This is a genomic window from Pseudomonas hunanensis (assembly GCF_013393325.1).
Lineage (GTDB): Bacteria > Pseudomonadota > Gammaproteobacteria > Pseudomonadales > Pseudomonadaceae > Aquipseudomonas > Aquipseudomonas putida_P.
This window is the reverse complement of sequence record NZ_QJRC01000079.1, coordinates 1-46,717: the sequence shown is the minus strand read 5'-3', so window position 1 is coordinate 46,717 and position 46,717 is coordinate 1. Positions and strand designations below refer to the sequence as shown.

Annotated in this window: 46 protein-coding genes; 36 read left to right on the top strand and 10 right to left on the bottom strand. The window is 62.7% G+C overall.

Features of this window, described 5'->3' with window-relative positions:
* Window positions 1–102: 102 nt before the first annotated feature.
* Window positions 103–1,038, bottom strand: a complete 936-nt coding sequence (locus tag DM807_RS08590; RefSeq protein WP_179026968.1) for an IS110 family transposase — start codon at window positions 1,036–1,038, stop codon at window positions 103–105.
* A 347-nt stretch (window positions 1,039–1,385) separates the two neighbouring features.
* Between DM807_RS08590 and DM807_RS08585 the strand changes: the two genes are divergently transcribed.
* The 18 genes from DM807_RS08585 (at window position 1,386) to DM807_RS08500 (ending at window position 19,212) form a co-directional block, all read left to right on the top strand.
* Complete coding sequence (locus DM807_RS08585) at window positions 1,386–2,474, top strand: efflux RND transporter periplasmic adaptor subunit (RefSeq protein WP_012274729.1); 1,089 nt, start codon at window positions 1,386–1,388, stop codon at window positions 2,472–2,474.
* Window positions 2,471–3,538, top strand: a complete 1,068-nt coding sequence (locus DM807_RS08580) for an efflux RND transporter periplasmic adaptor subunit (protein WP_179027267.1) — start codon at window positions 2,471–2,473, stop codon at window positions 3,536–3,538. Before DM807_RS08585 ends, DM807_RS08580 begins: the two co-directional genes overlap by 4 nt.
* On the top strand, window positions 3,535–6,585 hold the full coding sequence (locus DM807_RS08575; RefSeq protein WP_179027266.1) for an efflux RND transporter permease subunit: 3,051 nt from the start codon (window positions 3,535–3,537) through the stop codon (window positions 6,583–6,585). The genes DM807_RS08580 and DM807_RS08575 overlap by 4 nt, the downstream gene beginning before the upstream one ends.
* 250 nt (window positions 6,586–6,835) lie before the next feature.
* Window positions 6,836–7,018, top strand: a complete 183-nt coding sequence (oscA, locus tag DM807_RS08570; RefSeq protein ID WP_012274726.1) for a sulfur starvation response protein OscA — start codon at window positions 6,836–6,838, stop codon at window positions 7,016–7,018.
* Between the two features lie 48 nt (window positions 7,019–7,066).
* A complete protein-coding gene (locus tag DM807_RS08565; protein ID WP_012274725.1) occupies window positions 7,067–8,074 on the top strand; it encodes a sulfate ABC transporter substrate-binding protein in 1,008 nt (335 codons plus the stop codon).
* Between the two features lie 185 nt (window positions 8,075–8,259).
* Entirely contained in the window at window positions 8,260–9,078 is an 819-nt protein-coding gene (gene cysT, locus DM807_RS08560) for a sulfate ABC transporter permease subunit CysT (protein ID WP_012274724.1), read from the top strand.
* An 11-nt stretch (window positions 9,079–9,089) separates the two neighbouring features.
* Window positions 9,090–9,962, top strand: a complete 873-nt coding sequence (cysW, locus tag DM807_RS08555) for a sulfate ABC transporter permease subunit CysW (protein WP_012274723.1) — start codon at window positions 9,090–9,092, stop codon at window positions 9,960–9,962.
* Between the two features lie 3 nt (window positions 9,963–9,965).
* Window positions 9,966–10,955, top strand: a complete 990-nt coding sequence (locus tag DM807_RS08550) for a sulfate/molybdate ABC transporter ATP-binding protein (RefSeq protein WP_012274722.1) — start codon at window positions 9,966–9,968, stop codon at window positions 10,953–10,955.
* A 403-nt stretch (window positions 10,956–11,358) separates the two neighbouring features.
* Window positions 11,359–12,159: an energy transducer TonB gene (locus DM807_RS08545; protein ID WP_012274721.1), complete on the top strand. Its 801-nt coding sequence runs from the start codon at window positions 11,359–11,361 to the stop codon at window positions 12,157–12,159.
* A gap of 30 nt (window positions 12,160–12,189) precedes the next feature.
* Window positions 12,190–12,909 (top strand): MotA/TolQ/ExbB proton channel family protein, encoded by a 720-nt coding sequence (locus tag DM807_RS08540; RefSeq protein ID WP_012274720.1) that lies wholly within the window; start codon window positions 12,190–12,192, stop codon window positions 12,907–12,909.
* 1 nt (window position 12,910) lies between these two features.
* Window positions 12,911–13,312, top strand: a complete 402-nt coding sequence (locus tag DM807_RS08535; RefSeq protein ID WP_012274719.1) for an ExbD/TolR family protein — start codon at window positions 12,911–12,913, stop codon at window positions 13,310–13,312.
* A 194-nt stretch (window positions 13,313–13,506) separates the two neighbouring features.
* A complete protein-coding gene (locus tag DM807_RS08530; protein WP_012274718.1) occupies window positions 13,507–14,088 on the top strand; it encodes an alpha/beta hydrolase in 582 nt (193 codons plus the stop codon).
* Window positions 14,089–14,152: 64 nt separating this feature from the next.
* On the top strand, window positions 14,153–14,983 hold the full coding sequence (locus DM807_RS08525; RefSeq protein WP_012274717.1) for a sigma 54-interacting transcriptional regulator: 831 nt from the start codon (window positions 14,153–14,155) through the stop codon (window positions 14,981–14,983).
* Between the two features lie 175 nt (window positions 14,984–15,158).
* On the top strand, window positions 15,159–15,944 hold the full coding sequence (locus DM807_RS08520; protein ID WP_012274716.1) for a MetQ/NlpA family ABC transporter substrate-binding protein: 786 nt from the start codon (window positions 15,159–15,161) through the stop codon (window positions 15,942–15,944).
* Between the two features lie 323 nt (window positions 15,945–16,267).
* Entirely contained in the window at window positions 16,268–16,933 is a 666-nt protein-coding gene (locus DM807_RS08515; protein WP_012274715.1) for an amino acid ABC transporter permease, read from the top strand.
* Window positions 16,914–17,573 (top strand): amino acid ABC transporter permease, encoded by a 660-nt coding sequence (locus tag DM807_RS08510; protein WP_012274714.1) that lies wholly within the window; start codon window positions 16,914–16,916, stop codon window positions 17,571–17,573. The genes DM807_RS08515 and DM807_RS08510 overlap by 20 nt, the downstream gene beginning before the upstream one ends.
* Window positions 17,570–18,343, top strand: a complete 774-nt coding sequence (locus DM807_RS08505; RefSeq protein WP_012274713.1) for an amino acid ABC transporter ATP-binding protein — start codon at window positions 17,570–17,572, stop codon at window positions 18,341–18,343. Before DM807_RS08510 ends, DM807_RS08505 begins: the two co-directional genes overlap by 4 nt.
* Window positions 18,340–19,212, top strand: coding sequence for a transporter substrate-binding domain-containing protein (locus tag DM807_RS08500; RefSeq protein ID WP_060494353.1), 873 nt, complete (start codon window positions 18,340–18,342; stop codon window positions 19,210–19,212). Before DM807_RS08505 ends, DM807_RS08500 begins: the two co-directional genes overlap by 4 nt.
* A 35-nt stretch (window positions 19,213–19,247) precedes the next feature.
* Here the strand turns inward: DM807_RS08500 and DM807_RS08495 are convergent, their stop codons facing one another.
* Window positions 19,248–21,611 carry a penicillin acylase family protein gene (locus DM807_RS08495; RefSeq protein ID WP_179027265.1) on the bottom strand — a complete coding sequence of 788 codons (2,364 nt, stop codon included), beginning with the start codon at window positions 21,609–21,611 and terminating at the stop codon, window positions 19,248–19,250.
* Window positions 21,612–21,698: 87 nt separating this feature from the next.
* Here DM807_RS08495 and DM807_RS08490 point away from each other — a divergent pair, with 87 nt between their 5' ends.
* Entirely contained in the window at window positions 21,699–22,265 is a 567-nt protein-coding gene (locus DM807_RS08490) for a sugar O-acetyltransferase (RefSeq protein ID WP_012274710.1), read from the top strand.
* Here DM807_RS08490 and DM807_RS08485 read toward each other — a convergent pair.
* Window positions 22,244–22,813, bottom strand: coding sequence for a DUF6436 domain-containing protein (locus DM807_RS08485; protein WP_179027264.1), 570 nt, complete (start codon window positions 22,811–22,813; stop codon window positions 22,244–22,246). The genes DM807_RS08490 and DM807_RS08485 overlap by 22 nt on opposite strands.
* Window positions 22,814–23,061: 248 nt before the next feature.
* Between DM807_RS08485 and bipL the strand changes: the two genes are divergently transcribed.
* The gene (bipL, locus tag DM807_RS08480) at window positions 23,062–23,988 is read left to right on the top strand and encodes a phospholipase BipL (RefSeq protein WP_012274708.1); all 927 of its coding nucleotides are present in this window, start codon (window positions 23,062–23,064) and stop codon (window positions 23,986–23,988) included.
* Here the strand turns inward: bipL and DM807_RS08475 are convergent, their stop codons facing one another.
* On the bottom strand, window positions 23,989–24,741 hold the full coding sequence (locus tag DM807_RS08475; protein ID WP_012274707.1) for a DUF2059 domain-containing protein: 753 nt from the start codon (window positions 24,739–24,741) through the stop codon (window positions 23,989–23,991).
* A gap of 113 nt (window positions 24,742–24,854) precedes the next feature.
* On the opposite strand from DM807_RS08475, the gene DM807_RS08470 reads away from it, so the two are divergent.
* Entirely contained in the window at window positions 24,855–25,487 is a 633-nt protein-coding gene (locus DM807_RS08470; protein ID WP_041166805.1) for a 2OG-Fe(II) oxygenase, read from the top strand.
* Window positions 25,474–25,977 (top strand): 2-thiouracil desulfurase family protein, encoded by a 504-nt coding sequence (locus tag DM807_RS08465; protein WP_012274705.1) that lies wholly within the window; start codon window positions 25,474–25,476, stop codon window positions 25,975–25,977. Before DM807_RS08470 ends, DM807_RS08465 begins: the two co-directional genes overlap by 14 nt.
* 61 nt (window positions 25,978–26,038) lie before the next feature.
* On the opposite strand, the gene DM807_RS08460 is transcribed toward DM807_RS08465, so the two are convergent.
* Window positions 26,039–26,530, bottom strand: a complete 492-nt coding sequence (locus tag DM807_RS08460) for a transporter substrate-binding domain-containing protein (protein ID WP_012274704.1) — start codon at window positions 26,528–26,530, stop codon at window positions 26,039–26,041.
* A gap of 223 nt (window positions 26,531–26,753) precedes the next feature.
* Between DM807_RS08460 and DM807_RS08455 the strand changes: the two genes are divergently transcribed.
* On the top strand, window positions 26,754–27,230 hold the full coding sequence (locus DM807_RS08455; protein ID WP_012274703.1) for a DUF4399 domain-containing protein: 477 nt from the start codon (window positions 26,754–26,756) through the stop codon (window positions 27,228–27,230).
* Between the two features lie 46 nt (window positions 27,231–27,276).
* Here the strand turns inward: DM807_RS08455 and serA are convergent, their stop codons facing one another.
* Complete coding sequence (gene serA, locus DM807_RS08450; RefSeq protein WP_012274702.1) at window positions 27,277–28,506, bottom strand: phosphoglycerate dehydrogenase; 1,230 nt, start codon at window positions 28,504–28,506, stop codon at window positions 27,277–27,279.
* 171 nt (window positions 28,507–28,677) lie between these two features.
* On the opposite strand from serA, the gene DM807_RS08445 reads away from it, so the two are divergent.
* The 4 genes from DM807_RS08445 to DM807_RS08430 all read left to right on the top strand — a co-directional run bounded on the left by DM807_RS08445 (window position 28,678) and on the right by DM807_RS08430 (window position 32,853).
* Window positions 28,678–30,075, top strand: a complete 1,398-nt coding sequence (locus DM807_RS08445; protein ID WP_069942983.1) for an FAD-binding oxidoreductase — start codon at window positions 28,678–28,680, stop codon at window positions 30,073–30,075.
* 21 nt (window positions 30,076–30,096) lie between these two features.
* Window positions 30,097–30,762: a fumarylacetoacetate hydrolase family protein gene (locus tag DM807_RS08440; RefSeq protein ID WP_012274700.1), complete on the top strand. Its 666-nt coding sequence runs from the start codon at window positions 30,097–30,099 to the stop codon at window positions 30,760–30,762.
* Window positions 30,763–30,943: 181 nt separating this feature from the next.
* Window positions 30,944–31,861, top strand: coding sequence for an SdiA-regulated domain-containing protein (locus DM807_RS08435; RefSeq protein WP_012274699.1), 918 nt, complete (start codon window positions 30,944–30,946; stop codon window positions 31,859–31,861).
* A gap of 89 nt (window positions 31,862–31,950) precedes the next feature.
* Complete coding sequence (locus tag DM807_RS08430; protein ID WP_060493811.1) at window positions 31,951–32,853, top strand: SdiA-regulated domain-containing protein; 903 nt, start codon at window positions 31,951–31,953, stop codon at window positions 32,851–32,853.
* A gap of 115 nt (window positions 32,854–32,968) precedes the next feature.
* Here the strand turns inward: DM807_RS08430 and rpiA are convergent, their stop codons facing one another.
* Window positions 32,969–33,643 (bottom strand): ribose-5-phosphate isomerase RpiA, encoded by a 675-nt coding sequence (rpiA, locus tag DM807_RS08425; protein ID WP_012274697.1) that lies wholly within the window; start codon window positions 33,641–33,643, stop codon window positions 32,969–32,971.
* A gap of 133 nt (window positions 33,644–33,776) precedes the next feature.
* Here rpiA and ilvA point away from each other — a divergent pair, with 133 nt between their 5' ends.
* Together ilvA and DM807_RS08415 are read left to right on the top strand one after the other, a co-directional pair.
* Window positions 33,777–35,291 (top strand): threonine ammonia-lyase, biosynthetic, encoded by a 1,515-nt coding sequence (gene ilvA / locus DM807_RS08420; protein ID WP_012274696.1) that lies wholly within the window; start codon window positions 33,777–33,779, stop codon window positions 35,289–35,291.
* A gap of 38 nt (window positions 35,292–35,329) precedes the next feature.
* Window positions 35,330–35,755 (top strand): DUF2269 domain-containing protein, encoded by a 426-nt coding sequence (locus tag DM807_RS08415; protein WP_012274695.1) that lies wholly within the window; start codon window positions 35,330–35,332, stop codon window positions 35,753–35,755.
* Between the two features lie 72 nt (window positions 35,756–35,827).
* Here the strand turns inward: DM807_RS08415 and DM807_RS08410 are convergent, their stop codons facing one another.
* Entirely contained in the window at window positions 35,828–36,484 is a 657-nt protein-coding gene (locus DM807_RS08410; protein ID WP_060514455.1) for a histidinol-phosphatase, read from the bottom strand.
* 141 nt (window positions 36,485–36,625) lie between these two features.
* On the opposite strand from DM807_RS08410, the gene DM807_RS08405 reads away from it, so the two are divergent.
* Together DM807_RS08405 and ptsP are read left to right on the top strand one after the other, a co-directional pair.
* Window positions 36,626–37,105, top strand: a complete 480-nt coding sequence (locus tag DM807_RS08405; protein ID WP_003249017.1) for an RNA pyrophosphohydrolase — start codon at window positions 36,626–36,628, stop codon at window positions 37,103–37,105.
* Between the two features lie 22 nt (window positions 37,106–37,127).
* A complete protein-coding gene (ptsP, locus tag DM807_RS08400) occupies window positions 37,128–39,407 on the top strand; it encodes a phosphoenolpyruvate--protein phosphotransferase (protein WP_012274693.1) in 2,280 nt (759 codons plus the stop codon).
* 32 nt (window positions 39,408–39,439) lie between these two features.
* On the opposite strand, the gene DM807_RS08395 is transcribed toward ptsP, so the two are convergent.
* Complete coding sequence (locus DM807_RS08395) at window positions 39,440–40,186, bottom strand: NRDE family protein (protein ID WP_071984744.1); 747 nt, start codon at window positions 40,184–40,186, stop codon at window positions 39,440–39,442.
* Between the two features lie 129 nt (window positions 40,187–40,315).
* Between DM807_RS08395 and DM807_RS08390 the strand changes: the two genes are divergently transcribed.
* Genes DM807_RS08390 through DM807_RS08380 form a run of 3 tightly spaced genes read left to right on the top strand, consistent with a single transcriptional unit; the run spans window position 40,316 to window position 42,944 of the window.
* A complete protein-coding gene (locus DM807_RS08390; protein ID WP_012274691.1) occupies window positions 40,316–41,098 on the top strand; it encodes a sulfite exporter TauE/SafE family protein in 783 nt (260 codons plus the stop codon).
* A gap of 16 nt (window positions 41,099–41,114) precedes the next feature.
* Window positions 41,115–41,921, top strand: a complete 807-nt coding sequence (lgt, locus tag DM807_RS08385; RefSeq protein ID WP_003249027.1) for a prolipoprotein diacylglyceryl transferase — start codon at window positions 41,115–41,117, stop codon at window positions 41,919–41,921.
* Window positions 41,922–41,972: 51 nt separating this feature from the next.
* Entirely contained in the window at window positions 41,973–42,944 is a 972-nt protein-coding gene (locus DM807_RS08380) for a thymidylate synthase (RefSeq protein WP_012274690.1), read from the top strand.
* A 42-nt stretch (window positions 42,945–42,986) separates the two neighbouring features.
* Here DM807_RS08380 and cadR read toward each other — a convergent pair whose 3' ends face one another.
* On the bottom strand, window positions 42,987–43,430 hold the full coding sequence (gene cadR / locus DM807_RS08375; RefSeq protein ID WP_012274689.1) for a cadmium resistance transcriptional regulator CadR: 444 nt from the start codon (window positions 43,428–43,430) through the stop codon (window positions 42,987–42,989).
* Window positions 43,431–43,512: 82 nt separating this feature from the next.
* Here cadR and DM807_RS08370 point away from each other — a divergent pair, with 82 nt between their 5' ends.
* Entirely contained in the window at window positions 43,513–45,765 is a 2,253-nt protein-coding gene (locus DM807_RS08370; RefSeq protein WP_179027263.1) for a heavy metal translocating P-type ATPase, read from the top strand.
* A gap of 9 nt (window positions 45,766–45,774) precedes the next feature.
* Window positions 45,775–46,644, top strand: coding sequence for a LysR family transcriptional regulator (locus DM807_RS08365; protein WP_012274687.1), 870 nt, complete (start codon window positions 45,775–45,777; stop codon window positions 46,642–46,644).
* Window positions 46,645–46,717: the final 73 nt, after the last annotated feature.

Below are 46,717 nucleotides of genomic sequence, written 5' to 3'. Positions count from 1 at the left end.
CTGTGGGAGCAACTGTCTTCTTGTGGAAGCTGGCCTTGCTGGCGATGGGGCGCGTAGCGCCCTTGGCCCGGCTCTGCCGGGCATCGCCAGCATGGCTGACTCTTACGGATGGGCCACCTGCTCCTGCCAAGGTGTTCCGGCCTTTAGCATCGCATTCAGCCGTATGATCAAGACCCGCATGCACGCCACTATCGCCACCTTCGCGCATTTCCCCTCGGCCCGCAAAGCCGCATAGCGGGCTCCGAAGTCTTGGTTGTATCGGATGACGATCCAGCAGGCCATGTACAGCGCTCGCCTGACACGTGACCGGCCACCCCAGATCTCGCGCTTGCCCGCGTGTTTGCCGCTGTCTTGGTTGAACGGTGCAACACCCACCAGTGCCGCGATTTCCTTACGGTCCACCTGGCCCAACTCCGGCAGCAGAGCCACCAGCTTGGTTGCCGTGACCAAGCCAATGCCTTTGACCTCCAAGAGGCGTGGGACACGGTCGTCATTGAGCTTCACGGCCTGTTCAGCGATCTCGAGTTCGAGCGCTTTGATTTCACCTTTCAGGTAAACAATGTGGCGCTCCAGACGGAAGCAGACGCTGGTTGACTGGGCCTGCTTCAGCCGACGTTTGTCATCGTCACGTTGCTGGACGAAGCGATCCCGCTGCATCAGCAACTCGCGCAGCAAGGCCCGTTCAGGCGTCATTACCGTATACCGTTGAGGCGGCAGCACTTCGGCGAAGTGAGCCAGCACCGCAGCGTCGATGGGGTCGGTCTTGGCTTGTTTACCCATGGATTTGGCAAAGGCCCGGACGCGGCTGGGGTTTATCCGGTACGCCGGAAGACCAGCGTCATGTAGAGCCCGCAGGACGTTGCATTCGTAACCGCCGGTCGCTTCAAGGATGATTGCTGAAACCTGATACTCGCCGAGTTTTTCGACAAGCTGACTGAATCCGTTCAGGTCATTGGAAACATTGAAGTTCAAACCTTCGGGGCGGATGTGCACGGCAAGTGTGGTGCTGGAAACATCGATGCCGACAGAGGAAAACATGGCCAAACCCTCTTAGACTCAAGGAGTGAGAGCGCTTTGGCTTGGCCCACGCTTGTGGTTCGAGATTTGGCCCTCATCCAACTGTTCGGGCTCTCGCCAAAGTGGAACGGTGAATGGCAGCTTGTGCTCCCACACGTGCTCGAGGCACCTCGGGCTATCAACTTGCCATTCACCGCTCTCACCTTAGATTCTATTCCCTCCTCAAGACACAAGCGGGTTCACCCGCGAAAGGGCTCGCGCAGAGGCTGAAAATGCCTGAGTGATCTCCATCAGTGATGTTTACCGAACCCTGAACTACGCTGACAGTCGCATCTCACAAATCATTTGTGCGCAAGCTAGGAGCCTGCATGAGGGTGACGCGTCCACTGTTGCTGGCAAGCTTGGGCTTGCTGTCCATGCTCACCGGTTGTAGCAAGGAAGAGGTTCCCGAGACGCTGCCTCGGGTGGGTGTGCAACAGGTCCAGCCCACCGATTTCGCTGCCAGGGTCACCCTGACCGGCGATGTGCAGGCGCGGGTGCAGACCGACCTCTCGTTCCGCGTAGGCGGCAAGATCATTTCGCGCAGCGTGGACGTGGGCGACCACGTCAAGGCCAACCAGGTGCTGGCGCGGCTGGACCCAAAAGACTTGCAGAACAACGTCGACTCGGCCAAGGCCGAGGTGTTCGCCGCGCAAGCACGGGTCACCCAGACCAGTGCCGCCTTCGTGCGCCAGCAGAAACTGCTGCCCAAGGGCTACACCAGCCAGAGTGAATACGACTCCGCCGAAGCCGCGTTGCGCAGCAACCAGAGCGCCCTCAAGGCCGCCCAGGCGCAGCTGGCCAACGCCAACGAACAACTCAGCTATACCGCACTGGTCTCCGAGGCCGCTGGGGTAATCACTCAGCGCCAGGCCGAAGTCGGGCAGGTGGTACAGGCCACCATGCCGATCTTCAGCCTGGCTACCGATGGCGACCGCGATGCGGTGTTCAACGTCTACGAGTCGCTGCTGGTCGCGCCGCCCAGCGATGCCGGGGTGGTCGTCAGCCTGTTGGACGACCCCAAGGTCCAGGCCCATGGCTTCGTGCGCGAAATCACCCCCACGGTGTCGGCGCAAAGCGGCACGGTGCAGGTCAAGGTTGGCCTGAAAGACGTGCCACCGGGCATGCAACTGGGCGCACCGGTCACTGCTACCACCAACGCTCAGGGTCGGCCCAGCGTCGAACTGCCGTGGTCGGCGTTGACCAAGGCCTTGCATGAACCCGCCGTGTGGGTGGTGGGCGAGGGCGACAAGGTGGAGCTGCGCAAAGTTGAAGTCAGCCGTTACCTCACCGGCAAGATCGTGGTCGCCAGCGGCCTCAAAGGCGGCGAGAGCGTGGTGGTCAACGGCGGCCAGTTGCTGCACCCCGGCATGCAGGTGCAGAAGGTCGATGCCAAGGCCCCAGGGGGTGAGTTATGAAGCGCCTGTTGCTGATGCTGTCAGCCGGCGTGCTGCTAGTGGGCTGCAGTAGCGAGGACGAGGCACCCGAGCCGATTCGGCCGGTGCTGTCGGTCAAGGTCGAACCCCAGGTGCAATCGCAGCTGGGCCGCTTCGCCGGCAGTATCCAGGCGCGCTTCGAAAGCACCCTGGGCTTTCGGGTTTCCGGGCGCATTGCCCGGCGCTGGCTGGATGTCGGTGCCCAGGTGAAGCCGGGCGACACCCTGGCCACCCTCGACCCGACCGACCAGCAGAACCAGTTGCGTGCCGCCGAAGGCGACCTGGCCAAGGTGCAGGCACAGTGGATCAACGCCCAGGCCGATGCCCGTCGCCAGCAACAGCTGTATGACCGTGGCGTGGGCGCCCAGGCGCAGCTGGACATCGCCCAGACCAACCTGAAAACCACCAGCGCGGCGTTGGAGCAGGCGCGCTCCGCGCTCAGCCAGGCCCGTGACCAGCTCGACTACAGCACCCTGCGCACCGACCACGCCGCCGTGATCACCGCGTGGCAGGCCGAAGCCGGGCAAACCGTTACCGCCGGGCAAGCCGTGGTGACCTTGGCCCGGCCGGACGTGAAGGAAGCGGTGATCGACCTGCCGATCGGCTTGGCCGAGCAGTTGAACAAAGGCCTGACCTTTACCGTTGCCTCACAGCTCGACCCAACCATCAATACCACGGCCAGCCTACGCGAGCTGGAGCCCCAGGCCGACGCCACCACCCGTACCCGGCGCGCCCGCCTGACCCTGGCCAGCACGCCGGCGGCGTTCCACTTGGGCACTGCCATCAGCGTGACCCTGAGTTCGGAAGTGACGCCGCGTAGCGAGCTGCCCGCGAGCGCGTTGCTGGAGCGTGACGGCAAGACCCAGGTGTGGGTGATCGATACACAGCAGAAGACCGTGGCAACCCGTGACGTGGCGCTGATCGACCGCACCGCCGACAGCATTGTCCTGACGTCGGGCGTACAGCCCGGTGAGCGCGTGGTTACCGCAGGTGTGAACAGCCTGAAGCCTGGCCAGAAGGTCACCTTCGACGAGGATGCGCAATGAAAGGAAGCTTCAACCTCTCCGAATGGGCGCTCAAGCACCAGTCATTCGTCTGGTACCTGATGTTCGTTGGCCTGCTGATGGGGATTTTTTCGTACTTCAACCTCGGGCGTGAGGAAGACCCGTCATTCACCATCAAAACCATGGTCATCCAGACCCGCTGGCCGGGTGCGACTCAGGACGAAACCCTATACCAGGTCACCGACCGCATCGAGAAGAAGCTGGAGGAGCTCGATTCCCTCGATTACACCAAAAGCTACACCCGTCCGGGTGAGTCCACCGTCTACGTGTACCTGCGCGACACCACCAAAGCCAAGGACATCCCGGAAATCTGGTACCAGGTGCGCAAGAAAATCCAGGACATCCGCGGCCAGTTCCCGCAGGGTATTCAGGGGCCTGCCTTCAACGACGAATTCGGTGACGTGTTCGGCTCGATCTACGCCTTTACCTCTGACGGCCTGACCCTGCGCCAACTGCGCGACTACGTTGAACAAGCCCGCGCCGAAGTGCGCGAAGTGCCCAACATCGGCAAGATAGAGCTGGTCGGCACCCAGGACGAAGTGCTGTACCTGAACTTCTCGACCCGCAAACTGGCAGCGCTGGGTATCGACCAGCGCCAGGTCATGCAGGCCTTGCAATCACAGAACGCAGTAACGCCAGCCGGGGTGATCGAGGCTGGGCCAGAGCGCATTTCGGTGCGCACCACCGGGCAGTTCGCATCCGAAAAAGACCTGCAAACCGTCAACCTGAGGATCAACGACCGCTTCTTCCGCCTGGCCGATATCGCTGATATCGAGCGTGGCTACGTCGACCCGCCCACGCCCATGTTCCGCTTCAACGGCCAGACCGCGATCGGCCTGGCTATCGGCATGAAGGCCGGCGGCAACATGCAGGTATTCGGTGCGGCGCTGAAGAAGAAAATGGACAGCGTGATCACCGACCTGCCGGTCGGGGTGGGTGTGCACACCGTGTCAGACCAGGCGGTGGTCGTGAAGCAGGCAGTCGGCGGCTTCACTAGCGCACTGTTCGAAGCGGTGGTGATTGTATTGGCGGTGAGCTTTATCAGCCTCGGTGTGCGTGCAGGGTTGGTGGTGGCCTGCTCGATTCCGTTGGTGCTGGCGATGGTGTTCGTGTTCATGGAGTACAGCGGCATCACCATGCAGCGGATTTCGCTGGGGGCGTTGATCATTGCCCTTGGCCTGCTGGTGGATGATGCGATGATCACCGTGGAGGTCATGGTCACGCGGCTGGAGATGGGCGAGAGCAAGGAGCAGGCGGCGACGTTCGCCTATACCTCTACCGCATTCCCCATGCTCACCGGCACCTTGGTGACCGTTGCCGGCTTCGTGCCGATTGGGCTCAATGCCAGCTCGGCGGGCGAATATACCTACACCTTGTTCGCGGTCATCGCCGTGGCGTTGATCGTGTCGTGGGTGGTGGCGGTGTTCTTCGCGCCGGTACTGGGCGTGCATATCCTGAGCAGCAAGGTCAAGGCACACGAGGAGCAGACCGGGCGAGTAGGGCGAGCGTTCGAAGGTGGCCTGCTGTGGTGCATGCGCAACCGCTGGCTGACCATCATCGGTACGGTGCTGTTGTTCGCGTTGGCCATTTTCTGTGAGCGCTTTGTCCAGAACCAGTTCTTCCCGTCCTCGGACCGCCCTGAAATTCTGGTCGACCTCAACCTGCCGCAGAACGCCTCGATCGAGGAGACGCGCAAGGTGGTCGACCGCTTCGAGGCGCGGATCAAGGATGACCCGGACCTGGTGCACTGGAGCACCTACATCGGCCAAGGTGCCATTCGTTTCTACCTGCCCCTCGACCAACAGTTGCAGAACCCCTACTACGCGCAGTTGGTGATCGTCAGTAAAGGCTTCGAAGAGCGTCAGGCCATGATGGATCGCTTGCAGAAGATCCTGCATGAAGAGTTCGTTGGCATCGGTACCAACGTACAGTCGCTGGAAATGGGCCCGCCGGTAGGGCGGCCGATCCAGTATCGGGTCAGTGGCGCAAATATCGACGAGGTGCGCAAACACGCCATCGAACTGGCCACCCTGCTTGACCAGAACGAGCATATCGGCGAGATGATCTACGACTGGAACGAGCCAGGTAAGGTGCTGCGCGTGGAAATCGCCCAGGACAAGGCACGCCAGCTGGGGTTATCGTCGGAAGACGTGGCCAATGTGATGAACAGCATCGTCAGCGGCGTGCAGATCACCCAGGTCAACGACAACATTTACCTGGTCAATGTGGTCGCCCGTGCCGAAGACAGCGAGCGCGGCTCGCCTGATACCCTGCAGAACCTGCAGATCCTCACGCCCAACGGCACTTCGATCCCGTTGCTGTCGTTTGCCACGGTGCGCTACGAGATGGAGCAGCCGCTGGTTTGGCGCCGCGACCGCAAGCCCACCATCACCATCAAGGCCTCGGTCAACGGCGACATCCAGCCCACCGATCTGGTAGCTCAGTTGAAGCCCAAGATCGACGAGTTCGCCAGCAAGCTGCCGGTGGGCTTCGAAGTGGCTACCGGCGGTACGGTGGAGGAGAGCGCCAAGGCGCAAGGGCCGATCCGCAAGGTGATCCCGCTGATGCTGTTCCTGATGGCGACCTTCCTGATGATCCAGCTGCACAGTGTGCAGAAGCTGTTCCTGGTGGTCAGCGTGGCGCCGCTTGGGCTGATTGGCGTGGTGCTGGCGCTGGTGCCCACGGGTACGCCGATGGGCTTTGTGGCGATCCTTGGCATCCTGGCGCTGGCGGGCATCATCATCCGTAACTCGGTAATTCTGGTAACCCAGATCGATGAATTCGTGGCGCAAGGCTTTTCGCAATGGGATGCGGTGGTGGAGGCCACTAACCATCGGCGCCGGCCAATCCTGCTGACCGCGGCGGCGGCGAGCCTGGGTATGATCCCGATTGCCCGCGAGGTGTTCTGGGGGCCGATGGCCTACGCGATGATTGGCGGGATCATCGTGGCGACCTTGCTGACGCTGCTGTTCCTGCCGGCGCTGTATGTGGCCTGGTACAAGATCCGCGAGCCACAGGAAAAATCCTGAAACCCTGAACTGAACCCTGTGGGGGCGGGTTTACCCGCGAATGCGATGGTGGAGCTACCGCCGCATTCGCGGGTAAACCCGCTCCCACAGGGCCTTCTATTGTCTTCAGGATAAGCCTTTTATTTTGGTTATATAAACATTCTTAAACAGTATTTTTAAGAATATCTCCGCCTCACTACTATTGCCCTCAAGCCAGGCGCAAATCCCCTTCAAACCTCTGCCCGGCACCCTCACTCCAAGGAGAACGAGCATGAGTGCATCTCTGCGTAGCATCGACGGTCAGGACGAAGCCACCATTCTGCGTGAAATCCAGAGCGCCTTGCGCGACCTGCGGTTTGGTGCGGTGGAGATCACTGTGCACAACGCTCAGGTCGTACAGATCGAGCGCAAGGAGAAGTTCCGCCTGCAACAGCCGGGCAACAAGCCCAGCTGATCGCGCCTCACATCCAAAATTAGAAAAATGCCAATCGGGAGCTTCACCATGTCCATCCGCCGTTATGCGCTCGCCGCCCTGGCCAGTGCTGTTTTTGCCGGTTCCGCCATCGCCAAGGACTACGAACTGCTGAACGTGTCCTACGACCCGACCCGCGAGCTGTACCAGCAGTACAACGCCGAGTTCATCAAGCACTGGCAGCAGGCCCACCCGGGCGACAAGGTGAAGATCCAGCAATCCCATGGCGGTTCGGGCAAGCAGGCCCGTGCGGTGATCGACGGCCTGCGCGCCGACGTGGTGACCCTGGCCCTGGCCGGCGACATCGACGAAGTAGCCAAGCTCGGCAAGACCCTGCCGGACAACTGGCAGACCCGCCTGCCGGACGCCAGCACCCCGTACACCTCGACCATCGTGTTCCTGGTGCGCAAGGGCAACCCGAAAGGCATCAAGGACTGGGGCGACCTGATCAAGAAGGACGTCTCGGTCATCACCCCCAACCCGAAAACCTCCGGCGGTGCGCGCTGGAACTTCCTGGCGGCCTGGGCCTATGGCCTGAAAGCCGGCGGTAGCGAAGAAAAGGCCAAGGAGTACGTACAGGAGCTGTTCAAGCATGTACCGGTGCTGGATACCGGCGCCCGTGGCTCGACCATCACCTTCGTCAACAACGGCCAGGGCGACGTATTGCTGGCTTGGGAAAACGAAGCCTTCCTGGCGCTGAAGGAAGACGGTGGCGCCGACAAGTTCGACATCGTCGTGCCGTCGCTGTCGATCCTGGCCGAGCCGCCTGTGGCGGTGGTGGACAAGAACGCCGAGAAGAAAGGCAATACCGAGATTGCCACCGAATACCTCAAGCACCTGTACAGCCCGGCTGGGCAGAAGATTGCCGCCGAGAACTTCTACCGCCCGCGTGACGAGAAAGTCGCTGCGGAGTTTGGCAAGCAGTTCCCGAAACTGGACCTGGTAACCATCGACAAGGACTTCGGTGGCTGGAAAACTGCACAGCCCAAATTCTTCAATGATGGCGGTGTGTTCGACCAGATCTATCAGGCACAGTAAACGCCAGGGAAAAGCGGGGCCGTGTTGCGGCCCAATCGCGACACAAGGCCGCTCCCACAAGGAACCGCAATCTCCTGTGGGGGCGGTCTTGCGTCGCGATTGGGCTGCAACGCAGCCCCGGGATTCAGAGTCTTGCACCGGCCCGGGATTGATTCCGGGCTTCGTGCGTTCAACCAGGGATACTTATGTCACGTCGTATTTCCCCCGTCATACCCGGCTTCGGGCTGACGCTGGGCTACACCTTGGTGTACCTCAGCCTGATCGTGCTGATACCGCTGGCGGCCATGTTCATTCATGCCTCGCAGCTGACCTGGGAGCAGTTCTGGAACATCATCAGCGCACCGCGGGTAATCGCCGCGCTCAAGCTGAGTTTCGGCACCGCCCTGTTCGCCGCCATCATCAATGGTGTGATCGGTACCCTGCTGGCCTGGGTACTGGTGCGCTACACCTTCCCCGGGCGCAAGATCATCGACGCGATGATCGACCTGCCGTTCGCCCTGCCTACCGCCGTTGCCGGTATTGCCCTGACCGCCCTGTACGCGCCTGCGGGCTGGGTCGGCCAGTTCGCCACCGACCTGGGCTTCAAGATCGCCTACACCCCGCTGGGCATCACCCTGGCGCTGACCTTCGTCACCCTGCCGTTCGTGGTGCGCACGGTGCAGCCGGTACTGGCCGACATCCCGCGTGAAGTGGAAGAGGCCGCTGCCTGCCTGGGGGCCAAGCCGCTGCAGGTGTTCCGTCATATTCTGGCGCCGGCCCTGCTACCGGCCTGGCTCACCGGCTTTGCCCTGGCCTTCGCCCGTGGCGTGGGCGAATATGGCTCGGTGATCTTCATTGCCGGCAACATGCCGATGAAGACCGAAATCCTGCCGCTGCTGATCATGGTCAAGCTCGACCAGTACGACTACACCGGCGCGACCGCCATCGGCGTGCTGATGCTGGTGGTTTCCTTCATCCTGCTGCTGCTGATCAACTTGCTGCAGCGCCGCATCGAAACCCCTTGAAGGAGGCCGGCATGTCCAGTTCATCCCTGAGTACAAGCGCCGCCGCCAACGCCGCCCGCCGAGGCAGCGCTACTTCGCGACGCATTCTGATCGGCCTTGGCTGGTTGGTGTTCGCGCTGTTCCTGTTGCTGCCGCTGGTGATCGTGGTGTCGCAGGCGCTGAAGAACGGTTTTGGCACCTTCTTCGAGGCGATCTTCGAGCCTGATGCCTTGTCGGCGCTGAAGCTGACCCTGCTCGCCGTGGTGATTTCGGTGCCGCTGAACCTGGTGTTCGGTGTCAGCGCCGCGTGGTGCGTGAGCAAGTACACCTTCCGTGGCAAGAGTATCCTGGTCACCCTGATCGACCTGCCGTTCTCGGTGTCGCCGGTAATCGCCGGCCTGGTCTACGTGCTGATGTTCGGCGCGCAAGGCCTGTTCGGGCCGTGGCTGCAGGACCACGACATCCAGATCGTGTTCGCCCTGCCGGGCATCGTCCTGGCGACCATTTTCGTCACCGTGCCGTTCGTGGCCCGTGAGCTGATCCCGCTGATGCAGGAGCAGGGCACGCAAGAAGAGGAGGCCGCGCGCCTGCTCGGCGCCAATGGCTGGCAGATGTTCTGGCACGTGACTTTGCCGAATATCAAATGGGGCTTGATCTACGGCGTGGTGCTTTGTACTGCACGGGCCATGGGCGAGTTCGGCGCGGTGTCGGTGGTGTCCGGCCACATTCGCGGCGTGACCAACACCTTGCCGCTGCACGTAGAGATCCTCTACAACGAGTACAACCACGTGGCGGCCTTCAGCGTGGCCAGCCTGTTGCTGATCCTGGCGCTCTTCATCCTGCTGCTCAAGCAGTGGAGCGAGAACCGTATTAACCGCCTGCGCCACAGCGCCGCGGAGGAATGATTCATGTCGATCGAAGTTCGTAATGTCAGCAAGCGCTTCAACAGCTTCCAGGCCCTGAACAACATCAACCTGGACATCAACAGCGGCGAGCTGGTGGCCTTGCTCGGCCCGTCCGGCTGCGGCAAGACCACGCTGCTGCGCATCATCGCCGGCCTGGAAACCCCGGACCAGGGCAACATCGTGTTCCATGGCGAGGACGTGTCTGGCCATGACGTGCGTGACCGTAACGTCGGGTTCGTGTTCCAGCACTATGCGCTGTTCCGCCATATGAGCGTGTTCGACAACGTCGCCTTCGGCCTGCGCATGAAGCCCAAGGGCGAGCGCCCGAGCGAGAGCAAGATCGCCGAGAAGGTGCACGAGCTGCTGAACATGGTGCAGTTGGACTGGTTGTCCGATCGCTACCCCGAGCAGCTGTCTGGCGGCCAGCGTCAGCGTATCGCCCTGGCCCGCGCCCTGGCGGTGGAGCCCAAGGTGCTGCTGCTGGACGAGCCGTTCGGTGCGCTGGATGCCAAGGTGCGCAAGGAGCTGCGCCGCTGGCTGGCGCGGTTGCACGAGGATATCAACCTGACCTCGGTGTTCGTGACTCACGACCAGGAAGAAGCCATGGAAGTGGCTGACCGCATCGTGGTGATGAACAAGGGCGTGATCGAGCAGATCGGTTCGCCGGGCGAGGTGTACGAGAAGCCAGCCAACGATTTCGTCTACCACTTCCTCGGCGATTCCAACCGCCTGGCACTGAGCGAAGGCCACCACGTGCTGTTCCGTCCGCACGAGGTGTCGCTGTCGCGGCATGAGACCGAAGGGCACCATGCGGCCGAGGTGCGGGACATCCGGCCGTTGGGCGCTACCACGCGGGTGACTTTGAAGGTGGAAGGGCAGAGCGAGCTGATCGAGGCCGAAGTGGTCAAGGACCATGACAGCCTGACCGGCTTGGCGCGTGGGGAGACGTTGTTCTTCCGGCCGAAGGTTTGGCAGAAGGTGGCGGATATCTGATCTGCCCCTGATGATTAAGAGCCCGGGCTTGGTCCCGGGTTTTTTTATGCCTGTCGGATTGCCGGGGCTGCTTTGCAGCCCATCGCGACACAAGGCCGCTCCTACAAGGGATTCGCGTAAGGTCCGAGGGGCGCGAGTCCTTTGTAGGAGCGGCCTTGCGTCGCGATCGAGGGCGCAGCCCTCGCGGCAATCTCATGCCTTACGCGAATATTTTGCATGCCCCCAATGCATAGCCTTTAGCCATGAAGGCCACAGCCCGCGCAATCCGTGGCTTTCACGCGATCCTTCAGAAACAATATTCAATTAAGTTCTAACCATAATTTTAAACATTACTTTAAGAGATAAGCCTCTGGCCCCGATGATTCAGCCACACACCTGAATCGAGACCCCAGGAGTTTGATCAATGGGTAATGTCCAATCGGCCGTCAGGGCCTACGACCAGCCATGGCGCCCGGCCCCAGGCGACCTGGTCGAGCTTGGACGCACGCTTCGCCTGCCGCTTGGCCAGCTGCGCCTGCAACGCACGCCTGTGAGCGGGCTCAAGCGCCGCGACAAGCTGGTGTTGGGCCTGCTGGTGCTGGCCCTGCATGGCGCCGCCGCGTACTGGGTCAGCCAGGCGCCCACGCCCGAACTGCCGGTTGTGCCGCCACAGGTGCCGCCCATGACCATCGAGTTCGCGGCACCCGCACCGCCTGTGGTCGAGCCTCCGCCGCCTGCGCCCGCGCCTCCCGTGGTCGAGCCACCGCCGCCGCCACCGGTCGTCGACGAACTGGCCGCCAAGCCCAAACCCAAACCGAAGCCCGTGCCAAAGCCTGTGGTCAAGCAAGCGCCCAAGCCACAGCCCAAGCCGGTTGAAGCACCACCACCCGCGCCAGTGGCGGCCCCGGCACCGCCTGCGCCCGCACCACCCGCGCCGGCCCCGATAACCCCGGCATCGGCCAACGCCGCGTACCTGAAGAACCCGGCGCCGGAGTACCCGCAGATGGCTCAGCGCCGTGGCTGGGAGGGCACCGTGCTGTTGCGTGTCGAAGTGCTGCCCAGCGGCAAGCCTGGGCAGATCCAGGTTCAGAAGAGCAGCGGCCGTGACGCCCTCGACGCCGCCGCGCTGGCCGCGGTGAAGCGCTGGAGCTTCGTGCCCGCCAAGCAGGGTGATGTGGCCCAGACCGGCTGGGTCAGCGTGCCGATCGATTTCAAGCTTCGCTAACTTTTTCGCAGAACACAGGAAGACATCATCATGAGCCTGCTGGCATCCCCCCTCGAATCCGTTGAAAGCGCAGTCATCTGGCTGCTGGTCGGTTTTTCTGTCGTCACCTGGGGCCTGGCCCTGGTCAAGGTCGCGCAGTTCGTGCGGTTGAAGAACCAGGACAAGCGCTTCCACCAGCAGTTCTGGGCTGCCTCCAGCCTGGACTCGGCCGCCGAGCTCAGCCATGAGCTGCCCGGCCCGGCTGCCCGTGTGGCCCAGTCTGGCTACGCTGCCATCGCCGTTGGCGACACTCAGGCCAACGACCTGAGCCATGCGATCAACCACCAGGACCGCCTGGAGCGCGCCCTGCGCCAGCAGATCGTGCGTGAGCGCCGCTCGCTGGAAACCGGCCTGGCGGTGGTCGCCAGTATCGGCAGCACCTCGCCCTTCATCGGCCTGTTCGGCACCGTGTGGGGCATCATGGAAGCGCTCAAGGGCATCAGCGCGGCCGGCTCCGCCAGCCTGGAAACCGTCGCCGGACCAATCGGTGCGGCACTGGTGGCGACCGGTGTGGGTATCGCCGTCGCGGTACCGGCCGTGCTGGTTTACAACTACTTCCTGCGGCGCCTCAAGCTGACCGCCGCCGACCTCGATGACTTCGCCCACGACTTCTACAGCCTGGCGCAGAAGAGTGCCTTCCGCGTGCTGGTGCACCCTGCTGTGCAAAAAGCCCAGGCCGGTTTCACCCAGCCAGTGAAGGAGGCGTCCTGATATGGCCTTTTCGACCCAGGACAGCGACGAAGTCCTCAGTGAAATCAACGTCACGCCCCTGGTGGACGTCATGCTGGTGCTGCTGGTGGTGTTCATCGTCACCGCGCCGCTGCTGACCAACGCCATTCCCATCAACCTGCCCAAGACCGAGGCCGTGGCCCCGGTGGAGCAGAAGGACCCGCTGGTGGTCAGCATCGATGGCGAGGGCAAGCTGTTCATCAACAAGGACCAGATCCAGCCCGATCTGCTGGAAACCAATCTCAAGGCCGCCAAGGACAAGGACGCGGACGTGCGCGTGCAGCTGCAGGCCGATGACGGCGTGAACTACGGCGAAGTGGCACGGGCCATGGCGGCCATCGAACGCGCGGGGATCAGCAAGCTGGCGGTGATTACCGCACGTTGATACCCGGCACACCTCTTCAGGCAAGTGCTTATGGGCCACATCTCTTGGCAGGGGTTGGCCCTTTTTTTTGCCTGTGAGGGCCCTGTCGCAGGAATTGGTTTTTGGTTATTAATAAATAGCTTCTTATTCCTTTACGAATATAACTCCCTCCCTATACTTGTCTCCAAGCACGCAAACTTACTGGAGGCGTCCCCATGCGCAATGAGTCGATTCGTTACCTGATTGTGCCGGGCTGGCAAGGATCGCCAGACAACCATTGGCAAAGTCACTGGCAGCGCACCCTGCCTAACAGTGCCCGGGTGGAGCAACACGACTGGCTCACCCCGCAGCGGCAGGATTGGGTGCAGGCGCTGGAGCAGGCAATTGCCGCCGAGCGCTCACCGGTGATCCTGATCGCCCACAGCCTGGGCTGCATCACTGTCGCCCATTGGGCTGCGCAAGCCAGGCCGGCCTTGCTGCGGCGGGTGCGTGGTGCACTGTTGGTGGCGCCGGCAGACGTCGAGCGGCCCACCTGCGCGCCAGCCCTGCGCAACTTTGCGCCGATCCCGACCGATGCATTGCCGTTCCCCAGCCAGGTCGTCAGCTCGGACAACGACCCGGCCGTGAACGTACCGCGGGCGCTGTACCTGGCCCAGGCATGGGGCGCCGAAGCGGGGTTGCTGAGCAATGCCGGGCACATCAACGTCAAGTCCGGCCATGAGCGCTGGGAACAAGGCTTCGCCTACTTGTATCGCTTGCAGAGCCGGGTAGAGCAGCGCGCACTGCGCCGCGCCTGATCACCCTTACTGTTTACCGTTTGCCTGACGCCCGGCCATTGCAGGCCTGGGGCGGGAGTTCGTCATGACTTTTCAAAACCCGTTTGGCCAGCCGCTGCTGACCTTCCCCGAGCTGGACAAGAGCCCGCTGAGCATTCGTGCCAAGGCGCTGGTGTTCATCGACCCGCGCTCGCAGCAGCTGCGCGAGGACCTTGAGCGCCTGGCGCCACAACCTGTGCCGGTGCTGATCCGTGGCGAAACCGGCACCGGCAAGGAGCTGCTGGCCCGGCAGATCCACCGTGCCAGCGACCGTGGCGGGCTGTTCGTGTCGGTCAACTGCGCGGCCATCAGCCCCACCTACGCCGATGCCGAATTGTTCGGCTATAGCGCCGGCAGTCATGGCGGCACGGCCAGCAGCCGCGCCGGCTGGTTTGGCTCGGCCAATGGCGGCACGCTGTACCTGGACGAGATTGCCGACTTGCCGCTGGCCATCCAGGGCAAGTTGCTGGCCGCACTGGAAAACCGTGAGGTCACCCGGGTTGGCGCGCAGCAGCCACAGCCAGTGGATGTGCGCCTGGTCGCCGCGACCAGCATCGACCTGGCGCGCGTGGTGCGTGCGGGGCGCTTCAACGAGCGCCTGTACCAGTACCTGCGCGAGGGGGCGCTGGAACTGCCGCCGCTGCGTGAACGGCCGGGCGACATCCTGCCACTGGCCGAGTACTTCGTGGGCATTTACAGCGTGCGCCTGCAGCGGCCCGTGCCGTTGGTGAGCGAGGCGGCGCAGCAGGTGCTGGAAGCGCATTTCTGGCCCGGCAACACCCGCGAGCTGGAGAACGTGATCCACTTTGCCTTGCTGGTGAATGACGGCGCAGAGATCCTGCCGGAGGACCTCGACCTGGCCAATCCCGCGCGCTAGACATCGCTCATAAGCAAAGTGGCTGGTGGCAGTTTGTTTTTGGAATAAGAAGCTAAGTAAAAGATATTGTTACGGAATAAAAAATCTAGGTATTGTCCGCCTCACGCCCACTGGTGAACCGGTTGGGCACCCGATTCGCCATCGTCGATGGCCCAGATTCAGAACAAGGACCACCATGAAGAAGACCCTGCTGACCACTGCCCTGGCTGCTGCCCTGTCGTTCTCCGGCCTGGCCGCCGCTGCCGAGAAACTGGTGGTTGCCGCTACCCCGGTTCCGCACGCCGAAATCCTTGAGCTGATCAAGCCGACCCTGGCAAAAGAAGGTGTGGACCTGCAGATCAAGGTCTTCACCGATTACGTGCAGCCAAACGTACAAGTGGACCAGAAGCGCCTGGACGCCAACTACTTCCAGACCCTGCCGTATCTGAAAAGCTTCAACGAAGGTAAAGGCACCCACCTGGAAACCGTGGTCGGCGTGCACGTCGAACCCTTCGGTGGCTACTCCAAGAAGATCAAGAACCTGTCCGAGCTGAAGGAAGGCGCCACTGTTGCCATCCCTAACGAAGGCAGCAACAGCGGCCGCGCCCTGATCCTGCTGCAGAAGGCTGGCCTGATCACCCTGAAAGACCCGAAAAATGCCCTGGCCACCCCCAAGGACATTGCCGAGAACCCGAAGAAGCTGAAGTTCCGCGAGCTTGAGTCGGCCATGCTGCCGCGCGTGCTGGACCAGGTTGACCTGGACATGATCAACACCAACTACGCCCTGGAAGCCGGCCTGAACCCGGCCAAGGATGCGCTGGTGATCGAAGGTGCCGATTCGCCATACGTGAACTTCCTGGTTGCCCGCCCGGACAACAAGGACAGCGAAGCCATCCAGAAACTGGCCAAGGCCCTGACCAGCCCGGAAGTGAAGGCATTCATCGCCAAGAAGTACCAGGGTGCGGTGCTGCCAGCGTTCTGATGCAGTTGCATTCCCTTGCATGACCTGACGCCGACTCATATGAGTCGGCGTTTTTATTTCTTTGACATGCATTTTGGGGAGAAGCGATCCCCTGTAGGAGCGGCCTTGTGTCGCGAAAGGGGGGCGGAGCGCCCCCAGGATTTTTGCAATTCACCTGCTATTGCCGGGGCCGCTTTGCGGCGCTTTCGCGACACAAGGCCGCGCCTACAAAGGGCGTCTATGCCTGTACTATGCATATGCAATAAAGGTATTTATTAAAAAATTTTTAGATCATTAGAGTCTATTCATTGTGCCCCCGCGCACCCTGCAGACTTGCTCTACCCATGACCCTCGACATCGCATTCATCCTCAGCACGCTACCCGCTTTTCTCAAGGCCGTGGGCGTGACTTTGCAGGTCGGCATGATCGCCATCGCCACCTCGCTCTTGGTCGCCCTGGTCAACGCCACGCTCCTTGTCCTGCGCACGCCCTACCTGTGGCGCCTGGTCAAAGCCTACGTGGAGCTGGCGCGCAACACGCCGCTGCTGATCCAACTGTTCTTCGTCTACTTCGCCTTGCCAAGCCTGGGCCTGAAGATTTCCGGTTTTTCCGCGGCGATCATCACCATGACCTTCATGGGCGGTGCCTACCTCACCGAGGTGTTACGGGCCGGCATCGAGGCGGTGCCGCGTGCGCAGCTGGAGTCTGGGCGCTCCATCGGCTTGTCCGAGGGCCAACTGCTGCGCCATGTGGTGCTGCCCCAGGCCGGTATCCTCAGCCTGCCGGCACTGTTCGCCAACTTCATCTTCCTGCTCAAGGAAACCACCGTGGTGTCGGCGGTGGCCGTGCCGGAAATCCTCTACACCACCAAAAACTACATCGCGCTGTACTACAAGACCTACGAAATGCTCACCGTGCTGACCCTGCTCTGTGTATTGCTGTTCCTGCCGCTGTCGTTGCTGCTGCGCTACGTGGAAAGGAGGCTGCAACATGGCCAGTTCGGCGTTTGACCTGTTGCTGCAGGCGCTGCCGCAGCTGGCCGGCGGCGCCGCGCAGACCCTGGCCATCTCGGCACTGGGCATCCTCTTCGCAACGCTGGGTGGCGTGCTGTACGGCGTGCTGGCAACCCTGGGCAACCGTGCCCTGAACATCGCCTTGCAGGTGTACCTTGAGTTGTTTCGCGCCATCCCGGTGCTGGTCTGGTTGTACCTGGTGTTCTTCGGCCTGCCGATCTTCTTTGCCCTGAGCATCCCCAGCTTCTGGTGCGCGGTGCTGGTACTGGCCCTGTGGGGCGCGAGCGAGGTGGGCGAGGTGGTACGCGGTGCGCTGCGTTCGCTGCCGCGCGGCCAGCGCGAAGCCGGGCTGTCGATCGGCCTGGCGGGGTGGCAGCTGTATGGCTACGTGCTGCTGCCGCAGGCGCTCAAGCGCATGACCCCGCCCACCATCAACATCTACACGCGGATCATCAAGACCAGCTCGCTGGCGGTGCTGATCGGCGTGGTCGAGGTGATCAAGGCCGGTCAGCAGATCATCGAACGCACCTACGAATCGGTGCTGATCTATGGCGCCTTGTTCCTGTTCTTCTTCATCGTTTGTTATCCGCTGTCCGCCGCTTCGCGCGTGCTGGAACGCCGCTGGGCACACTCATGAGCGCACTGATCGAATTCCAGGGTTTCAACAAGTTTTTTGGCGAGCACCAGGTGCTCAAGGATGTCGACCTGCAGGTGGCGGCCGGTGAAGTGGTGGTCATCCTCGGCCCCAGTGGCTGTGGCAAAAGCACGCTGCTGCGCTGCCTCAACGGCCTTGAGCAGGCCCACAGCGGGCACCTGCGCCTGGCCGGGCAAGAATTGCTCGCCCCGCACACCGACTGGCGCGCCATCCGCCAGCGGGTCGGCATGGTGTTCCAGAGCTACCACCTGTTCGGCCATATGAGCGTGATCGACAACCTGCTGCTGGGCCCGCTGAAAGTGCAAAAGCGCGAGCGGGCCGAAGCCCAGGCCCAGGCCGAGGCGCTGCTGGCGCGGGTCGGCCTGCTGGACAAGCGCGACGCGTTCCCCCGGCAATTGTCCGGGGGCCAGCAACAGCGCATCGCCATCGTGCGCGCGTTGTGCATGAACCCCGAGGTGATGCTGTTCGACGAAGTTACCGCTGCCCTCGACCCAGAAATGGTCAAGGAGGTGCTGCAGGTAATTCAGGGCCTGGCCCGCGACGGCATGACCTTGCTCATCGTTACCCACGAAATGGCCTTCGCTCGCGCGGTGGCCGACCGCATCGTGTTCATGGAGGCCGGCAGGGTCCTTGAACAGGGTGACCCCGAGAGCTTCTTCACCCGACCGCGGACCGCACGCGCGCAGCAGTTCCTGGAGAAATTCTCCTTCGTAGAAAGCCTGCCAAAGACATTGCACAAGGAACTGTCATGAAAACTGCCAACCTCACCAAACTGCTGGCACCGTTGTTCGGCCTGGCCTTGCTGGCCGGCTGCAACAAGGCCGACGAACCGCCCAAGCCGGCGGCGGCATCGCCAGCCACCAGCTACCTGGAAACCATCAAGGCCCGCGACAAGCTGATTGTCGGCGTGTTCACCGACAAGCCGCCGTTCGGCTTCGTCGATGAGAAAGGCCGCTATGTGGGCTTTGACACCGACATTGGCCGGCGCCTGGCCAAGGACCTGCTGGGCGATGAAAACAAGGTCGAGTTCGTTGCCGTGGAACCGGCCAGCCGTATTCCGTTCCTGCAGAGCGACAAGGTCGACCTGATCCTCGCCAACATGACCGTGACCCCGGAGCGCAAGGAAGCGGTGGACTTCACCAACCCCAACCTGCGCGTTGCCGTGCAGGCCATCGTGGCGGATGGCAGCCCGGTGCAGAAGCTCGACGACCTGGCCGACAAGACCATCATCGTGACCACCGGCACCACGGCCGATATCTGGCTGACCAAAAATCATCCCGACTGGAAGCTGCTCAAGTTCGAGAAGAACAGCGAATCGCTGCAAGCCCTGGCCACCGGCCGTGGCGATGCCTATGCCCAGGACAACCTGATCCTGTTCAGCTGGGCCAAGCAGAACCCGGGTTACCGCGTGCTGCCTGAGCTGCTGGGTGACGAAGCGCCGATTGCGCCGGCGGTGAAGAAGGGCAACACCGAGCTGCGAGACTGGGTGAATGCCGAGTTGGCCAAACTGGGGGAAGAGAAGTTCTTGCTGAAGCTGTATGACCAGTATGTGCGCAAAGAACTGAGCGATGACACCAAGCCGGAAAGCGTGATCGTCGAAGGGGGCAAGTGGCAGGGTTGACGGTGTGATTGGGGCTGCTGTGCAGCCCTTCTCGGTCATTCGCCTGGTACTAATCGCAAGGTACTTTGCGCCGGAATCACCCCCATCTGTGCACGCTGATACTGCCCCTGCACATACCGCTCGGCCTGGTCCGCATAATGCCGGTCGAACGGCACGCCGCTCTGCCCTACCGGGTTGCTGGTCAGCGCCTGTCCGGCATCGGCAAAGTCGACCAGCCGCCGTGTCGATGGCCCATAGTTAACCGGCCATGGCGCCGGGCCGATCTTCGCCGAGAGGTTGTTCGGCACTTCATGGGTGCCGGGTGCAGCGAAGGGGCCGACGTTGAACAACAGGTTCAGCGGCTTTTTCACCCCAAGCGGATGGTTGTGGGTCAGGGTATGGGCCTTGCCCCACTGCCAGCTGGCCGGGTCGCTGCCCAGGGTGTCACGCAGGTGTTTCAAGCTGTTCTGCCAAGCCGTGCGCACAACGGCTGTACGGTCGGTACGCAGGTTGCCACCACGGGTGTTCCACCAGGGTGAGTCTGCATCCACTGCCAGGCGTGGCAGGGCGGCGTCAATGGCGCGGGTGCTTATCAGCACCGGGAACCAGGTGTCGCCCAGCTCGTCATGCAGGGCTGCGAAGGCCAGTTCGTAGAGGAACTGGTTGAACAGCGTGGCGCTGGTCGAGTCCAGCGGGTAGTCGCCCGCCCAGGCCGCCAGTTGCTCAACCAGCTCCTTCTGTTCGTCACCTTCGGCCACTGCGCGCAGGGTTGCCAGCAACGGGGCAAGGGTGCGCGGGCCGTAGTCGCTGGCAGTGTCCAACTGCAGTGCCTGGCTGTTCTGGGTGTCCCATTTCACCTCGGGGTTGGCCAGGTGCCGATCGAGCTGGCGGCCACGGTCGGGCAAGTTGTAGTAACCCGGTATCGGCACCGCCGCTGGCGGCTGGTAGTTGGCCGAAACGATGTAGCCGCGCGCTGGGTTCTCCTGTTGCGGGTTGACGCTGAAGGGGTAGAAACCAAGCTTGTCCGCCTGCACGCTGGCGCCGTCGAGGATGAACGCGGGGTCGACGCCGTCGGGACGGATCGGTAGCTTTGCCGCCGCCCACCAGCCGATATCGCCACGGGCATTGGCCCAGACAAAGTTAAGCCCAGGGGCGTGGACCTTGGCGGCGGCCTCGCGCATCTTGCCCAGGGTGTCGGCGCGGTTGAGCTGATAGAAGCCGTCGAGGATCGGGTTTTCGGTTTCCAGAAATGCCCACCACATGGCGATGGGCGTGGGGCCGGTAGTGCTGCCCAGTACGTCGTTGACGATCGGGCCATGGGGCGAGCGGCGCAAGTTGATGGTGACCGGCGCTTCGCCTTTGACGGCGATTTGCTGCTCGGTCTTTTCGAGCGTCTGCCATCGGCCATCGATCATTACTTGGTTGGCGTCGGCCGGGTTGGTGCGCTCGGCGATCAGGTCGACGTCATCGTTCTGGAACATGGTCAGGCTCCAGCCGAAGTCACGGTTATGACCGAGCAGCGCAAACGGGTTGAGCGCCTGGAAGTAGCCATACAGGTTGAAGCCGGGCGCTGACAGCTCGGCCTCGTACCACACGGCTGGTACCGCGAAGCTGATGTGCGGGTCGCCGGCCAGCAACGGCTTGCCACTGCGGGTGCGGTTACCCGCTACCGCCCAGGCGTTGCTGCCTTCGAACTGCGGGATACCGGCGTCGCCCAGTGCCTCATGACTGAGGCGGGCGAGGGCTTCAAGGCCGTGCCAGTCGGCGGCGGCCAGCGGCGTGCCCAGAGCACCCTCGGGTTGCCAGCCTAGGTCGAATATTTTCAGGTATTCAGGGCCCAGAGTGTCGCGGATGTAGGTCAGTGCAGGCTCGGTGCGGAACGCGGCAGCAAAACTGTAGGCCAGGTAGCCGGCGACGCTCAGGGTGTCTTCGGCGGTGAACGGGCGCGGGGTGATACCGAGTAGGTCGAATTCCATGGGCTTGGGGTGACTGGCTTGCCAGTTGTTGACCCCGTCGAGGTACGCTTGCAGGGCTTGCCATGCCGGCGACTGCGGGTCCTGTTGCTTGGCCATCAGGGCGGCCTGTTCGCGAATGCGCAGGCTGCGGAACAGGGTATCGGTGGGCAGCAGCTTGTCGCCCAGCACCTCGGCCAGCTCGCCACGGGCCAGGCGACGCAGGATTTCCATCTGGAACAGCCGGTCCTGGGCATGCACGTAGCCCAGCGCACGGTACAGGTCCGGCTCGCTCTGGGCCTGCAGGTGCGGCACGCCGCGGGCATCGTAGCGCACGCTGACCGGTGCTTGCAGGCCGGCAATGGCTACCTCGCCTTCGCGTTGCGGTAGCTTGCCCTGTACGTACCAGTAACCGGCGCCGGCGGCCACGGCAACCACCATGGCCAGCAGGGTCAGGCTGCGCTTCATGCAAGCTCCTTGTGCGTTCAAGCGGAAAATGTGGTCCGATCATCGGCGGATTCGCGAACAGAGCATAGCCCCCGGGAAGGAGATTCCATGTCACTCAGCGAAAAACAGAAGATGCTTACAGGCCAGCTCTACCACGCCGGCTGCCCCGAGCTGCAGGCCGAGCAGATCGCCAACAAGCACTGGATGCACCGTTACAACAACAGTGTCGAACTGCTCAACGATGCGCGCCACGGGCTGCTGCTGGAGCACTTTGGCCAGGTGGGTGAAGGCGCGGTGATCCGCCCGCCGTTCTATTGCGACTATGGCTACAACATCAGTGTTGGCCGCAATACCTTCATGAACTTCAACTGCGTGATCCTCGACGTGGTACCGGTGCGCATCGGCGACGACTGCCAGATCGGCCCTAACGTGCAGATCTACACCGCCGACCATCCTCTCGACCCTGACTTGCGGCGCAGCGGGTTGGAGAGCGGGCGACCGGTGACCATCGGCAACAACGTGTGGATCGGCGGCGCGGCGATCATCCTGCCGGGGGTGACCATTGGCGACAATGCCGTGGTGGGTGCTGGGAGTGTGGTGACCCGGGATGTGCCGGCGGGTGCGACGGTGGTGGGTAACCCGGCGCGGGTACGTCAGCCCGCCCAAGGGCAGTAGCAACCCACTGCCAGGGTATTGGAGGCGCTGACCTGGCGGCCATCGAGCAAGGCCTTGAGGATGGGCTCGATGAAGCTGTTGCTGGCATTGCACACCGCACCTTCGCTGTAGGGGCCGAAGTAGGCCAGGCGCCCTTGCCGGTCCCAGATAGCCACGGCCGGGGAGGCGGGCAGGTGTTCGCTGCCGGGCAGGCTGGCGAGCGGCTTGAGGGCGGAGAGGTTGGCGGGCAACTGGCCGTGGCTGCCGGGCTTTTGCAGCACATGGAAGGTGACGCTCTGGCCGGCGAACTGGCTGACCAGGTCGCCCAGGTGCTGCTGGTTGCCGACGTTGCACGGGCAGGCGGGGTCCCAGAAGTGCACCACGCGGATCGGGCCTGGGCCGGCCAGTTCTGGGGGCAGGTGCAGTTGGCTGCCGTCGAACAGGGTGGTCTGGTTGTCGAACGGGCGCAGGTAGCGGGCCTGGAAGGTGGTGTAGGCCTGCCAGAGGATGGCAACGCCGACCACTAGGGCAAGCACCGTGCACAACGGTTTGATGATTCGGCTACTCATGAAGCGTCGGTGGACCTTTGTGGGAGCGGGCTTGCCCGCGAAGCAGACTACGCGGTGGATGGCACGGGCTATGCCCGTGTTCGCGGGCAAGCCCGCTCCCACAGTGATCGCGCAAATTTCCAGATTTGAGCAAGGCAGTAATCCGACAACCAGATCGGTGCTGGTTGTTCGAGGTGAGCAAGCTTGCCATGACGCCGGCCAGAGCTGAAGATTCCGGATCAATACTTGCGTCAATGTGGATGTACCCGATGCCCGCTGCTTTTCAACCCGACCACCTGCGCACCTGCCTGGCACCGTTGACCGCTTGCCAGCCGTTAACGGCCGAGGCCCAGGGCTACCAGCGCTTCTACGGCCTGGACCTGTCGGCACACAGCTGGCTGGGCGGCTTCCAGGCGGCGGGGTTCGACCTGGTCGGGCAGGCCTGGTTACCCGAGCAGCCCATCGCAACGCTGTTCCTGTTGCACGGTTATTACGACCATATGGGCCTCTACCGGCATGTGATCGAATGGGCACTCAAACAGGGTTTCGCTGTGATCAGCTGTGACCTGCCCGGTCATGGCCTGTCCAGTGGCGAGCGGGCCAGCATCAGTGATTTTGCGGTGTACCAGCAGGTGCTGGAGGTGTTGTTCGAACAGGCACGGGCGCTGCAACTGCCGCGCCCGTGGCACCTGTGCGGGCAGAGCACCGGTGGCGCCATTGCCGTGGACCACCTGCTGCACCAAGGCGCGCGCAGCCCCATCGATGGCCAGGTCATCCTCTTGGCACCGTTGGTACGGCCCTGTTCCTGGCGCTGGTCGAAATTGAGTTATCGGGTGTTGCGTCACTTTGTGAACGGCATCGAGCGCCGCTTCAGCGAGAACACCAACGACCCGGCCTTCCTGCCGTTTCTGGAGGCCGACCCGCTGCAACCGCGCCGCCTGCCAACCGCCTGGGTGGGGGCACTGATCGCATGGGTCAAACGCATAGAGGCCGCGCCACGCAGTTCGCGGCGGCCGTTGATCGTGCAGGGGGAGGCCGATGGCACGGTGGATTGGCCCTACAACCTTGAAGTGCTCAAGGCCAAGTTTGCCGAGCCGCAAATTCTGATGCTGCCCGAGGCCCGTCACCACTTGGCCAACGAGCTGCCGGGCATTCGCCAGCGCTACTTCGACTTCATCGACCAGCGCCTGGGCTGATCACTTCAGCTCGTTGGTACTCTGGCCAACCGCCAGGCCCGCGCGGACAGCGGCCAGGGCCGCCTGGTAGTAGGCCTTGCCGTCAGGGGACTCGGCGAAGGTGGCGAATTCTTCCAGCTCGGCGTCGGACAGGTCGCGGTAGACGTACAACAAGGTGTTGTTGAGGTCTTCGCCGATCTGGTTCATCAGGCGCTGGCGCTGGCCGTCGAGCAGGCCCTGGGCCTGGCCGCCACCGAACAGGCCGGGGATCATCGAACTGAGGCTGTCGGCTGCCACGCCGGCGATGGCCAGGCTGACTTCGGCGCCGGCTTCACGCGCTGGCAGGGCCTGGGCCAGGTGGCCGATGACCAGCAGGCGGTCGTCGCTGGCCTGGATCTTCGGCAGGCCCTTGGCATTCTTGGCCAGTTCGTCCTTGCGAGTGGCCTTGAGTTCCGCTGCCACCACCTTGCGCCCCAGCGGCGACTGGAAGAAAGCCAGGGCCGGCGAGGGGTTGGCCAGGGTGGCGCGCAACTGCGCCTGGGCACGACGGTCTACCGCCTGGGCCTGGAAGCGCTGGTTGCTGTTGTTGACCAGCGCCTGGTACACGGCGGGTGGCAAACTGTTGCGATAGCGCGCCTGGGCGGCGGTCAGGGCATCGTTGAAGTGGGCGCGCTGGTCGGGCCAGCCGGCGGCCTTGTACAGTTGATCCAGGTTGTCTGCCCAGACAGGCGTGGTGCAGATCATCAGCAGAATCAGGGAAAACAGACGGCGCATTCAGGACTCCTGTCGGCAGGTGGCTATTGTCCTTGGCCCAGCGCTGGTTTGTCGAGATATGCGCGTGTTTCTCGGCCAAGTGGCGCTGTGCGGCGACAGGGCGAATGGATATGATGCGCGCCATGCACATCTCCCCTGAACACCCGATGGTTACGGCCGTCGTCGACGATCTGGCCACCCAAGGCTGGTCCCAGCAGGCGCTCTTTCTGCCTGCCGAACTGGTGCGCGCGCTGGCGGCCGAGTGCCGACGCCGTGATGCCGAAGGCGAACTCAACCCTGCGGGGGTTGGGCGTGGTGCTACCCAGGAGGTGCGCGAAGCCATACGCGGCGACCAGATCCAGTGGATCGACCCGGGGCAGGCCGAGGCCTGCGACCAGTACCTGGCGGCCATGGACCAACTGCGGCTGGCGATCAACCAGGGCCTGTTCCTGGGCCTGGAAGACTTCGAATGCCATTTTGCCTTGTACCCACCGGGGGCGTTCTATCGCCGGCACCTGGACCGTTTTCGCGACGATGACCGGCGCATGGTCTCGGCGGTGCTGTACCTGAACGAGGGGTGGCAGTCGGAGGACGGCGGCCAGTTGCGCATGTTCCTGGCCGAGGGTGTCGAGCACGATGTGGAGCCAGTGGCGGGTTGCCTGGTGATATTCCTGTCCGGCGAAGTGCCCCACGAGGTGTTGCCGGCCAGGCGTGAGCGGTTGTCGTTGACCGGCTGGTTCAGGCGGCGTGGCAATGACCCGTTCTGATGTGGCCAAGGTGTTGGTCAGCGCCTGCCTGTTGGGGCAGCCGGTGCGCTATGACGGCCGGGCCAGTGGGCACCCGGGCCTGTTGCAGCAGTGGCAGGCCGAAGGGCGCGTTGTGGCTTTGTGCCCGGAGGTAGCCGGTGGCTTGCCGACCCCGCGCCCGCCAGCGGAGATACCAGGCGGGCAGGGCGGGGCGGTGCTCGATGGCGGCGCGCAGGTGCTCACAGTGACGGGCAGCGATGTCAGTGCCGAGTTTCTGGCTGGGGCGCAGCTGGCGCTGGAACTGGCGCAGCGGCATGGCATCCGCGTGGCGGTGTTGAAGGCGGGTAGCCCTTCGTGTGGTAACCGGTTGACCTATGACGGCACGTTCAGCGGTGTGAAGGTAGCGGGGGAAGGGGTGACCACGGCGCTGTTGCGGCGGGCTGGGGTGCAGGTGTTCAGCGAATTGGAGCTGGAGCAGGCGGCGCAGGCGCTGGCTGAACTGTCACTGTAAGCCTGTACCGGCCTCCTCGCGTGTTCACCCACGAAGAGGCCGGTACAGGCAGCAATAAATCTTACTGCCCGGCCGCAGTCTCCTGCACGCCCTTGAACCACTTCTGCTCCAGCTCGGCAGTGCGTCCGCTTTCTTTCAAGCGCTGCAACGCATTGTTCACCGCACTTTCGAACGCCGGGTTGTCCTTCTGGAACGGGATCACCAGCTTCTTTTCGCCAATCGGAAGGCTTACATCGAGCGGGCCGTCGTCGCCCTTGAGCGCATCGGTCGATGGCGTGAGCGCGATGTCGTACTTGCCGCTCTCGACACCCGTCAGCACTTCTGTTGCAGGGGCTTCGACGAACTCGGCGCGCAAGTCCAGCTCCCTGGCCAGGTCCTGGCCAAATTCGATGTCGAAACCCGTCAGGTGGTCGTCTTGTTTGAATGCGTACGGCGAATTATCAGCCTGTACGGCAATGCGCAGTTCGCCCCGGTCGGCGATTTCGTCGATCAGCTCCGCCTGGGCCAATGGACTGATCAGTACTGCCAGCAGTACCCCTATGGTCGAACGCATGAATGCCCCTTTTCTTTTAGCAGATTGAATACTGTCGCCACGGCTTTCTTCCTCGCCGTGATCGAACGCAGCCTATGACCTTGAAGCCTCGGCATTGTTTAACCCTGACCGAAATATTTCTGTCAGACAATGTGAACACCTTGGCGAATAATTCAACTAATGTGAACTACCGCCGCCGTCGGATCCCAGGCTGCGGTCAATAAGTGAATCACAGGAGAAGTGAATGAACAGCCTAATTTCGCGTGCTGCCGTTGCCGGTCTGTTGATGGGCGCGTCGGTGTTCGCCAGTGCCGCGGACGCCCTGAAGAGCCAGGAGCCGCCCAAGGATGCCAAGGTCTTCATCGTTTCCCCCGCCGATGGCGCTACGGTCGACAAGACCTTCACCGTCAAGTTCGGCATCGAGGGTATGGCCCTCAAGCCTGCGGGTGATCAGACCCCGCACACCGGGCACCACCACCTGCTGGTGGATGTGGACAAAGAGCCAGTGGCTGACATGCCGCTGCCGACCAGCCTGATGCCGGAGGCTGGCACCGCACTGCCGGCGGGCCCGCAGGTGCTGCACTTCGGCAAGGCGCAGACCGAAACCAGCATCACCCTGACGCCGGGCAAGCACACCTTGCAACTGATCCTGGGGGACCAGTATCACGTGCCGTTCAAGCCAAGCGTGGAATCGAAGAAGATCACGGTTGAAGTGAAATAAAAAAAGGGAGGCCCAAGGGCCTCCCTTTTTCATGCAGCAAGCAAACTTAGAACAGCACGCGGGAACGGATGGTGCCCTTGACCTGTTGCAGTTTTTCTTGCGCAAGGTCCGAGTACTCGGCGTCAACGTCGATTACCACGTAACCGACTTTCTCGTTGGTCTGCAGGAACTGACCGGAGATGTTGATGCCGTTCTCGGCGAAGACCTTGTTGATCTCGCTGAGTACGCCGGGAATGTTTTCGTGAATGTGCAGCAGGCGGTGCTTGCCTGGGTGCGCCGGCAGGGCCACTTCCGGGAAGTTGACCGAAGATACCGAAGTACCGTTGTCGCTGTACTTGACCAGCTTCTCGGCCACTTCCAGGCCGATGTTGGCCTGGGCTTCGGCGGTGGAACCACCGATGTGCGGGGTCAGGATCACGTTGTCCAGGCCGCGCAGCGGGCTTTCGAACTCTTCGTCGTTGGAGCGCGGCTCGATCGGGAACACGTCGATGGCGGCGCCGATCAGGTGCTTGTCCTTGATGGCAGCGGCCAGGTGGTCCAGTTCGACCACGGTGCCACGGGCGGCGTTGATCAGGATCGCGCCTTTCTTCATCGCGCGGATTTCCTTCTCGCCGATCATCCACTGGGTGGACGGCAGCTCAGGCACGTGCAGCGAGACGATGTCGGCCAGGCCCAGCAGCTCGTTCAGGCTGGTGACCTGCACGGCGTTGCCCAGTGGCAGTTTGGTCAGCGGGTCGTAGAAGTACACCTGCATGCCCAGGTTTTCGGCCAGGACCGACAGTTGGGTACCGATCGAGCCGTAGCCGACGATGCCCAGTTTCTTGCCACGGATTTCGAACGAGTTGGCCGCACTCTTGATCCAGCCACCACGGTGGCAGGAAGCGTTTTTCTCTGGGATGCCGCGCAGCAGCAGGATGGCCTCGGCCAGTACCAGCTCGGCGACCGAACGGGTGTTGGAGTATGGCGCGTTGAACACGGCGATACCGCGCTGGCGGGCAGCTTCCAGGTCAACCTGGTTGGTGCCGATGCAGAAGCAGCCAACAGCGACCAGTTTCTTGGCGCAGTCGAAGATCTCTTCGGTAAGCTGGGTGCGTGAACGGATGCCGATAAAGTGGGCATCGGCGATCTTTTCCTTCAGCTCGGCTTCCGGCAACGAACCAGTGAGGTATTCGATGTTGGTGTAGCCGGCAGCCTTGAGGGTATCGACTGCGTTCTGGTGCACACCTTCAAGAAGAAGGAACCGGATCTTGCTCTTGTCGAGAGAAGTCTTGCTCATCTGCGTAAACCTGTATCCCGGAGAAAAAATGGCGAGGGGTGATGCCAGGCGCGAGGGCAGCCTTAGCATGAACAGCGGGAGGGCTATGCTAGCATACGCGACACAATCTGAGCTTATCCCGACAGGTGAAGAGTACTCAGGGTGACTATGAATAAGTCGAGAGTTCCAGCGATGACCCACCCCGCTGTTATTGAAGAACTGATGACCCTTGTCGACCCTGGCAAGGTCCTGACCGACGCGGCTTCCCTCGAAGCCTATGGCAAGGACTGGACCAAGCATTATCCGCCGGCGCCCAGCGCCATCGTCTTTCCCAAGACGGTCGAGCAGGTGCAGGCCATTGTGCGCTGGGCCAATGCGCACCAGGTGGCGCTGGTGCCGTCTGGCGGGCGCACTGGGCTTTCTGCCGGCGCTGTGGCGGCCAATGGCGAGGTTGTCGTTTCCTTCGATTACATGAACCAGATTCTCGGCTTCAATGCCTTCGACCGCACCGTGGTCTGCCAGCCAGGGGTCATCACCCGGCAATTGCAGGCCTACGCCGAAGAGCAGGGCCTGTATTACCCGGTGGACTTCGCTTCCAGCGGTTCTAGCCAGGTTGGCGGCAACATCGGCACCAATGCCGGCGGGATCAAGGTGATTCGCTACGGCATGACCCGCAATTGGGTCGCAGGGCTGAAAGTGGTCACCGGCAAGGGCGAGTTGCTGGAACTGAACAAAGACCTGATCAAGAACGCCACCGGCTACGACCTGCGCCAGCTGTTCATCGGTGCCGAAGGCACGTTGGGTTTCGTGGTCGAGGCCACCATGCGCCTGGACCGGGCGCCGCGCAACCTTACCGCGATGGTGCTGGGTACACCGGACTTCGACTCGATCATGCCGGTGCTGCACGCCTTCCAGGGCAAGCTGGACCTGACCGCCTTCGAGTTCTTCTCAGACAAGGGCTTGGCCAAGATCCTGGCACGCGGTGACGTGCCGGCGCCGTTCGAGACCGATTGCCCGTTCTACGCACTGCTGGAGTTCGAGGCCAGCACCGAAGCGGTGGCCAACGAAGCCTTGGCCACCTTTGAGCACTGCGTCGAGCAGGGTTGGGTGCTGGACGGGGTGATGAGCCAGAGCGAAACCCAGCTGAAAAACCTGTGGAAGCTGCGCGAGTACCTGTCTGAAACCATCTCGCACTGGACCCCGTACAAGAACGACATTTCCGTCACCGTGTCGAAAGTGCCCGCGTTCCTGCGCGATATCGACGCCATCGTCGCGGAGCATTACCCCGATTATGAAGTGGTGTGGTACGGCCATATCGGCGACGGCAACCTGCACCTGAACATCCTCAAGCCCGAGCACATGAGCAAAGACGACTTCTTCGCCTCGTGCACCAAGGTCAACAAGTGGGTGTTCGATATCGTCAAACGCTACAACGGCTCGATCTCCGCCGAGCATGGCGTGGGTATGACCAAGCGCGACTACCTGGGCTACAGCCGCTCGGCGGAAGAAATCGCCTGCATGAAGGCAATAAAGGCCGTGTTCGACCCTAACGGCATCATGAATCCGGGTAAGATCTTCGCTCCCGTATAAAAAGCAGTAGAGGAGTCGGCCATGAGTTACCAGCACCAGTACGTAGACGGCACGCGCATTCACTTCCCGCTGGGCAAGGTGGTGTGCATCGGCCGTAACTATGCCGAGCATGCCAAGGAACTGGACAACCCGATCCCCACCGAACCGCTGCTGTTCATCAAGCCAGGCAGCTGTGTGGTGCCGGCCGAAGGCGGCTTCAAGATCCCGGCCGAGCGGGGTTCGGTGCACTACGAGGCCGAAATTGCCGTGCTGCTGGGCAAGCCGCTGTCGGCCCACCCGAGCGAGGAAGAGGTGCTGGATGCCATTTCCGGCTACGCCCCGGCGCTGGACCTGACCCTGCGCGACGTGCAGGCCAAACTGAAAGAGAAGGGCCTGCCGTGGGAACTGGCCAAGTGCTTTGACGGGGCCTGCGTACTGCCGCCGTTCGTCTCGGCCGCCAGTTTCGAGGATGTCACCGACATCCCGGTGCGCCTGACCGTCAACGGCGAAGTGCGTCAGGACGGCAACAGCGCGATGATGCTGAACCCGATCGTGCCGATGATCCAGTACATGGCGGCGCATTTTTCGCTGCAGGCGGGGGATGTGATCCTCACCGGTACCCCGGCGGGTGTGGGGCCGTTCAATGTCGGTGACGAGCTGGTGCTGGAGCTGCCGGGTGTCAGCCGCTTCGAAAGCCGAGTGTTCTGACTCGAAACCGTGTTGCCTTCTTTGCGGGTAAACCGGCTCCCACAGGTACTGCACAAGGCTTGAGAGCTGTGCAGTACCTGTGGGAGCGGGTTTACCCGCGAAGAGGCCGGACCTGTTTACCGATTTTTCACACCCGATCAGGATAATGCGCGCACCCACGCCCATTTCCCAGGAACCGCGCATGCCATCACCCTCCGCCCCGGCAACACCCAAGCGTCGCTTCTTTCTGCGCTGGCCCTTCGGCCTGGCTGTGGCGGCGGTGATCGGTTATGGCGTATCGGTAGCCATGCACTGGGATGACCGTGGTGCGCTGTGGGTAAAGGAGAGCTTCGAAAGCACCGCCGAGCGCAGCGAAAGCGTGTGGCTGCCGGACTATCAGGTGGACATCGACGCCAAACCGCTACCGGGCATGGACGATGACGAAGCCTCGGACGTGGCCTTCAACCCGCATACCCGTACCCTGTTCGCGGTCATGGGCAAGAACCCGATCCTGGTCGAGTTGAGCCTGGAGGGCGATGTTCTGCGCAAGATCCCGCTCAACGGCTGGAGCAACCCGGAGGGTGTCGCCGTGCTGGAAGACGGCAACCTGGCCATTACCGACGAGCGTCTGCACGACCTGACCGTGGTCAAGGTGGACGCGCAGACCACGGCACTGAACCACGGCGACTTCCAGAGCCACGACCTGGGCCAGTCGGTGAAAAGCAACAAGGGTTTCGAGGCCATCGCCTGGGACCCGCTGCGTCAGCGCTTGATCATCGGCGAGGAGCGCCCACCCAAGCTGTACACCTGGAACACCGATGGTCGCAGCCCGCTCCAGGGTGAGAAGCAGCCGCTGCCCAGCGAAGAGCTCGACTTGCGCAACCTCTCTGCCCTGGGCGTTGACCCACGCACCGGCCACTTGCTGGTGCTGTCGGCCGATTCCAACATGCTGCTGGAGCTGGACGAGCAGGGCCAGCAAGTCAGTTTCATGACCCTGCTGGGCGGCTTCAACGGGCTTGAAGACACCATCCCGCGGGCTGAAGGGGTGGCCATGGACGATAAGGGCAACCTGTACATGGTCAGCGAGCCGGCGCTGTTCTATCGCTTCAAGAAGAACTGACAACACCATCAGATTTGCCTGATGCTGGCATTAAGCTTCGTTTCAGCCATTAATGATTAGATTCGCCACCCCTGTGTCGAGTCTGCTTTATGCGCCGTTTTGTTCGCCTGTTCCTTGTTCTGGTTGCCCTTGGCCTGCTCATGCTTGGCTGGGCCGGGCAGGAGTTTCGCCTGTTCGAGCGTGGCTGGTTCAACCTGAAGACCTGGTGGCACCCTGCCGAGCGGAGCATTGGCCTGGACCGCTACCGGGTAGTGCTGGAGGCGCAGCCGGTCGAAGGGCTGGATGATGACATTTCGGCGCTAACCTACGACCCCGACCGCAAAACCCTTTTCACCGTCACCAATGCCCGTTCGGAGCTGATCGAGCTGTCGCTGGACGGCCGCATCCTGCGCCGCGTGCCGCTGACCGGCTTCGGCGACCCGGAGGCTGTGGAGTACGTTGGGCCAAACAGTTATGTGATTACCGACGAGCGTCAGCAACGGCTGATTCGCGTAAGGCTGGAAGACGACACGATGTTCCTCGATGCCGGTGACGCCGAACAGCTCAGCCTGGGCATTGGCCTGAACGGCAACAAGGGATTCGAGGGCCTGGCATACGATTCGGCGGGCAAGCGGCTGTTCGTGGCCAAGGAGCGCGACCCGATGCTGATCTATGAGGTGCATGGCTTCCCGCATGACAACCCGGAAAAGCCCTACGCCGTGCATGTGGTACAGGACCGCAAGCGCGATTCACGGCTGTTTGTAAGGGACCTGTCGAGTTTGCAGTTCGATGAGCGCAGCGGGCACTTGCTGGCGCTGTCGGACGAGTCGCGGCTGGTGCTGGAGCTGGATGTAGAAGGCAGGCCGCTGAGTACCTTGTCGCTGCGCAAGGGGTCGCAGGGGTTGCAGGCGACGGTGCCGCAGGCGGAGGGGATTGCGATGGATGAGGTGGGGACCATTTACCTGGTCAGTGAGCCGAACCTGTTTTATGTGTTCAAGCAGGTAACGGAGTGAGCAGGTGGGGCTGCTTTGCAGCCCATCGCGACACAAGGCCGCTCCTACAGGAGATGGCGTACCCCTGTAGGAGCGGCCTTGTGTCGCGATACGAGGGCAAAGCCCCCGCCGAAGCTTACTCGGCCTTCAGGCTCTTCACACCTTCAGAGGTGCCCAGCAGCAGCAGGTCCGCCGGCCGCGCCGCGAACAGGCCGTTGGTGACCACGCCAACGATGGCGTTGATCTGCGCTTCCAGCTCCACCGGGTTGGTGATCTGCAGGTTGTGCACGTCGAGGATCACGTTGCCGTTGTCGGTGACCACGCCTTCGCGGTACACCGGGTCGCCGCCCAGCTTGACCAGCTGGCGCGCCACGTGGCTGCGGGCCATCGGGATCACTTCAACCGGCAGCGGGAAGGCGCCCAGCACGGGCACCAGCTTGCTGCCGTCGGCGATGCAGATGAAGGTCTTGGCCACGGCCGCGACGATCTTCTCGCGGGTCAGGGCTGCGCCGCCGCCCTTGATCAGGTTCAGGTGCGCGTCGCTTTCGTCGGCGCCGTCCACGTAGAACTCAAGCTCGCTGACGCTGTTCAGCTCGTACACCGGGATGCCATGGCCCTTCAGGCGCTGGGCAGTGGCTTCGGAGCTGGCGACTGCGCCGTCGAAGGCGGTCTTGTGCTGAGCCAGGGCGTCGATGAAGAAGTTGGCGGTCGAACCGGTACCGACGCCGACAACGCTCTTTTCATCCAGCTTGGGCAGAATGAAGTCGACAGCGGCCTGGGCGACGGCCTGTTTGAGTTGGTCCTGGGTCATGCGGGCTCCGAAAGGGGCAGGGCGGTTTCAAAGTTGCCTAGTATAACGGCTCGCACGGCTTTGCTGTGGTCGCCCGACGTAGCGCTGGGGTAGACTTCCAGCCCTTGTCCCGCGGCCCAGTGATGCATTCCCGATGCTCGAACAGTACGTCAAGAAGATCCTCACCTCGCGCGTCTATGACGTTGCCGTCGAAACCCCGTTGCAGAGCGCCGGGCAACTGAGCAAGCGGCTGGGCAACCAGATTTTGCTCAAGCGCGAAGACCTGCAGCCGGTGTTCTCGTTCAAGATCCGCGGGGCGTACAACAAGCTGGCCCAGCTGAGCCCAGAGGAACTGGCCCGTGGCGTGGTCACCGCCTCGGCCGGCAACCACGCCCAGGGCCTGGCCCTGGCTGCGCGCGAAATGGGCATCAAGGCCACCATCGTGATGCCCAAGACCACCCCGGAAATCAAGGTCGAGGGCGTGCGCTCACGGGGCGGCAAGGTGGTGTTGCATGGCGACTCGTTCCCCGAGGCGCTGGCCTATTCGCTGAAACTGGTCGACGAAAAGGGCTTTGTCTATGTTCACCCTTACGACGACCCGCACACCATCGCCGGTCAGGGCACCGTGGCCATGGAAATCCTGCGCCAGCACCCTGGCCAGCTGGACGCGATCTTCGTGCCGGTGGGTGGCGGTGGCCTGATCGCCGGTATTGCCGCCTACGTGAAGTACCTGCGCCCGGAAATCAAGGTAATCGGCGTCGAGCCGGACGACTCCAACTGCCTACAGGCGGCCATGGCCGCCGGTGAGCGCGTGGTGCTGCCGCAGGTCGGGCTGTTCGCCGACGGTGTGGCGGTGGCCCAGATTGGCCAGCACACCTTCGATATCTGCCGCCACCATGTGGACGAAGTCGTCACCGTCAGCACAGACGAGATTTGCGCAGCAATCAAGGATATCTACGACGATACCCGCTCGATCACCGAACCTGCCGGCGCCTTGGGCGTTGCGGGCATCAAGAAGTACGTCGAGCTGTATGGCGTGACCGGGCAGACGCTGGTGGCTATCGACTCTGGTGCCAACGTCAACTTCGACCGCCTGCGCCATGTGGCCGAGCGTGCCGAGTTGGGTGAAAAGCGTGAGGCGATCATCGCCGTGACCATTCCCGAGCGACCGGGCAGCTTCAAGGCCTTCTGCGAGGCCATTGGCAAGCGCCAGATCACCGAGTTCAACTACCGCAAGCACACCTCGGACGAAGCGCATATCTTCGTGGGCGTGCAGACCCACCCGGAAAACGACCCGCGTGCAGCGCTGGTGCAGCAACTGACCGAGCAGGGCTTCCCAGTTACCGACCTGACCGACAACGAGCTTGCCAAGTTGCATATCCGCCATATGGTGGGTGGCCATTCGGCCGGTGCCAGTGACGAAATGGTACTGCGCTTCGAGTTTCCCGAGCGGCCAGGGGCGCTGTTCAACTTCCTCAACAAGTTGGGCGGGCGCTGGAACATCTCGATGTTCCACTACCGCAACCATGGCGCAGCTGACGGGCGTGTGGTGGCAGGCCTGCAGGTGCCGGAGGATGAGCGCCACCTGGTACCGGCGGCGCTGGCCAAGATCGGCTACCCGTACTGGGACGAGACCGAAAACCCCGCTTACAAGCTGTTCCTGGGCTGAGCGGCTAAGCTTGGCTTATCGCTCAAGGATGTGAAGACATGGAACACCTGACCACCCTCAAGACCTTGCACATCATTGCCACCGCACTGCTGCTTTTGGGCGCCTTGGGCTTGGCGGCCTGGACCGTGCGTGCGCGCCGTCAAGGTGATGCCGAGGCCTATGCAAAGCTGCTGCGCCGGCCGTTGGTATTTGTCTGGCTGGTGATGGGCCTGTGCCTGGTGAGCATGCCGCTTACCGGTTGGTGGCTGGTGCATCTGGTGGGCTGGCCGCTGGGGCAGACCTGGGTGCTGGCGTCCAGCGTCATCTATACCTTTGGCGCGTTTGCCGTGTGGTGGCTGCTGGTACGGCTGAACCGGCTGCGCAAGGCCGAAGTGGTAGGGCTGCGGTTTACCCTGGCGCTGGCGGTGTTCAGCGGGGTGTGCTTCCTGTCCATTGCCGGGCTGATGGGTGCCAAGCCAGTTTGAGGCCAGAGGAGGGCTTCGCCCTCCATCGCGACGCAAGGCCGATCCCACAGGGGAGCGCGAATCCCTGTAATCTCAATCCCTCAGCGAAACCACCGGCCACCCGCGCTTCTCGGCCTCGGCCCGCAAGTTCGGGTCCGGGTCCACCGCCACCGCATGCGTCACCCGCTGCAATAGCGGCAGGTCATTCATCGAGTCGCTATAGAAGTAGCTGTCCTCGAGATCAAAGCCGTTCTCCAGCATCCAGCGGTCCAGCCGCGTCACCTTGCCTTCACGGAAACACGGTATATCGGTACTACGCCCGGTATAGCGACCGTCGCGCATCTCGCACTCGGTTGCCAGCAGCACGCGAATGCCAAGACGCCGTGCAATTGGCGCGGTGACGAAGCGGTTGGTAGCGGTAATGATCACCAACTGGTCGCCCGCCTCGCGGTGCTGCTGCAGCAGGGCCAGGGCCTTGGGCAGGATGATCGGTTCGATGCAGTCGCGCATGAAGTCGCGGTGCCATTCGTCGAGCTGGGCCACGGGCGTTGCCGCCAGGATCTCCATGGAAAAGGCCAGGTAGGCCTGCAGGTCCAGGGTGCCGTTGAGGTAGTCCTGGTAGAAACCATCGTTGCGTTGCTTGTAGGCGAGTGGGTCGAGGATGCCACGCTCGCAAAGGTAGTCACCCCAGGCATGGTCGCTGTCGCCACCGAGGAGGGTATTGTCCAGGTCGAATAAAGCCAGGCGCATCGCGGTCACTCGCATCAGCCACAGGGTAGGCCCGCAGAATACGGAGTTTTCACGCTGCTGCACATAAGCTTGGCGGGCGCGTTGCTGCGCTCGCAAGCTTTGTGGAACAATGCGGGGACATGCGTTTGCGAGGTTGCTGCCGTGATCGACCCGGATGGTTTTCGCCCCAATGTCGGGATCATTCTTACGAATGATGCCGGGCAGGTGCTATGGGCTCGACGGATCAACCAGGATGCCTGGCAGTTCCCCCAGGGTGGTATCAACCCTGACGAGACGCCTGAAGATGCCCTGTACCGCGAGCTGAACGAAGAAGTTGGCCTTGAACGCGACGATGTGGAAATTCTTGCCTGCACCCGTGGCTGGTTGCGTTATCGTTTACCGCAGCGACTGGTACGTACCCACAGCCAGCCGCTGTGCATCGGCCAGAAGCAGAAGTGGTTCCTGCTGCGCCTGGTCAGCAACGAACAACGGGTGCGGATGGACCTGACCGGCAAGCCGGAATTCGACGGCTGGCGCTGGGTGAGCTATTGGTATCCGCTGGGCCAGGTTGTGACATTCAAGCGCGAGGTGTACCGACGCGCCCTGAAAGAGCTAGCACCGCGTCTACTGACGCGCGACTGACGACGGAGTTCGACCCCGAGCCATGCTCAATACGCTGCGCAAGATCGTCCAGGAAGTAAACTCCGCCAAAGATCTCAAGTCGGCGTTGGGGATCATTGTCTTGCGCGTCAAGGAAGCCATGGGCAGCCAAGTCTGCTCGGTCTACCTGCTCGACCCGGAAACCAACCGCTTCGTGCTGATGGCTACCGAAGGCCTGAACAAGCGCTCCATCGGCAAGGTCAGCATGGCCCCCAACGAAGGCCTGGTTGGCCTGGTGGGTACCCGGGAAGAGCCGCTGAACCTGGAAAACGCCGCCGACCACCCGCGTTACCGCTACTTTGCCGAAACCGGCGAAGAGAAATTCGCCTCCTTCCTGGGTGCACCGATCATCCACCACCGCCGTGTGGTCGGGGTATTGGTCATTCAGCAAAAGGAGCGCCGCCAGTTCGACGAGGGCGAGGAAGCCTTCCTGGTCACCATGAGCGCCCAGCTCGCCGGGGTAATCGCCCATGCCGAAGCCACGGGCTCGATCCGTGGCCTGGGTCGCCAGGGCAAGGGTATTCAGGAAGCGCGCTTCGTGGGTGTGCCTGGCTCGCCTGGCGCTGCCGTGGGGCGCGCGGTGGTGATGTTGCCGCCGGCCGACCTGGAAGTGGTGCCGGACAAGACTGTCGATGACATCGACGCTGAACTGAAGCTGTTCCAGAACGCCCTTGAAGGCGTGCGCGACGACATGCGCAAGCTGTCGGCCAAGCTGGCCACCCAGCTGCGCCCGGAAGAGCGCGCGCTGTTCGATGTGTACCTGATGATGCTTGAAGACGCAGCCCTGGGCGGTGAGGTGACCGAGGTCATCAAGACCGGCCAATGGGCTCAGGGCGCGCTGCGCCAGGTGGTTGGCGAGCACGTCAACCGCTTCGAGCTGATGGACGATGACTACCTGCGCGAGCGCGCCTCCGACGTCAAGGACCTTGGCCGGCGCCTGCTGGCCTACCTGCAGGAAGCCCGCTCGCAATCGCTGGTGTATGCCGACAACACCATCCTGGTCAGTGAAGAGCTGACGCCGGCCATGCTCGGTGAAGTGCCGGAAGGCAAGCTGGTAGGCCTGGTCTCGGTGCTGGGTTCGGGCAACTCTCACGTTGCCATCCTCGCTCGCGCCATGGGCATTCCCACGGTCATGGGCCTGGTGGACCTGCCGTACTCCAAAGTCGATGGCATTGAACTGATCGTCGACGGTTACAAGGGCGAGGTGTTCACCAACCCCAGCGAAGTGCTGCGCAAGCAGTACAGCGAAGTGGTCGAGGAAGAGCGTCAGCTGGCCCAGGGCCTGGATGCCCTGCGCGAACTGCCATGCGTTACCCCCGATGGCCATCGCATGCCGCTGTGGGTCAACACTGGCCTGCTCGCCGACGTGGCCCGTGCACAGCAACGCGGCGCCGAAGGGGTCGGCCTGTACCGCACTGAAGTGCCGTTCATGATCAACCAGCGCTTCCCCAGCGAGAAAGAGCAGCTGGCCATTTACCGTGAGCAACTGGCGGCCTTCCACCCGCTGCCGGTGACCATGCGTACCCTCGACATTGGGGGTGACAAGGCGCTGTCGTACTTCCCGATCAAGGAAGAAAACCCCTTCCTGGGTTGGCGCGGCATCCGCGTCACCCTCGACCACCCGGAAATCTTCCTGGTACAAACCCGCGCCATGCTCAAGGCCAGCGAGGGCCTGAACAACCTGCGCATCCTGCTACCGATGATTTCCGGCATTCACGAGCTGGAAGAGGCGCTGCACCTGATTCACCGCGCCTGGGGCGAAGTGCGTGACGAAGGCACCGACGTGCCGATGCCGCCGGTGGGTGTGATGGTGGAAATCCCGGCAGCGGTGTACCAGACCAAGGAACTGGCGCGGCAGGTGGACTTCCTGTCGGTCGGTTCCAACGACCTGACCCAGTACCTGCTGGCGGTTGACCGCAACAACCCGAGGGTCGCCGACCTTTACGACTACCTGCACCCGGCGGTGCTGCAGGCGTTGAACACGGTTGTGCGCGACGCCCATGGCGAAGGCAAGCCAGTGAGCATCTGTGGTGAGATGGCCGGTGACCCAGCGGCGGCGATACTGTTGATGGCCATGGGCTTCGACAGCCTGTCGATGAACGCCACCAACCTGCCGAAGGTGAAGTGGATGCTGCGTCAGGTGAACATGAGCAAGGCCACGGAACTGCTGGCCGAGGCCCTGAGCCATGACAACCCGCAGGTTATCCACAGCTCGCTGCAGTTGGCACTGAAGAACCTTGGGTTGGCGCGGATGATTGGGCCTGGGGCCAATAAAACCCTGTGAAATTCGGGGGCCGCCTTGCGGCCCCATGGCCCTCAGACCGTAAGCTCAACTTCCCCCAAGTGCCCACCAAAAGGCCCGAAGCTGCGCTCAACCAGTCGCCTTTTGCCCTGATCATCCACAATCAGCACCGTACTTGCCCGCGTCCCATAATTCTGGCTGGCAATAAACACACTCGACAGCAACTTCTCGGTCGCTACTCCCACGCCCGTCTCGGGTAGGTCACCCTCAGCCGCAGGCTCGTTATCTGCCAGCAACGCCAGCAACCGATGCGGCTCGGGCGCTTCCAGCAGGCCCTCCAGCCCGCTACGTGCCTTCACCAGCTTCGGCCATGGCGTATCCAGCCCGGCATTGGATAACCCGTACACCCCGGCATGCAGCAGGCGCGGCGTGGCTTCCCGGGCATTCAGATATCCCAGCTGCTGGCCATCACCCACCAGCAGGTTGAACCCCGAATACTGCCCACTTCGGCTGGCCACCTGGCCCAGGTAAGCCTCGACACCCATTTCACCCTGCAGGTACGCCGCCACCAGCTCACCCCGCGAGCGTGGCCCCAGCGCCTGGCCCGGGTCGCGGATGTTGGTCAGCGCGGCAAAGCGCCCCTGTGGGCCCACGCCCAGCCAGGTACCACCGGCTTCCAGGTCTCGCCCGGCGTGTACGCCGGGCGCATCGTCCCAGGCTGCCAGGGGCTGGGTGGGGCGGGCATAGAATTCGTCGCGGTTGGCCGCCACGATCAGCGGCAGGGCGTGCCCCGGCCGCCAGGCAAATACGATCAGGCACATCGGTTGGGCCTCTGTGTTTTCTGCCACTGTACCCACAGCAGCATGGCCGATCCATCCTGTCACAGAGTTCACTAGAGCCCCGAGCCCGGCTTCCGTTACCATGCCGGATTGATTTCTCGGGGACGCCGAATGGAATTCGTGCTCTATCTGCTGTTGGGCGCCTGTGCTGGTGTGCTGGCCGGGCTGTTCGGCGTGGGCGGTGGCATCATCATCGTGCCGGTGCTGGTGTTCAGCTTCACCTTGCAGGGCTTCGATGCCTCGGTGTTGACCCATCTGGCAGTCGGCACGTCACTGGCAACCATCGTATTCACTTCGATCAACGCTGTGCTCGAGCACCACCGCAAGGGTGCCGTGCAATGGCCGATTTTCGCCTGGATGACCCTCGGCATCCTGCTGGGGGCCGGCGTCGGTGCCAAGACCGCCTCGTTGATCCAAGGCCCGTTGCTGCAAAAGATCATCGGTGTGTTTGCCCTGGTCATCGCCGCGCAGATGGCACTGGGCCTCAAACCCAAGGCCAGCCGTGGCATCCCCGGTAAACCTGCATTGGTTGGGGCCGGTGGGGTGATCGGCTGGGCTTCGGCCATCTTCGGCATCGGCGGTGGTTCGCTGACCGTGCCGTTCCTGACCTGGCGCAGCCTGCCGATGCAGCAGGCGGTGGCCACGTCCTCGGCCTGTGGCCTGCCGATCGCCCTGGCCAGTGCCCTGAGCTTCATGCTGCTGGGTTGGCACGAAGAGCACCTGCCGGCCCATAGCCTGGGTTACGTGTACCTGCCGGCGATGATCGGCATTGCCGTGACCAGCATGTTTTTCGCCCGCTTTGGCGCGCGTCTGGCGCACAAGCTGTCGCCCCGTTTGTTGAAACGCCTGTTCGCAGCGCTGCTGTTCTGTGTCGGCCTCAGCTTTTTGATTTGAATCGAGAGGAAGTTCCATGCTGCCTTACCCGCAGATAGACCCCGTGGCCCTGGCCATCGGGCCGCTGAAAATCCATTGGTACGGTCTGATGTACCTGATCGGCATCGGCGGTGCCTGGCTGCTGGCCTCGCGCCGGCTGAACCGCTTCGATCCCACCTGGAGCCGCGAGAAGCTTTCCGACCTGGTGTTCTGGCTGTCGATGGGTGTGATTGTCGGCGGGCGCCTGGGCTATGTGCTGTTCTACGACCTGCACGCCTACCTGGCCAACCCGACGCTGATCTTCGAGGTGTGGAAGGGCGGCATGTCGTTCCACGGTGGCTTCATCGGCGTGATGTTGGCGGCCTTGTGGTTCGGCAAGCGCAACAACAAGTCGTTCTTCGAACTGATGGACTTCGTTGCCCCGCTGGTGCCGATCGGCCTGGGTGCCGGGCGTATCGGCAACTTCATCAACGCCGAGCTGTGGGGCAAACCCACCGACGTGCCATGGGCGATGATCTTCCCGCCGTTCAGCGACCCAGCCCAGCTGCCACGCCACCCGTCGCAGCTGTACCAGTTCGCTCTGGAGGGCGTGGCACTGTTCGTCATCCTCTGGCTGTTCTCGCGCAAGCCGCGGCCGACCATGGCGGTATCGGGCATGTTCGCGCTGTTCTACGGCATCTTCCGCTTCATCGTCGAATTCGTGCGGGTGCCGGATGCCCAGCTGGGCTATATCGCCTGGGGCTGGCTGACCATGGGTCAGATTCTGTGCGTGCCGATGATCCTGGCTGGCCTTGGCCTGATCTGGTGGGCTTATAATCGCAAGCCTACGGCGAAACCCGCCTGATTAATCCCACGGCAGGGGCGATCCCCCTGCCGTTTTTGCTACAGGTAAGCCATGAAACAGTATCTGGACCTGGTCCGCGACGTCATCGAAAACGGCACGATGCAGGGCAACCGCACCGGCATTCGCACCATCAGCCTGCCGGGCGCCATGCTGCGTTTCGACCTGCAAAAGGGCTTTCCGGCCATCACCACGCGCAAACTGGCGTTCAAGTCGGCAATCGGCGAAATGGTCGGTTTTCTGCGGGGCGTGAAAAACGCAGGTGAATTCCGCGAGCTGGGCTGCAAGGTCTGGGACCAGAACGCCAACGAAAACGCTCAGTGGCTGGCCAACCCGTTCCGCCAGGGCCATGACGACCTGGGCGAGATCTACGGCGTGCAATGGCGCCAATGGCCAGGCTACAAGCGCATCCCGCTGAGCAACTCGGCCGCCATCGAAATGGCCGAAAAGGCAGGCTTCCGCCGTATTGCCCAGGACGAAGAGGACGGCGTCGCCTTCGTCATCCTGTACAAGGCCATCGACCAGGTGCGCCAGTGCCTGGACACCATCGCCAACGACCCGGGCAGCCGCCGCATCCTGTTCCACGGCTGGAACTGCGCGCAGCTGGACGAAATGGCCCTGCCGCCGTGCCACCTGCTGTACCAGTTCCACCCAAATGTCGAGACCAAGGAAATTTCCCTGACCCTCTACATCCGCTCCAACGACCTGGGCCTGGGCACACCGTTCAACCTCACCGAAGGCGCGGCGTTGCTGTCGCTGTTCGGCCGCCTGACCGGTTACACCCCGCGCTGGTTCACCTACTTCATCGGTGATGCCCATGTGTATGAAAACCACCTGGACATGCTGCATGAGCAGCTCAAGCGCGAGCCGCTGGAGGCGCCGAAACTGGTGATCAGCGACCGCGTGCCGGCGTTTGCCGAGACGGGTAAGTACGAGCCGGAGTGGCTGGAGAAGATCGAACCGAGTGATTTCTGGTTGGAAGGTTATGAGCACCATGCGCCGATGACAGCGCCGATGGCGGTGTGATTTTCTAGATTGCCGGGGGGGCGCAAAGCGCCCCCGGCGATCTCAATGCCCGTGGCTGCGCCCCACATGCGAATGCTCGGTATCCGGCACCGATACCGCCCCGTTCGTCTCCAATCGCTGCAAAATCGCGCACTCACTCCCTTGCGCATTGCAGCGCCGCCGCAGCTCTACCAGCTGTTCCTGCAACGCCACCAAACCGTCGATACGCGCCTGCACATGCTCGATATGCTCGTCGATCAGCGCGTTGACACTGCCGCACGAGTCATCCGGGCTGTCGCGTAGGCGTAGCAGGCTGCGAATTTCGTCCAGGGTCATGTCCAGGGTGCGGCAGTTACGGATGAAGGTCAGCCGCTCGACGTGAGCCTGGGTATACAGCCGGTAGTTGCCGTCACTGCGCGCAGGCTCCGGCAGCAGGTTTTCCCGCTCGTAGTAGCGAATGGTTTCCACCGCACAGTCGGTGGCTTTGGCCAGTTCTCCGATTTTCATCACGAATCTCCAGCAATAGGCTTGACCCTATAGTGGCTACAGGGTGTTCACTTGGCAACAGGCTCACTTTAAGGATGACCCCATGAACCAGCCTGTCAGCCACGACCACAAGCACTCGCACGATCACGCCCATGGCGATGACGACCACGGCCATGCTGCCCACGGCCACAGCTGCTGCGGCTCCAAAGCCGCGCCATCGCTGGTGCAACTGAGCGAAACGGCCAGTGCCCAGGCGCAGCTCAGCCGTTTTCGCATCGACGCCATGGACTGCCCCACCGAGCAGACGCTGATCCAGGACAAACTGGGCAAGCTGGCCGGAATCGAGCAGCTGGAATTCAACCTGATCAACCGCGTGCTTGGCGTGCGCCATACCTTGAACGGTACGGCTGAAATCGAGCGGGCCATCGACAGCCTGGGCATGAAGGCCGAGCCGATTGCTGCCGAGAACGACGGCACCACCAGCGTGGCACAACCGGCCAAGACCCGCTGGTGGCCGCTGGCACTGTCGGGTATTGCTGCGATTACCGCCGAAATCGTGCACTTCGCTGCGCTGGCCCCGGAATGGGTGGTAGCGGGGCTGGCGCTGTTGGCGATCCTCGGCTGCGGCCTGGGTACCTACAAGAAGGGTTGGATCGCCCTGAAAAACCGCAACCTCAACATCAATGCCTTGATGAGCATTGCCGTGACCGGTGCGGTGCTGATCGGCCAGTGGCCGGAAGCAGCCATGGTGATGGTGCTGTTCACGGTTGCCGAGCTGATCGAAGCGCGCTCGCTGGACCGTGCGCGCAATGCCATCGGCGGGTTGATGCAGTTGGCCCCGGACATGGCCACGGTGCAGCAGGCCGATGGCCTGTGGCGCGAGCTGGACGTGCGTGAAGTGGCCATCGGTGCGTTGGTGCGGGTGCGCCCCGGCGAACGCATCGGCCTGGACGGTGAAGTGACCAGTGGGCAGTCCAGCGTCGATCAGGCACCGATCACCGGTGAAAGCCTGCCTGTAGAGAAGGCAGTGGGCGACAAACTGTTCGCCGGTACCATCAACCAGGCGGGAGCATTGGAGTTCCGCGTTACCGCTGCTGCCGGGCAGTCTACCCTGGCGCGGATCATCAAGGCCGTGGAGGAGGCACAAGGCGCGCGGGCACCTACCCAGCGCTTCGTCGACCGTTTTTCGCGCATCTACACCCCGGTGGTGTTCGCCATTGCCCTGGCCGTGGCGGTGATCCCGCCGTTGTTCATGGCCGGTGCCTGGTTCGACTGGGTCTACCGTGCTCTGGTATTGCTGGTGGTTGCGTGCCCCTGCGCATTGGTGATCTCGACCCCGGTGACCATCGTCAGCGGACTGGCGGCTGCCGCGCGCAAAGGCATCCTGATCAAGGGCGGCGTCTATCTGGAGGGCGGCCGCCACCTGGACTTCCTGGCCCTGGACAAGACCGGCACCATCACCCACGGCAAACCGGTACAGACTGACGCCGAAGTGCTGGCGTCGCAGTTCGAAGCCCGCGCTCAAGCCCTGGCCGCCAGCCTGGGCGAGCGCTCGGACCACCCGGTGTCCCGCTCTATCGCTCAGTTCGGCAAGGCGCAAGGGCTGGCTCTAAGTGAAGTGGATGACTTCGCCGCCCTGGCCGGGCGCGGTGTGCGTGGCACCATCGACGGTGAGGTCTACCACTTGGGCAACCACCGCCTGGTCGAAGAGCTGGGCCTGTGCTCGCCAGCGCTGGAAGCCAAACTGGATGCGCTGGAGCGTCAGGGCAAGACCGTGGTGCTGCTGCTCGACCGTTCCGGGCCATTGGCGCTGTTTGCCGTTGCCGACACCGTGAAGGACAGCAGCCGCCAGGCTATCGCCGAGCTGCATGAACTGGGTATCAAGACTGTCATGCTGACCGGTGACAATCCGCATACCGCCCAGGCCATCGCCGCTGTGGTGGGCATCGACCGCGCCGAGGGTAACCTGCTGCCAGCCGACAAGCTGAAAACCATCGAGGCCTTGTACGCAGAAGGCCACCGGGTGGGCATGGTCGGTGATGGTATCAACGACGCGCCAGCTCTGGCCCGCGCCGAGATCGGTTTTGCCATGGCCGCCGCTGGTACCGACACCGCCATCGAGACCGCCGACGTAGCGCTGATGGACGACGACTTGCGGAAAATTCCGGCCTTCGTCAGGCTGTCGCGCCAAAGCGCGGCGATCCTCATGCAGAACATCGTTCTGGCGTTGGGCATCAAGGCGATATTCCTGGCCATCACCTTTGCTGGCATGGCGACCATGTGGATGGCGGTGTTCGCCGACATGGGCGTGAGCCTGCTGGTGGTGTTCAACGGCTTGCGCCTGTTGCGCAAATAGAGGACGTGCATGCTGAGTTCGGAGCTGAAAGCCTTTTACATGGTGGCCCGTCTGGGCAGCATCACCCTGGCGGCGAAGAAGCTTGGGCTCAGCCAGCCCACGGTAACCACGCAGATCCGCAACCTGGAAGGCCAGTACGCCGTGGAGCTGTTCTACCGTGGCGGTCGGCGCCTGGTGCTGAGCGAGGAGGGCGTGCGCCTGTTGCCGATGGTCAAGGCACTGCTGCAGCAGGAGGCCGACATCGAGTTCGAGCTGCGCAACAGCGGCCAGGCGCAGGGCAGCCTGCGCATCGCAGCCACGGCGCCTTACTACATCCTTGACCTGGTGAAAATCTACCGCGAACGGCTGCCTCAGGTAGAAGTGGCGGTGGAGATCGGCAACTCGCAGCAGGTGCTGGAAATGCTCGAAGACTACCGGGTGGATATCGCCGCGTCTTCGCAACTGGTGGAGGATGCGCGGTTGGTGCGGCGGGTACTGGGGACTGATCCGCTGGTGGTGGCGGTGCACCGCAACCACCCATTGGCCCATCGCCAGTCGGTGTCCATCGAGGGGGTAGCCGGGCATTGCCTGCTGATGCGCGAGAAGGGCTCGACCACGCGCAAGCTAACCGAACAGATGATGCAGGAGGCCGGGGTCAAAGCCGGCGCCTTGCTGGAAATCGGCAGCCGCGAGTCGATTCGCGAGGCGGTGCTGCGCAACATCGGCATCAGCGTGATTGCCCGCCATGAGGTGCCGCACAACCCTGAGCTGCGGGTGCTGGCGCTGGAGAATGCGCCGGTGATGCATGAGTATTTGTATTGCCTGAAGGAGCGTCGCCAGGCCCGTTTGCCGGCTGCCTTTCTTGGGGTGGCGCAGGAAGTGGCTGGCTCACACTTCTGATTCAGGAGTACACAGGCACTGTAGGAGCGGCCTTGTGTCGCGATGGGCTGCGCAGCAGCCCCGGGGTTTCAGC

What these genes read in the sequence shown, in the direction of transcription:
- DM807_RS08550 (WP_012274722.1), top strand. Translation starts at nt 9,966, where the DNA reads ATGTCGATCGAAGTTCGTAATGTCAGCAAGCGCTTCAACAGCTTCCAG.
- DM807_RS08585 (WP_012274729.1), top strand. Translation starts at nt 1,386, where the DNA reads ATGAGGGTGACGCGTCCACTGTTGCTGGCAAGCTTGGGCTTGCTGTCC.
- DM807_RS08525 (WP_012274717.1), top strand. Translation starts at nt 14,153, where the DNA reads ATGACTTTTCAAAACCCGTTTGGCCAGCCGCTGCTGACCTTCCCCGAG.
- DM807_RS08510 (WP_012274714.1), top strand. Translation starts at nt 16,914, where the DNA reads ATGGCCAGTTCGGCGTTTGACCTGTTGCTGCAGGCGCTGCCGCAGCTG.
- lgt (WP_003249027.1), top strand. Translation starts at nt 41,115, where the DNA reads ATGCTGCCTTACCCGCAGATAGACCCCGTGGCCCTGGCCATCGGGCCG.
- DM807_RS08530 (WP_012274718.1), top strand. Translation starts at nt 13,507, where the DNA reads ATGCGCAATGAGTCGATTCGTTACCTGATTGTGCCGGGCTGGCAAGGA.
- DM807_RS08445 (WP_069942983.1), top strand. Translation starts at nt 28,678, where the DNA reads ATGACCCACCCCGCTGTTATTGAAGAACTGATGACCCTTGTCGACCCT.
- DM807_RS08565 (WP_012274725.1), top strand. Translation starts at nt 7,067, where the DNA reads ATGTCCATCCGCCGTTATGCGCTCGCCGCCCTGGCCAGTGCTGTTTTT.
- DM807_RS08365 (WP_012274687.1), top strand. Translation starts at nt 45,775, where the DNA reads ATGCTGAGTTCGGAGCTGAAAGCCTTTTACATGGTGGCCCGTCTGGGC.
- DM807_RS08515 (WP_012274715.1), top strand. Translation starts at nt 16,268, where the DNA reads ATGACCCTCGACATCGCATTCATCCTCAGCACGCTACCCGCTTTTCTC.
- DM807_RS08545 (WP_012274721.1), top strand. Translation starts at nt 11,359, where the DNA reads ATGGGTAATGTCCAATCGGCCGTCAGGGCCTACGACCAGCCATGGCGC.
- DM807_RS08370 (WP_179027263.1), top strand. Translation starts at nt 43,513, where the DNA reads ATGAACCAGCCTGTCAGCCACGACCACAAGCACTCGCACGATCACGCC.
- DM807_RS08485 (WP_179027264.1), bottom strand. Translation starts at nt 22,813, where the DNA reads ATGAGTAGCCGAATCATCAAACCGTTGTGCACGGTGCTTGCCCTAGTG.
- DM807_RS08415 (WP_012274695.1), top strand. Translation starts at nt 35,330, where the DNA reads ATGGAACACCTGACCACCCTCAAGACCTTGCACATCATTGCCACCGCA.
- DM807_RS08465 (WP_012274705.1), top strand. Translation starts at nt 25,474, where the DNA reads ATGACCCGTTCTGATGTGGCCAAGGTGTTGGTCAGCGCCTGCCTGTTG.
- cysW (WP_012274723.1), top strand. Translation starts at nt 9,090, where the DNA reads ATGTCCAGTTCATCCCTGAGTACAAGCGCCGCCGCCAACGCCGCCCGC.
- ptsP (WP_012274693.1), top strand. Translation starts at nt 37,128, where the DNA reads ATGCTCAATACGCTGCGCAAGATCGTCCAGGAAGTAAACTCCGCCAAA.
- serA (WP_012274702.1), bottom strand. Translation starts at nt 28,506, where the DNA reads ATGAGCAAGACTTCTCTCGACAAGAGCAAGATCCGGTTCCTTCTTCTT.
- DM807_RS08390 (WP_012274691.1), top strand. Translation starts at nt 40,316, where the DNA reads ATGGAATTCGTGCTCTATCTGCTGTTGGGCGCCTGTGCTGGTGTGCTG.
- DM807_RS08410 (WP_060514455.1), bottom strand. Translation starts at nt 36,484, where the DNA reads ATGCGCCTGGCTTTATTCGACCTGGACAATACCCTCCTCGGTGGCGAC.
- DM807_RS08520 (WP_012274716.1), top strand. Translation starts at nt 15,159, where the DNA reads ATGAAGAAGACCCTGCTGACCACTGCCCTGGCTGCTGCCCTGTCGTTC.
- oscA (WP_012274726.1), top strand. Translation starts at nt 6,836, where the DNA reads ATGAGTGCATCTCTGCGTAGCATCGACGGTCAGGACGAAGCCACCATT.
- cysT (WP_012274724.1), top strand. Translation starts at nt 8,260, where the DNA reads ATGTCACGTCGTATTTCCCCCGTCATACCCGGCTTCGGGCTGACGCTG.
- DM807_RS08495 (WP_179027265.1), bottom strand. Translation starts at nt 21,611, where the DNA reads ATGAAGCGCAGCCTGACCCTGCTGGCCATGGTGGTTGCCGTGGCCGCC.
- DM807_RS08430 (WP_060493811.1), top strand. Translation starts at nt 31,951, where the DNA reads ATGCGCCGTTTTGTTCGCCTGTTCCTTGTTCTGGTTGCCCTTGGCCTG.
- DM807_RS08490 (WP_012274710.1), top strand. Translation starts at nt 21,699, where the DNA reads ATGTCACTCAGCGAAAAACAGAAGATGCTTACAGGCCAGCTCTACCAC.
- DM807_RS08590 (WP_179026968.1), bottom strand. Translation starts at nt 1,038, where the DNA reads ATGTTTTCCTCTGTCGGCATCGATGTTTCCAGCACCACACTTGCCGTG.
- DM807_RS08540 (WP_012274720.1), top strand. Translation starts at nt 12,190, where the DNA reads ATGAGCCTGCTGGCATCCCCCCTCGAATCCGTTGAAAGCGCAGTCATC.
- DM807_RS08435 (WP_012274699.1), top strand. Translation starts at nt 30,944, where the DNA reads ATGCCATCACCCTCCGCCCCGGCAACACCCAAGCGTCGCTTCTTTCTG.
- DM807_RS08580 (WP_179027267.1), top strand. Translation starts at nt 2,471, where the DNA reads ATGAAGCGCCTGTTGCTGATGCTGTCAGCCGGCGTGCTGCTAGTGGGC.
- DM807_RS08500 (WP_060494353.1), top strand. Translation starts at nt 18,340, where the DNA reads ATGAAAACTGCCAACCTCACCAAACTGCTGGCACCGTTGTTCGGCCTG.
- DM807_RS08380 (WP_012274690.1), top strand. Translation starts at nt 41,973, where the DNA reads ATGAAACAGTATCTGGACCTGGTCCGCGACGTCATCGAAAACGGCACG.
- DM807_RS08455 (WP_012274703.1), top strand. Translation starts at nt 26,754, where the DNA reads ATGAACAGCCTAATTTCGCGTGCTGCCGTTGCCGGTCTGTTGATGGGC.
- rpiA (WP_012274697.1), bottom strand. Translation starts at nt 33,643, where the DNA reads ATGACCCAGGACCAACTCAAACAGGCCGTCGCCCAGGCCGCTGTCGAC.
- DM807_RS08505 (WP_012274713.1), top strand. Translation starts at nt 17,570, where the DNA reads ATGAGCGCACTGATCGAATTCCAGGGTTTCAACAAGTTTTTTGGCGAG.
- DM807_RS08535 (WP_012274719.1), top strand. Translation starts at nt 12,911, where the DNA reads ATGGCCTTTTCGACCCAGGACAGCGACGAAGTCCTCAGTGAAATCAAC.
- DM807_RS08440 (WP_012274700.1), top strand. Translation starts at nt 30,097, where the DNA reads ATGAGTTACCAGCACCAGTACGTAGACGGCACGCGCATTCACTTCCCG.
- bipL (WP_012274708.1), top strand. Translation starts at nt 23,062, where the DNA reads ATGCCCGCTGCTTTTCAACCCGACCACCTGCGCACCTGCCTGGCACCG.
- ilvA (WP_012274696.1), top strand. Translation starts at nt 33,777, where the DNA reads ATGCTCGAACAGTACGTCAAGAAGATCCTCACCTCGCGCGTCTATGAC.
- cadR (WP_012274689.1), bottom strand. Translation starts at nt 43,430, where the DNA reads ATGAAAATCGGAGAACTGGCCAAAGCCACCGACTGTGCGGTGGAAACC.
- DM807_RS08575 (WP_179027266.1), top strand. Translation starts at nt 3,535, where the DNA reads ATGAAAGGAAGCTTCAACCTCTCCGAATGGGCGCTCAAGCACCAGTCA.
- DM807_RS08470 (WP_041166805.1), top strand. Translation starts at nt 24,855, where the DNA reads ATGCGCGCCATGCACATCTCCCCTGAACACCCGATGGTTACGGCCGTC.
- DM807_RS08475 (WP_012274707.1), bottom strand. Translation starts at nt 24,741, where the DNA reads ATGCGCCGTCTGTTTTCCCTGATTCTGCTGATGATCTGCACCACGCCT.
- DM807_RS08460 (WP_012274704.1), bottom strand. Translation starts at nt 26,530, where the DNA reads ATGCGTTCGACCATAGGGGTACTGCTGGCAGTACTGATCAGTCCATTG.
- DM807_RS08395 (WP_071984744.1), bottom strand. Translation starts at nt 40,186, where the DNA reads ATGTGCCTGATCGTATTTGCCTGGCGGCCGGGGCACGCCCTGCCGCTG.